49 protein-coding genes and 3 tRNA genes (2 of these 52 cut by a window edge) are annotated in these 57,671 nt (G+C 55.6%); 17 read left to right on the top strand and 35 right to left on the bottom strand.

Annotation, left to right across the window (positions count from 1 at the left end; genetic code table 11):
* Positions 1–198 carry the 5' end (the start) of a LysE family translocator gene (locus tag PYL13_RS07725; protein WP_275640925.1) on the bottom strand. The gene continues 381 nt to the left of window position 1, outside the view, so 198 of the gene's 579 nt are visible here — the first part of the coding sequence; the start codon lies at positions 196–198; the stop codon falls past the left edge of the window.
* 299 nt (positions 199–497) lie between these two features.
* On the opposite strand from PYL13_RS07725, the gene PYL13_RS07720 reads away from it, so the two are divergent.
* From PYL13_RS07720 to rpmG, 10 genes are all read left to right on the top strand, one after another.
* Positions 498–1,439: an aspartate carbamoyltransferase catalytic subunit gene (locus PYL13_RS07720; RefSeq protein WP_192487590.1), complete on the top strand. Its 942-nt coding sequence runs from the start codon at positions 498–500 to the stop codon at positions 1,437–1,439.
* Complete coding sequence (locus tag PYL13_RS07715) at positions 1,436–2,725, top strand: dihydroorotase (RefSeq protein WP_275640924.1); 1,290 nt, start codon at positions 1,436–1,438, stop codon at positions 2,723–2,725. The genes PYL13_RS07720 and PYL13_RS07715 overlap by 4 nt, the downstream gene beginning before the upstream one ends.
* A 112-nt stretch (positions 2,726–2,837) precedes the next feature.
* The gene (gene plsY, locus PYL13_RS07710; RefSeq protein WP_259145166.1) at positions 2,838–3,455 is read left to right on the top strand and encodes a glycerol-3-phosphate 1-O-acyltransferase PlsY; all 618 of its coding nucleotides are present in this window, start codon (positions 2,838–2,840) and stop codon (positions 3,453–3,455) included.
* A 31-nt stretch (positions 3,456–3,486) separates the two neighbouring features.
* Positions 3,487–4,629, top strand: a complete 1,143-nt coding sequence (dprA, locus tag PYL13_RS07705; RefSeq protein WP_275640923.1) for a DNA-processing protein DprA — start codon at positions 3,487–3,489, stop codon at positions 4,627–4,629.
* A 198-nt stretch (positions 4,630–4,827) separates the two neighbouring features.
* On the top strand, positions 4,828–7,521 hold the full coding sequence (topA, locus tag PYL13_RS07700) for a type I DNA topoisomerase (RefSeq protein WP_250982780.1): 2,694 nt from the start codon (positions 4,828–4,830) through the stop codon (positions 7,519–7,521).
* Positions 7,518–9,872 carry a ribonuclease R gene (gene rnr / locus PYL13_RS07695; protein ID WP_275640922.1) on the top strand — a complete coding sequence of 785 codons (2,355 nt, stop codon included), beginning with the start codon at positions 7,518–7,520 and terminating at the stop codon, positions 9,870–9,872. Before topA ends, rnr begins: the two co-directional genes overlap by 4 nt.
* Positions 9,873–9,910: 38 nt before the next feature.
* A complete protein-coding gene (locus PYL13_RS07690) occupies positions 9,911–10,354 on the top strand; it encodes a DUF983 domain-containing protein (RefSeq protein WP_275640921.1) in 444 nt (147 codons plus the stop codon).
* A gap of 3 nt (positions 10,355–10,357) precedes the next feature.
* Positions 10,358–11,035 (top strand): NUDIX domain-containing protein, encoded by a 678-nt coding sequence (locus tag PYL13_RS07685; protein WP_275640920.1) that lies wholly within the window; start codon positions 10,358–10,360, stop codon positions 11,033–11,035.
* An 8-nt stretch (positions 11,036–11,043) separates the two neighbouring features.
* Positions 11,044–12,228, top strand: a complete 1,185-nt coding sequence (locus tag PYL13_RS07680) for an MFS transporter (RefSeq protein WP_275640919.1) — start codon at positions 11,044–11,046, stop codon at positions 12,226–12,228.
* 89 nt (positions 12,229–12,317) lie between these two features.
* Positions 12,318–12,485, top strand: coding sequence for a 50S ribosomal protein L33 (gene rpmG, locus PYL13_RS07675; RefSeq protein WP_003496403.1), 168 nt, complete (start codon positions 12,318–12,320; stop codon positions 12,483–12,485).
* A 1,064-nt stretch (positions 12,486–13,549) separates the two neighbouring features.
* On the opposite strand, the gene PYL13_RS07670 is transcribed toward rpmG, so the two are convergent.
* Positions 13,550–14,920 (bottom strand): PleD family two-component system response regulator, encoded by a 1,371-nt coding sequence (locus PYL13_RS07670; RefSeq protein ID WP_275640918.1) that lies wholly within the window; start codon positions 14,918–14,920, stop codon positions 13,550–13,552.
* Positions 14,921–14,939: 19 nt separating this feature from the next.
* On the bottom strand, positions 14,940–15,311 hold the full coding sequence (locus PYL13_RS07665) for a response regulator (protein ID WP_060641199.1): 372 nt from the start codon (positions 15,309–15,311) through the stop codon (positions 14,940–14,942).
* 131 nt (positions 15,312–15,442) lie between these two features.
* Between PYL13_RS07665 and PYL13_RS07660 the strand changes: the two genes are divergently transcribed.
* From PYL13_RS07660 to PYL13_RS07650, 3 genes are all read left to right on the top strand, one after another.
* Positions 15,443–15,751: a DUF3572 domain-containing protein gene (locus PYL13_RS07660; protein WP_275640917.1), complete on the top strand. Its 309-nt coding sequence runs from the start codon at positions 15,443–15,445 to the stop codon at positions 15,749–15,751.
* A gap of 96 nt (positions 15,752–15,847) precedes the next feature.
* On the top strand, positions 15,848–17,122 hold the full coding sequence (locus PYL13_RS07655; protein ID WP_275640916.1) for a DNA polymerase IV: 1,275 nt from the start codon (positions 15,848–15,850) through the stop codon (positions 17,120–17,122).
* 107 nt (positions 17,123–17,229) lie between these two features.
* Positions 17,230–18,471, top strand: a complete 1,242-nt coding sequence (locus PYL13_RS07650; protein ID WP_275640915.1) for a L,D-transpeptidase family protein — start codon at positions 17,230–17,232, stop codon at positions 18,469–18,471.
* Between the two features lie 66 nt (positions 18,472–18,537).
* On the opposite strand, the gene dnaE is transcribed toward PYL13_RS07650, so the two are convergent.
* The 26 genes from dnaE to PYL13_RS07520 form a co-directional block, all read right to left on the bottom strand.
* On the bottom strand, positions 18,538–22,029 hold the full coding sequence (gene dnaE, locus PYL13_RS07645) for a DNA polymerase III subunit alpha (protein WP_275640914.1): 3,492 nt from the start codon (positions 22,027–22,029) through the stop codon (positions 18,538–18,540).
* Positions 22,030–22,424: 395 nt separating this feature from the next.
* Positions 22,425–23,108 carry an ABC transporter ATP-binding protein gene (locus PYL13_RS07640; protein WP_192487576.1) on the bottom strand — a complete coding sequence of 228 codons (684 nt, stop codon included), beginning with the start codon at positions 23,106–23,108 and terminating at the stop codon, positions 22,425–22,427.
* A 15-nt stretch (positions 23,109–23,123) separates the two neighbouring features.
* Complete coding sequence (locus tag PYL13_RS07635; protein ID WP_192487575.1) at positions 23,124–24,431, bottom strand: lipoprotein-releasing ABC transporter permease subunit; 1,308 nt, start codon at positions 24,429–24,431, stop codon at positions 23,124–23,126.
* A gap of 22 nt (positions 24,432–24,453) precedes the next feature.
* Positions 24,454–25,776 (bottom strand): proline--tRNA ligase, encoded by a 1,323-nt coding sequence (gene proS, locus PYL13_RS07630; RefSeq protein ID WP_250982789.1) that lies wholly within the window; start codon positions 25,774–25,776, stop codon positions 24,454–24,456.
* 705 nt (positions 25,777–26,481) lie between these two features.
* Positions 26,482–26,754: a DUF1467 family protein gene (locus PYL13_RS07625; RefSeq protein ID WP_192487573.1), complete on the bottom strand. Its 273-nt coding sequence runs from the start codon at positions 26,752–26,754 to the stop codon at positions 26,482–26,484.
* A gap of 239 nt (positions 26,755–26,993) precedes the next feature.
* Positions 26,994–27,398, bottom strand: a complete 405-nt coding sequence (gene mce / locus PYL13_RS07620) for a methylmalonyl-CoA epimerase (protein WP_259145207.1) — start codon at positions 27,396–27,398, stop codon at positions 26,994–26,996.
* Between the two features lie 89 nt (positions 27,399–27,487).
* Positions 27,488–29,155 carry a ribonuclease J gene (locus PYL13_RS07615; RefSeq protein WP_192487571.1) on the bottom strand — a complete coding sequence of 556 codons (1,668 nt, stop codon included), beginning with the start codon at positions 29,153–29,155 and terminating at the stop codon, positions 27,488–27,490.
* A gap of 198 nt (positions 29,156–29,353) precedes the next feature.
* Positions 29,354–30,115 (bottom strand): biotin--[acetyl-CoA-carboxylase] ligase, encoded by a 762-nt coding sequence (locus tag PYL13_RS07610; RefSeq protein ID WP_275640913.1) that lies wholly within the window; start codon positions 30,113–30,115, stop codon positions 29,354–29,356.
* A gap of 11 nt (positions 30,116–30,126) precedes the next feature.
* The gene (gene nuoN, locus PYL13_RS07605) at positions 30,127–31,569 is read right to left on the bottom strand and encodes an NADH-quinone oxidoreductase subunit NuoN (protein WP_259145215.1); all 1,443 of its coding nucleotides are present in this window, start codon (positions 31,567–31,569) and stop codon (positions 30,127–30,129) included.
* Between the two features lie 18 nt (positions 31,570–31,587).
* Complete coding sequence (locus PYL13_RS07600) at positions 31,588–33,099, bottom strand: NADH-quinone oxidoreductase subunit M (protein ID WP_250982795.1); 1,512 nt, start codon at positions 33,097–33,099, stop codon at positions 31,588–31,590.
* A complete protein-coding gene (nuoL, locus tag PYL13_RS07595) occupies positions 33,099–35,099 on the bottom strand; it encodes an NADH-quinone oxidoreductase subunit L (RefSeq protein ID WP_250982796.1) in 2,001 nt (666 codons plus the stop codon). Before nuoL ends, PYL13_RS07600 begins: the two co-directional genes overlap by 1 nt.
* Before the next feature lie 7 nt (positions 35,100–35,106).
* A complete protein-coding gene (gene nuoK, locus PYL13_RS07590; RefSeq protein WP_192487566.1) occupies positions 35,107–35,415 on the bottom strand; it encodes an NADH-quinone oxidoreductase subunit NuoK in 309 nt (102 codons plus the stop codon).
* Positions 35,416–35,443: 28 nt separating this feature from the next.
* Complete coding sequence (locus PYL13_RS07585) at positions 35,444–36,058, bottom strand: NADH-quinone oxidoreductase subunit J (protein WP_192487565.1); 615 nt, start codon at positions 36,056–36,058, stop codon at positions 35,444–35,446.
* Positions 36,059–36,193: 135 nt separating this feature from the next.
* Positions 36,194–36,685: an NADH-quinone oxidoreductase subunit NuoI gene (gene nuoI / locus PYL13_RS07580; protein WP_192487564.1), complete on the bottom strand. Its 492-nt coding sequence runs from the start codon at positions 36,683–36,685 to the stop codon at positions 36,194–36,196.
* A gap of 39 nt (positions 36,686–36,724) precedes the next feature.
* Positions 36,725–37,768, bottom strand: coding sequence for an NADH-quinone oxidoreductase subunit NuoH (nuoH, locus tag PYL13_RS07575; protein ID WP_192487563.1), 1,044 nt, complete (start codon positions 37,766–37,768; stop codon positions 36,725–36,727).
* Positions 37,769–37,779: 11 nt separating this feature from the next.
* A complete protein-coding gene (gene nuoG / locus PYL13_RS07570) occupies positions 37,780–39,861 on the bottom strand; it encodes an NADH-quinone oxidoreductase subunit NuoG (protein WP_275640912.1) in 2,082 nt (693 codons plus the stop codon).
* Between the two features lie 155 nt (positions 39,862–40,016).
* A complete protein-coding gene (gene nuoF, locus PYL13_RS07565) occupies positions 40,017–41,321 on the bottom strand; it encodes an NADH-quinone oxidoreductase subunit NuoF (RefSeq protein WP_250982798.1) in 1,305 nt (434 codons plus the stop codon).
* Between the two features lie 10 nt (positions 41,322–41,331).
* Positions 41,332–42,453, bottom strand: a complete 1,122-nt coding sequence (locus tag PYL13_RS07560) for an NADH-quinone oxidoreductase subunit E (protein WP_275640911.1) — start codon at positions 42,451–42,453, stop codon at positions 41,332–41,334.
* 16 nt (positions 42,454–42,469) lie between these two features.
* The gene (locus tag PYL13_RS07555) at positions 42,470–42,724 is read right to left on the bottom strand and encodes a hypothetical protein (RefSeq protein ID WP_192487559.1); all 255 of its coding nucleotides are present in this window, start codon (positions 42,722–42,724) and stop codon (positions 42,470–42,472) included.
* A complete protein-coding gene (locus tag PYL13_RS07550) occupies positions 42,724–43,914 on the bottom strand; it encodes an NADH-quinone oxidoreductase subunit D (protein ID WP_250982800.1) in 1,191 nt (396 codons plus the stop codon). The genes PYL13_RS07555 and PYL13_RS07550 overlap by 1 nt, the downstream gene beginning before the upstream one ends.
* On the bottom strand, positions 43,907–44,344 hold the full coding sequence (locus tag PYL13_RS07545) for a GFA family protein (protein ID WP_192487557.1): 438 nt from the start codon (positions 44,342–44,344) through the stop codon (positions 43,907–43,909). The genes PYL13_RS07550 and PYL13_RS07545 overlap by 8 nt, the downstream gene beginning before the upstream one ends.
* A complete protein-coding gene (locus tag PYL13_RS07540; RefSeq protein ID WP_192487556.1) occupies positions 44,341–44,943 on the bottom strand; it encodes an NADH-quinone oxidoreductase subunit C in 603 nt (200 codons plus the stop codon). Before PYL13_RS07540 ends, PYL13_RS07545 begins: the two co-directional genes overlap by 4 nt.
* Positions 44,944–44,961: 18 nt before the next feature.
* Entirely contained in the window at positions 44,962–45,546 is a 585-nt protein-coding gene (locus tag PYL13_RS07535) for a NuoB/complex I 20 kDa subunit family protein (protein ID WP_192487555.1), read from the bottom strand.
* Complete coding sequence (locus tag PYL13_RS07530; protein ID WP_192487554.1) at positions 45,537–45,902, bottom strand: NADH-quinone oxidoreductase subunit A; 366 nt, start codon at positions 45,900–45,902, stop codon at positions 45,537–45,539. Before PYL13_RS07530 ends, PYL13_RS07535 begins: the two co-directional genes overlap by 10 nt.
* A gap of 444 nt (positions 45,903–46,346) precedes the next feature.
* Positions 46,347–46,423 (bottom strand) — tRNA-Asp (locus tag PYL13_RS07525).
* Positions 46,424–46,461: 38 nt separating this feature from the next.
* Positions 46,462–46,538 (bottom strand) — tRNA-Asp (locus PYL13_RS07520).
* A gap of 382 nt (positions 46,539–46,920) precedes the next feature.
* Here PYL13_RS07520 and PYL13_RS07515 point away from each other — a divergent pair.
* The 3 genes from PYL13_RS07515 to PYL13_RS07505 all read left to right on the top strand — a co-directional run bounded on the left by PYL13_RS07515 (position 46,921) and on the right by PYL13_RS07505 (position 48,312).
* Positions 46,921–46,996, top strand: a tRNA-Val gene (locus PYL13_RS07515).
* 104 nt (positions 46,997–47,100) lie between these two features.
* Entirely contained in the window at positions 47,101–47,313 is a 213-nt protein-coding gene (locus tag PYL13_RS07510; protein ID WP_250982802.1) for a hypothetical protein, read from the top strand.
* A 135-nt stretch (positions 47,314–47,448) separates the two neighbouring features.
* The gene (locus PYL13_RS07505) at positions 47,449–48,312 is read left to right on the top strand and encodes an alpha/beta hydrolase (protein ID WP_275640910.1); all 864 of its coding nucleotides are present in this window, start codon (positions 47,449–47,451) and stop codon (positions 48,310–48,312) included.
* Between the two features lie 106 nt (positions 48,313–48,418).
* Here PYL13_RS07505 and PYL13_RS07500 read toward each other — a convergent pair whose 3' ends face one another.
* The 6 genes from PYL13_RS07500 to clpP all read right to left on the bottom strand — a co-directional run bounded on the left by PYL13_RS07500 (position 48,419) and on the right by clpP (position 56,773).
* Complete coding sequence (locus tag PYL13_RS07500; RefSeq protein WP_275640909.1) at positions 48,419–50,617, bottom strand: esterase-like activity of phytase family protein; 2,199 nt, start codon at positions 50,615–50,617, stop codon at positions 48,419–48,421.
* 213 nt (positions 50,618–50,830) lie between these two features.
* Positions 50,831–51,106, bottom strand: a complete 276-nt coding sequence (gene hupB / locus PYL13_RS07495; protein ID WP_192487550.1) for a DNA-binding protein HupB — start codon at positions 51,104–51,106, stop codon at positions 50,831–50,833.
* A 202-nt stretch (positions 51,107–51,308) separates the two neighbouring features.
* Positions 51,309–53,726 (bottom strand): endopeptidase La, encoded by a 2,418-nt coding sequence (lon, locus tag PYL13_RS07490; RefSeq protein ID WP_275640908.1) that lies wholly within the window; start codon positions 53,724–53,726, stop codon positions 51,309–51,311.
* A 380-nt stretch (positions 53,727–54,106) separates the two neighbouring features.
* Entirely contained in the window at positions 54,107–54,472 is a 366-nt protein-coding gene (locus PYL13_RS07485; RefSeq protein WP_275640907.1) for a VOC family protein, read from the bottom strand.
* Between the two features lie 100 nt (positions 54,473–54,572).
* Positions 54,573–55,850, bottom strand: coding sequence for an ATP-dependent Clp protease ATP-binding subunit ClpX (gene clpX, locus PYL13_RS07480; RefSeq protein ID WP_192487547.1), 1,278 nt, complete (start codon positions 55,848–55,850; stop codon positions 54,573–54,575).
* Between the two features lie 293 nt (positions 55,851–56,143).
* Positions 56,144–56,773, bottom strand: a complete 630-nt coding sequence (gene clpP / locus PYL13_RS07475; RefSeq protein WP_192487546.1) for an ATP-dependent Clp endopeptidase proteolytic subunit ClpP — start codon at positions 56,771–56,773, stop codon at positions 56,144–56,146.
* A 694-nt stretch (positions 56,774–57,467) separates the two neighbouring features.
* Here clpP and PYL13_RS07470 point away from each other — a divergent pair.
* A protein-coding gene (locus PYL13_RS07470; RefSeq protein WP_275640906.1) for a GGDEF domain-containing protein crosses the window boundary here: on the top strand, positions 57,468–57,671 show its beginning. Its footprint extends 1,044 nt past the window's final position; the window shows 204 of its 1,248 coding nt (coding positions 1–204); its start codon is at positions 57,468–57,470; its stop codon lies beyond the right edge, outside the window.

The raw sequence follows: 57,671 nt of genomic DNA, 5'->3' as shown, positions 1-57,671 counted from the left end.
GTGCGTGGCCAGAAACTCCGATGCCAGCATGGTCAGCGGCACGACAACCAGCAGATAACCGCAGATTTCGCCTAGCATCAAAGGCAGCGATGCGCGCACCCCTCGCCCGGCACCGGACAAGGCAAGAAGCGTATTTGTCGGGCCTGGTGTCAGCAACAGCGCAAGAATGGCAAATGCAAAAGCGGAATAGGACTGCATTTCTATCGATTCCAATTTACCCTGAACGGCCGTATTGACCGCTCAACCTGTCCTGACACTGCCCATTCATCACGGTTCACGCCTTGATATAAAGCAAGTGGGGGAAACATCACCACGTTTTCACATTCATCCACCATCGGACGCTTGCCCCACGCCGATGCGTTCTCTATAGAGCGCAGGACCGAATTCCGCGGCACTCCACAGGCGTGTTCACAGCGAATGGGAGCGCACGGATACAGCATTCGGGCGTTCCGGGCATTTTCAAGGGAAGATGCGGCGCCCGTCAGGAGGCACACCGCATGGTCTTCTTCCCCCACCGCCATCTGCTTGGCATCAAGGGCCTTTCCCATCAGGATATCACCACTCTTCTCGACAAGGCCGATGAGGCTGTCAAAATCAGCCGTCAGCGCGAGAAAAAGACCACCACTCTGCGTGGTCTGACGCAGATCAACCTGTTCTTCGAAGCATCCACCCGCACACAGTCTTCTTTTGAACTGGCCGGCAAACGACTGGGCGCCGATGTGATGAACATGTCGGTCGGCAACTCCTCCGTCAAAAAGGGTGAGACGCTGATTGATACGGCCATGACATTGAACGCCATGCGGCCGGACGTGCTTGTCGTGCGCCACTCCTCGGCTGGTGCAGCCGCCCTTCTGGCGCAAAAAGTGGCCTGCTCAGTGGTGAACGCCGGCGATGGCCAGCATGAACACCCGACTCAGGCACTTCTTGATGCACTGACGATCCGCCGCGCCAAGGGCCGTCTATCCGGCATTACGGTTGCGATCTGCGGTGATGTGCTGCATTCGCGTGTTGCCCGCTCCAACATCATTCTCCTGAACCAAATGGGTGCGCGGGTGCGTGTGGTTGCGCCGCCAACTCTGCTGCCATCCGGCATCGCCGACATGAGTGTGGAAGTTTACCACTCCATGGCGGAGGGTCTGAAAGGCGCCGACGTGGTGATGATGCTGCGTTTGCAGCGTGAGCGCATGGCCGGTTCCTTCGTGCCTTCGGTGCGCGAATATTTCCACTATTACGGACTGGATGCCGAAAAGCTGAAAGCCGCCAAGGAAGACGCGCTGGTCATGCACCCCGGCCCGATGAACCGTGGTGTCGAAATTGCCTCCGAAGTGGCCGATGGCCCACAAAGCGTGATCGAAAGCCAGGTGGAAATGGGTGTTGCCGTGCGCATGGCTGTCATGGAAACCCTGCTTCTTTCGCAAAATCAGGGAGAACGCGCATGAGCGTCGCAACCGTTCTCAAGAACGCCCGTATCATCGACCCGTCCCGCAATATCGATGAAACCGGCACGATCATCATCGACGCCGATGGCACGATCCTCGCCGCTGGCAAGGATGCGCAAAACCAGGGCACGCCTGAAGGTGCCACCGTCCGTGACGCCAAGGGTCTGCTTGCCGTTCCCGGCCTGGTCGATGCCCGCGTGTTTATTGGCGAACCCGGCGCCGAACACCGCGAAACCATCGAATCCGCTTCGCGTGCAGCGGCCGCCGGTGGCGTGACATCCTTCATCATGATGCCGGACACCGATCCTGTCATTGACGACATCGCGCTGGTCGAGTTCGTCAAAAAGATGGTGCGTGACAAGGCCATCGTGAACGTGCACCCGGCAGCGGCCCTGACAAAGGGGTTGAAGGGTGAGGAAATGACCGAGTTCGGCCTGTTGCAGGAAGCCGGTGCGGTCGCCTTCACCAATGGTCGCCACGCGCTGTCCGATACGCTGGTGTTACGCCGTGCCATGACCTATGCCCGCGAACTGGGTGCGGTGATCGCCCTTGAAACCCGCGACAAATATATCGGCAGCGGCGACATGAATGAGGGGCTTTTTGCAAGCTGGCTCGGCCTGTCCGGCGTGCCGAAAGAAGCCGAGATCATTCCGCTGGAGCGTGACCTGCGCATTGCTGGCCTGACCCGCGCCAACTACCACGCTGCCAAGATTTCCGTGCCGGAATCGGCAGACGCGATCAAGGTTGCCAAGTCTCGCGGCGTCAAAGCCACCAGCGGCATTTCCATCAACCACCTGACACTCAACGAAAACGACATTGGCGAATACCGCACCTTCTTCAAGCTGCAGCCGCCATTGCGCGCCGAAGACGATCGCATGGCCATGGTTGAAGCGCTGAAGGACTGCACGATCGACATCATCGTGTCCTCGCATGACCCGCAGGACGTTGACACCAAGCGCCTGCCGTTTGGTGATGCGGCAAGCGGTGCCGTAGGTCTGGAGACCATGCTGGCGGCAGCACTTCGTCTGCACCACAGCGGCCATGTGCCATTGATGCGCCTGATCGATGCGCTGTCGACCCGTCCGGCGCAGATTTTTGGTCTGGATGCCGGCACGCTCAAGCCGGGTGCCAAGGCGGATATCACGCTGATCGATCTCGACGAGCCATGGCTGGTTTCAAGGGACGCACTGGTGTCGAAATCCAAGAACACACCGTTTGAAGATGCGCGGTTCAGCGGCCGGGCAGTTTCGACCTATGTGGCAGGCAAGCTGGTGTACAGCGCGTAGAGCACGGGCGTCTTTAAAGACACTACACAACAATGCTCTATATATAGAATGACGCATTGGCTTTCCGGAAATTGGGTCCGGTTCTCAAGCCGATGCGCATAAGGGGGACTGAATGAGTGAACTCATGACATTGCAAACGGCGCCTGCCCTTCTGGCGGCGGCTGCACTTCTCGGCTACCTGCTCGGTTCCATTCCGTTTGGCCTGCTTTTGACGCGCATGGCCGGATTGGGCGATGTGCGCAAGATCGGTTCCGGTAATATCGGCGCGACCAATGTCCTGCGCACCGGCAACAAGAAACTGGCTGCCGCAACACTGGTGGGCGATGCGCTGAAGGGCACGGTTGCTGTGCTTCTCGCAGCCAAGCTGTGGGGTTATGAAGCCTCGCTGGTTGCTGGCTTTTTTGCCTTTATCGGTCACCTGTTCCCGGTTTGGCTGGGTTTCAAGGGCGGCAAGGGTGTTGCCACCTATATCGGCGTATTGCTAGGTGCTGACTGGCGCATGATGCTGGCCTTTGCACTGATATGGCTGCTGTGCGCCTTCACCACACGTTATTCCTCGCTTTCCGCTTTGGTTGCAATGCTTGTCATTCCGGTTGCATTGTGGATACTGGGCCCGGAAAAGACGGCCCTGCTGGTGTCGTTGCTGAGCATCATTTCCTGGTGGAAACACCGCGAAAACATTGCCAGACTGATTGCCGGCACGGAAAGCAAGATAGGGAAAAAGGGCTGACAGCATTTGCGGCCCGAAGCGGGGGCGCGAAATGCCGGATGACGGTGCAAGACCGAGCGGCATGCCGCTTTCCGAAAAACAGAAAATTGCATGGCTGAGGCTTATCCGCAGCGAAAATATCGGCCCTGCAACCTTCCGCCAGTTGATCAATCATTTTGGCAGCGCCGAAAAGGCACTGGATGCCCTGCCCGATCTGTCGCGGCGGGGCGGTTCCACCCGCAACCTTCATATTACCACCGTGAACGAAGCAGAACGCGAACTTGAAATCGCCCAGCGTTTTGGCGCGCGCTTCGTCGGCATTGGTGAGGCGGACTATCCGCCAGCCCTCAAGGAAATTGATGCCGCGCCGCCGCTGATTGCCATGAGGGGTGACGGGCGCACGGCAACCCGTCCCAGCATTGGCATTGTCGGTTCGCGCAACGCATCGATCAACGGTGTCAAATTTGCCGCGATGATGGCGCGCGATTGCGGGCGTGAAGGCTATACGATCGCATCCGGTCTGGCGCGCGGCATTGATGCGGCCGCTCACCGTGCCAGCCTTTCAACCGGCACAGTCGCCATGCTGGCCGGCGGACTGGACCGTCCCTATCCACCGGAAAACTTTTCCCTGCTGGACGAGATCTATGCCAATGGCGGTGTGACCATCAGCGAAATGCCGTTTGGCTGGGAGCCACGTGCCCGTGACTTTCCACGCCGCAACCGATTGATTGCCGGTGTTTCGCTGGGCGTGATCATTGTCGAGGCGGCGCAGCGTTCCGGTTCTCTGATCACGGCCCGACTGGCTGGCGATTTCGGACGGCTGGTGTTTGCGGTTCCCGGCTCACCGCTCGACACGCGCTGTCAGGGAACCAACGGCCTTATCAAGGACGGTGCGACGCTGATTACCGAAGCAAAAGACGTGCTGGATGCGATCTCGCCGCTGGTCGCGCCCGATCTGCCGCCGTTTAGCCACGTCAATGAACCGGTACAACACAGCGACATAAGCGAGCCGCGCGACGATGACCGTTCGCTGGTTGCCAATGCGCTCGGCCCCTCGCCGGTCGAGATGGATGACATTATTCGCCACACAGGGCTGACGGCATCGGCCATCATGCTTGTGCTGTTGGAACTGGATATTGCCGGGCGCATCCAGCGCCATGCCGGGGGCAAGATATCGCTGATTTCCAATGGATGAAAACGGGCAAAAAACCATCTTCGATTGTAAAACGGCAGCGGAATACCCACTCATACAATTTGTTTTACAGGACAGAAAATTGCGTTTCCCCCTTGACCCGGAGCAATTCCCTGTCCATGTCGAAAGACTTGAGAGCCGTGTGTCGGCAAAGGGCGCGGCAGGAATTATTGGCGGAACCTTGTCCAGAGAAACAATAATATGAATGTCGTCGTCGTAGAATCTCCGGCCAAGGCCAAGACGATCAACAAGTATCTCGGCCCAGGCTACAAGGTTCTTGCATCCTTCGGACACGTGCGGGACTTGCCAGCCAAGGATGGCTCAGTGCTGCCCGACCAGGACTTTGAAATGTCCTGGGAGGTCGATAGCGCGTCGCAAAAACGCATGAAGGATATCGCCGATGCCGTGAAGGCATCCGATGGCCTTATTCTGGCAACCGACCCTGATCGCGAAGGGGAAGCCATTTCGTGGCACGTGCTGGACCTGCTCAAGAAAAAGCGGGTGCTGGGTGATAAGCCAGTCAAGCGTGTGGTGTTCAACGCCATCACCAAGAAGGCCGTGCTGGATGCCATGGCGCAGCCACGCGATCTCGACATTCCCTTGGTGGATGCTTATCTCGCCCGCCGCGCACTTGATTATCTCGTTGGCTTCAATCTTTCCCCCGTTCTGTGGCGCAAGTTACCGGGCGCCCGTTCGGCCGGCCGCGTTCAGTCGGTAGCCTTGCGTCTGGTCTGCGACCGCGAATCGGAAATCGAACGTTTCGTTTCCGAAGAGTACTGGAACCTTTCAGCGCTGTTGAAGACGCCGCGCGGTGACGAATTCGAAGCAAAGCTGGTGGCTGCCGATGGCAAGCGCCTGCAGGCCCGTGGCATCAAGACCGGCGATGACGCCAACCGCTTGAAAGCCCTTCTCGAAGGCGCGTCCTATGTCGTGGACAGCGTTGAGGCAAAGCCGGTCAAGCGCAATCCGGGCCCTCCCTTCACCACCTCTACCCTGCAGCAGGCCGCGTCGTCGCGTATGGGCTTTTCCGCCTCCCGCACCATGCAGGTGGCTCAGAAGCTTTATGAAGGTATCGACATTGGCGGCGAAACTGCCGGTCTGATTACCTATATGCGTACCGACGGTGTGCAGATGGCACCCGAAGCGATTGACGCTGCACGCAGTTCGATCGGCGAGCAGTTTGGTGCGCGTTATGTGCCGGACAAGGCGCGGTTCTATTCCACGAAGGCCAAGAACGCTCAGGAAGCGCACGAAGCCATTCGCCCGACAGATTTCAACCGCACGCCGGATCAGGTTAAGCGTTTTCTTGATCCTGATCAGTTCCGTTTGTACGATCTGGTCTGGAAGCGTGCGATCGCCAGCCAGATGGCGTCGGCTGAAATTGAACGTACCACCGTTGAAATTATTGCCACCAACAATGGCGAACAGGCTGGTTTGCGCGCAGTCGGCTCGGTCATCCGTTTCGACGGCTTTATTGCCGCCTATACCGACCAGAAAGAAGATGGCGAACAGAGTGACGACGGTGACGATGAAGGCCGTCTGCCACAGATCAATGCGCGCGAGAACCTCGCCAAGCAGAAGATCAATGCCAGCCAACACTTCACCGAACCGCCACCGCGTTATTCGGAAGCATCGCTGATCAAGAAGATGGAAGAACTCGGCATCGGCCGTCCTTCCACCTATGCCGCGACGCTGAAAACGCTTGGTGACCGCGAATATATCGTCATCGACAAGCGCAAGCTCATTCCACATTCGCGTGGACGTCTGGTGACGGCATTCCTCGAAAGCTTCTTCACCAAATATGTGGAGTACGACTTCACCGCAGATCTGGAAGAAAAGCTCGACCGGATTTCCGCTGGCGAACTGGACTGGAAGCAGGTTCTTCGTGATTTCTGGAAGGACTTCTTTGCACAGATTGAAGACACCAAGGAACTGCGCGTTACCAACGTGCTGGATGCCCTGAACGAAGTTCTGGCGCCGCTGGTGTTTCCAAAGCGCGAAGACGGTTCCGATCCGCGCATTTGCCAGGTTTGCGGCACAGGCAACCTGTCTCTCAAGCTCGGCAAATACGGCGCGTTTGTTGGTTGCTCCAACTATCCGGAATGCAATTTTACCCGGCAGTTGAACTCGGAAGGCGCGGAAGCAGATGCGGCCGCTCTCAACGAACCAAAAGCATTGGGTGCTGATCCGCATACTGGCGAAGAGCTGACACTGCGCTCGGGTCGTTTCGGACCGTACATACAGCGTGGCGAAGGCAAGGATGCCAAGCGTTCATCCCTGCCCAAGGGCTGGAAACCGGAAGAGATCGATCACGAAAAAGCACTGGCACTGATCAATCTGCCACGCGATGTCGGCCAGCATCCCGAAACCGGTAAAATGATTTCTGCCGGCATCGGTCGTTATGGTCCGTTCCTGCTGCATGATGGTGGTTATGCCAACCTTGAAAGCGTCGAAGACGTGTTTTCGATTGGTCTGAACCGTGCCGTGACCGTGATTGCCGAAAAGAAGGCTGCACCGGGACGTGGCCGTGGCTCGACGCCGGCTGCGCTGAAAACCTTGGGTGACCATCCGGATGGCGGCGCGATTACCGTACGTGACGGCCGTTTTGGTCCTTACGTCAACTGGGGCAAGGTCAACGCCACCATTCCGAAGGCGCAGGCCCCTGACAGTGTGACGATGGAAGAAGCCCTGGTGCTGATTGCCGAGCGCATTGCCAAGACCGGCACCGGTGGCAAGCCGGTAAAGGCGAAAAAGGCGACGTCGAAGGCCGCATCGGCTGATGGTGAGACCACGGCAAAGGCCAAGCCGAAGGCGGCAGCGAAAAGCAAGACAGCTGCCAAGCCCAAGACCGCGGCGAAAAAAGCTGCACCGAAAGCAAAGAAGGCGGAATCGTGAGCAAATCCCCACGCAAGACAACCGGCTCCTCCAACGATGGGTTCGGAAGAACAGGGCGTGGAAAACGGGTGAGCGAAAGCGAAAACATTGTGCACGGCCAGGTACCGCCGCGCGACGTGCTGCTGCGTTTTATTGCCGACCATCCCGAACAGGCATCGAAGCGCGAAATCGCCAAGGCTTTTGGCCTGAAAGGTGAAACACGTGTCGAACTGAAAGCCCTGCTGAAGGAGCTTGAAGTCGACGGCATGGTGCAGAAAAACCGCAAGTCGCTGGTACGGCCGGGTGCACTGCCGCCCGTCACCGTTCTCGACATTACCACCCGCGACAAGGATGGCGAACTGATTGCGCGGCCGGCCGAGTGGCTGGACGAACAGGGCGTTGCCCCTGCCGTGTTGATCCGCCAGTCATCGCAGGACCGTGGCAAGAAGGCGCCAACCGCCGGTCTGAACGACCGCGTGCTGGCCAAGATTTTCCCCGCCAAGGATCGTGGTGGCCCTGCCTATACGGCCCGCATCATTAAAATTCTTGACCGCCGTCAGGGTGCCCTGCTTGGCGTTTTCAAAGCCGCCCCTGGTGGCGGTGGACGCCTGATGCCGATCGAGCGCCGTGGCGATGAAATGGTCATCGACCCGGAAGGTGTTGGCACCGCGCAGGACGGCGATCTGATCGAAGTCGAAGTTGGCCGCAACAGCGGTCGTTATGGCCTGACACGCGCCAAAGTACTGTCGGTCGTAGGTTCCGTTGCGTCTGAAAAGGCGATCTCGATGATCGCCATCTATGCCCATGGTATCCCGCACATATTCCCGCAAGGTGTGATGGACGAGGCCGATGAGGCCAAGGCTGCGACAATGACGCACCGTGAGGACTGGCGCGACCTGCCGCTGATCACTATCGATCCGGCCGACGCCAAGGACCATGACGATGCGGTTTATGCCGAGCCTGATACATCGCCTGACAATCCCGACGGCGTGATCGTGACCGTGGCGATTGCCGATGTTTCCTGGTATGTCCGCACCGGCTCGCAGCTGGACAGGGAAGCGCTGAAACGCGGCAACTCCGTCTATTTCCCTGACCGCGTCGTACCGATGCTGCCGGAGCGTATTTCGAACGATCTCTGCTCGCTGAAGGAAGGCGTTGACCGCCCTGCCCTTGCGGTGCGCATGACCTTCTCCAAGGAAGGTCGCAAGGCTGGCCACACCTTCCATCGCATCATGATGAAGAGTGCGGCAAAACTCTCCTACCAGCAGGCGCAGGCCGCCATCGATGGCAAGCCTGATGACAAGACCGGACCACTGCTGGAGCCGATCCTCAAGCCGCTGTGGCATGCCTATGAGATCATGAAGCGCGGGCGTGATCGTCGCCAGCCGCTGGAACTCGACATGCCGGAACGCAAAATCCTGTTGCGCCCCAATGGCACGGTGGACAAGGTCATCATTCCCGAGCGGCTGGATGCCCACAAGCTGATCGAAGAAATGATGATCCAGGCCAATGTGGCCGCCGCTGAGACGCTGGAGAAGAAAAAGCAGCCGCTGGTCTACCGTGTTCACGACACGCCATCGCTTGCCAAACAGGAAACGCTGCGCGAGTTCCTCAACACACTTGGCATTTCCATGACCAAGGGTGGTGCCATGCGTGCCAACTCATTCAACGGTATTCTGGAGCGTGCCCTCGGCACGCCACACCAGATCATGGTCAATGAAATGGTGCTGCGCTCGCAGAGCCAGGCAATCTACAGCCCTGACAATATCGGCCACTTTGGCCTGAACCTGATGAAGTATGCCCACTTCACATCCCCGATCCGCCGATATGCCGACTTGATCGTGCACCGTGCGCTGGTCGGTTCGCTTGGCTTTGGTGAAGGCGGCATCACGCCAACCGAAGAAGGCATGCTGGACGATATTGCGGCCGAAATCTCGACATTCGAGCGCCGCGCCATGGCCGCCGAACGCGATACGATCAACCGGTTGATTGCCCACCACCTTTCCGAGCGGGTCGGCGAAGAATTTGAAGGCCGAATCTCCGGCGTCACAAAAGCGGGACTTTTTGTCGCGCTACCTGACTATGGTGCAGACGGCTTCATACCCATATCTACACTTGGCACGGACTATTTCATCTATGACGAGGCGCATCAGGCTCTGACAGGTGAAAAGACCGGGCTTGGCTATCAGCTTGGCGACACTGTTCAGGTTCGCCTCGCTGAAGCTGTGCCTCTGGCCGGTGCGCTTCGGTTTGAGATATTGAGTGAAGGTCGCAAAATGCCGACGGCTACGCGGTCCTTCCACAAGGCGGGTCGCAAAACCTCAAGAGTATCGGCAAAACCGGGTACACGGCCACCAAGACGGCGCAGATAACACGGGCGGATAAGAGCCGCCAGAAAAAGGAAGCAGTCATGAGTGCAGATAACAGCCATGATACCGTGACTTTTGGCGACTCGACAAACGACCGTCCCACAGGACGTTCCATCATGCGCGGTATTCGCGGCACCTGCCCGGCCTGCGGCAGTGGCAAGCTTTTCCGTGCCTGGCTGAAGCCTGTGCATGAATGTGCAGCCTGTGGCGAAGAAATGTACCACGAGCGGTCTGACGACCTGCCGCCCTATATTTCCATCGTGATTCTCGGCCACATTGCCGTTGGTGGTTTCATGATGACCGACATGATCATGGCCGTGGAGATGTGGGTACACTTTGCCATCTGGGTGCCAATTACCATTCTGGCTGCACTCGTGACGCTGCAACCGATCAAGGGCGGTGTCATCGGCCTGCAATGGGCGCTGAAAATGCATGGTTTCGGACGAGAGCCGGACAAGGTGCAAATCGACGGTTCATCGTTCTAAACAATGTCACCGGACAGGGGTGTAACGCTTCCGGAGCAACGTTTCGCGGCAACACGGCCGCGCGACGCCGCATCGATCATCCTGATAGACCGCAGCAGCGGTATCCATAAAATCCTGGTGGGTAAACGTGGAGCCGGACATGTTTTCATGCCCGGCGTTTATGTTTTTCCCGGCGGTCGGCGCGACCGTTACGACCACACCCTGCCCTTTACCGGCGATCTTGACCCCTTGGTGCATTCAGGACTGCGCAAACGCGTCACACGGCCACTGGGCGCCGGTGGCGCACGGGCGCTTGCGCTGGCAGCACTGCGCGAATTGCACGAGGAAACCGGGCTGCGCGCCAGTTCATCCACAACTCATGTGCCGGATCTTTCACGCCTGCGATTTGTGGCGCGCGCCATAACGCCACCTGGCCATATCAGGCGCTATGACACACGTTTCTTCTGCGCGTTTACCGATGAAGCCGGTGTGGATCCCGGTGCTTTACACGATACGGATGAACTTGTTGACGTGTCATGGCTTGACACGGACGCCCTTTGCAGTCTGAACATGGCGCAAATTACGCGCAGCATTCTCGAAGATGTCACAAAGCTCATGATAGTTGATCCAGCGCTATCCTTTGAAAACGCGGTACCGTTTTATTTCATGCGTCACGGACTTGCCGTCCGCGAGCACCTTTGAAGGTCTATATGACAAAGCCTGAAACCTGCGGTACCTATCCCACCGACAAAATTCACTGGCCTTCGCTCTTTGCGGCAATTGCCGCGATCAGCGCCGTTGGCGTGGCAATAGGGCTTGGCCTGCCGTTGCTGAGCATGATTCTCGAAAAGCGCGGCATATCGTCGACGATGATTGGGGTGAACTCTGCGATGGCTGGTGTAGCCTCGATGCTCGCCGCGCCGCTGACGTCAAGACTGGCGCATGATTGCGGTGTGGCGCGCACGATGATTATTGCCGTGTTCATCTCGGCCGTCAGCGCGCTGGGCTTTTATTTCGCTGACGCCTTCTGGATGTGGTTTCCGCTGCGCATCGTCTTCCATGGCGCGACCACCACGCTTTTCATTCTCTCCGAATTCTGGATCAATGCCACCGCCCCTCCCTCAAAGCGCGGCATGGTGCTTGGCATGTATGCTACCGGCCTTGCCGTTGGTTTTGCGGCCGGCCCTCTGCTGTTTTCGCTGGTTGGCAGTGATGGCATCACGCCGTTTGTGACAGGCGCAGGTGTAATCCTGCTGGCGGTGATTCCCATCTTCCTCGCCCGTAAGGAAAGCCCGCGGCTCGACGAAAAGCCGAATCATCACTTCGCCCGCTACATCTGGCTGGTGCCAATGGCCTCGGCCGCCGCCTTTGTGTTCGGATCGGTGCAGGCCGGAGGCCTTTCGTTGTTTCCGATCTATGCAACGCGCGAAGGTTTCAACGAATCGCAGGCAGCCCTGCTGCTGACGGTGATGGGTGTGGGCAACATGGCCTTCCAGATCCCGATCGGCCTGCTCTCCGATCGCCTCAAAGACCGGCGTCTGCTGCTGGGTTTGATGGCGCTTTTAGGCTTTGTCGGCACGCTAACCCTGCCATTTCTGGTGCAAAGCTGGGCTTTGCTGGCCTCCATGCTGCTTTTGTGGGGCGGCTGCGTCTCTGGCATGTACACCGTGGGCCTGACGCATCTGGGCTCACGCCTGACCGGTTCTGACCTTGTTTCAGCCAATGCAGCCTTCATTTTCTGTTATGCGATTGGCACGATCAGCGGTCCACAGATCGTTGGCGTGTCGATGGATTTGAACGGAACCAATGGTTTTGCTTGGGCTCTCGCCGCATTTTTCGCGTTTTATGTGGTTCTTTCCATTGCACGTTTGGTTTTGAAGTCAAAACAGGCTTGACTTTTTGGGCGCGATCCGTAGTTTCGCGCCAGATTTAGCCGGGATCGAACAGGTCAGCGGCTCACTATTTTGTTAAAGGCAGGACGACCATGGCGAAAGCTACAACAATCAAGATCAAGCTGCTGTCGACAGCCGACACCGGTACTTTCTACGTCACCACCAAGAACAGCCGTACGTTCACGGACAAGATGACGAAGACAAAGTACGATCCAGTCGTACGCAAGCACGTTGAATTCAAGGAAACGAAGATCAAGTAATCTTCTCCTGGAATTTGCAGTTTTCAAAAAGCGCGCTTTCATTCGAAAGTGCGCTTTTTGCATTGAGGCCCCTCGCCTGTTTTGTTTGGTGCATCACGACAGCACAAGCCATCATTTAGAGTGCGATGTCGTAATGAAAGCGGTGCTGTCGCTGGCGACGGTTCGACGCTGCCCCTTTTCCCACTCCACGACAGATATCACAGACATCATGCCGGCGGGGCGCAAGCGCGCACAAGCAGCCAGATGCCACATGCGTCCGGATGCAGCGGCCGTTATTTGCAGATAAGTTTTGACAGAGAAATGGGGGTCGGTCGGAGTTGCAGACGGTACGAGGAACCGTTTAGTGCACTCCAACCGACCGACCCCACGACCCAGGAGATGCGGCGGACCTGAGCATCATGGGGTATCTTACCAGGCTGGATACTGCGGCCTATAGACCAAGTAAAAACCAACCCTGAAACACCATAGACAAGTAACTTGCGGTTATTTCTGTCTCTGTGCTTGCACACAATTCACGAAAGTTATGCCGTTGAACCAAACGTCGCGCAAACGATGAAAAAAATCAACAACTTCTTAAAGCAATGCCAATTTGAAATGCAAATATGGTTAAATATGACCATAAGCGGCACAGTATTTATTTAAGAGAACATAGCACTTGCCTAAATAAAGTAAAATACACCCAAGTAAAAAATCTTTATTTTCCAAAGAACCGTAGTCTTGACTTGAAGAGCCGCGCGATCCGGCGAAAATGGTGAGAGCATCATCAAAAATCTGTGATGAAATATATCAATGAGTAGGCAGAGGAAATATTCCAACTGCCGCAACGTTACGTGACAAATTGACAAATCGCAAAAAAAGAGCGCGAAAATACAGGCACGAGACTATGCCTGATCGCTCAAAGATTGGGCCATGTTATCCACAAGCCAAATGATGGCAATACCTGAATTCTGAGGGCCGATAATTCGGGAATTCGAATACACACCGCTACCGCCCCTCTAAAGAGGCTCGAAAGGCGTGGCACCTAACGTTGGACTATATTGGTGACTGGATGTCGCGGCTGGCCGTCAGGCGGCGGCGGCCACAACGCGGTTACGCCCTGCCCGCTTGGCATCATAGAGCGCATTGTCTGCTTCTTTCAGAAGCTGTTCAGGCGTCTCGACATTTGGGCTGTTGCACGAGATGCCCAAAGACGCCGTGATATTGATTTCCTGGCCGGAGGAACGCAGGACGAAAGGTTTGCCCTCAATGCTCATACGCAGGCGCTCAGCGATGTTGGCGGCCATTTCCGCCGTAGTATCCGGCATGACCACAACAAACTCTTCTCCTCCATAACGGCAGGCCAGATCCGCACCGCGAACTGTGGCACGCAGGCGGGCGGCAAATTCCTTCAGGATTTCGTCGCCGGCATCGTGACCATAGGTGTCGTTGACCACCTTGAAGCGGTCAATATCGGTAATGCATACCGACAGTGACCGGCCACGGGTTGCGGCTCGGTTGAACAGCACCTTGAGGTGATTGTCGAGATAACGGCGATTATGCAGCCCCGTCAGGCCATCGGTGACGGCAAGCTCAATGGAGTGCTGCACGCTGCTGCGCAGGCGGTCATTGTAACGCTTGCGCTTCAATTGGGTGAGAGTGCGGGCCACAAGCTCGTTGGGATCCAGCGGACGGGTAATGTAATCGTTGACGCCAAGATCAAGCGCACGCACGACCATGTCCTCGCCACCCTGCTCCGCAATAAGCAACACTGGCAGGAAACGTGTACGGTCGAGCGAGCGCAACTGTGAGCACAGACGCAAGGGGTCGTAGTCATCAAGACTGCTGCTAACGATGACCAGTTCAAAGCCCTGCTCCGCAGCCTCGAAGATCGCCGCCTGCGCATCGGAAATGGCTGTCACTTCCGCGACTGGCTTCAACATCTTGATAATGCGTTCCTGAGAGTTCGCACGCGGATCGACCAGCAGCACCTGCCCCGGCTCCTCAATGCGACCTTCATCGCGCAGAAGGTCTTCAATGCCAATGGCACGCGCCGTTTCTGCGCGCATGCGCAATTCGTCGCTCATGGTTTTCAGGCGAACGAGGCTTTTGACGCGAGACACCAGTTGCAGGTCATTGACCGGCTTGGTCAAAAAGTCATCGGCACCGGCCTTGAGGCCACGTACGCGGTCGGACGGCTGATCGAGTGCGGTTACCATGACGACTGGAATATGCATGGTGCGGGGGTTGGATTTCAATCTTTCGCAGACTTCAAAACCATCCATGCCCGGCATCATGATGTCGAGGAGGACAATATCGACCTGGGTGTTGTTGCAAATTTCGAGTGCCTTGAAGCCGTCTTCCGCGGTCAGAACATCAAAATATTCAGCAAGCAGACGTGCTTCCAGCAACTTTACGTTTGCCGGTATATCGTCAACGACCAGAATTCTTGCTGTCATTATCAGTCCTCAAATGCCTTCAGGCATCGCCAAGGTAGGTTTTAATAGTTTCAATAAATTTGGGAACGGAGATCGGTTTGGAGACGTAAGCCTCACAGCCGCCCTGACGAATACGTTCTTCGTCACCCTTCATCGCAAATGCAGTTACGGCAATAACGGGAATGACGTGCAATTCATCGTCTTCCTTCAGCCACTTGGTCACTTCCAGACCGGACACCTCCGGCAACTGAATATCCATGAGAATGAGGTCGGGCTTATGTTTACGTGCCAGATCAAGGGCTTCCATGCCATTGCGTGTCTGGATCGTGGTATAACCCGACGCCTCGATCAAGTCGCGAAAGAGCTTCATGTTAAGCTCGTTGTCTTCAACTATCATGACCTGTTTTGGCATAGCGACAATTCCTCAATGCGCCTTGAAACCATGCCACCGACATATAAGTGTGTCGCAGAACCGATTCCATCGTATATAGTTTAACGACGCTAATGCGATTTGGTTGAAAAATAGGTAACTTCGGCGAAGAAATGCTGCGAGACAGAAAAACAAGTGCTGCCGCCACCGCAAAACCGGAAGAAACAGCCGCCGCCATACTTGGCTGGCTGGCCAATGAACCCGACTTGCTTTCCCGCTTTCTGGCGCTGAGTGGCCTGCAGGCCAATATGCTGCGACATGCCGCCAGCGACCCCGGCTTTTTTGCTGGATTACTTGATTTTCTGATGAGCCACGAGCCTGACCTGATGGCATTTTGCGCAGCAACAGAAACAAAACCCGAGGACGTTGCTGCCGCGTGGCACCATTTTTCCGGTCCGGGTCTCGATTCGGGTGTGTATTGAACCCACTCACCCGGGTTTCTTTTATAGGTCTGTCTTGAGTAAATTCCGGCAACAGAATAACGTGGCGAACGTTCATTCTTTGTTCCTGAGTTGACCATGACAAAACACGCCCCCGGTTTTTGCCGCGATTGTCTGGCCGGTCAGCCCGATGGTATTCGCCGTTGCCAGAAATGCGGCAGCCCTCGCCTTGTCTATCACGGCGAACTTTATGATCTCAGTCTGGCGCATATAGACTGCGATGCGTTTTACGCTTCGATCGAAAAGCGCGACAATCCTGATCTGATGGACAAGCCCGTGATCATCGGCGGTGGCAAACGCGGTGTCGTTTCGACCGCCTGTTACATTGCCCGCATTCATGGCGTTCGCTCGGCCATGCCGATGTTCAAGGCGTTGGAGGCCTGTCCCGAGGCGGTTGTCGTCAAACCCAACATGGAAAAATACAGCACGGTTGGCCGTCAGATCCGCAGCATGATGCAGGAACTGACGCCGCTGGTGCAGCCACTGTCCATAGACGAGGCATTTCTCGATCTGTCCGGCACCGAACTTCTGCATCATGATCCGCCTGCCCGCGTGCTGGCCAAATTTGCCAAGCGCGTGGAAAAGGAAGTCGGTATTTCGATTTCCGTCGGCCTGTCCTACTGCAAGTTTCTGGCGAAGGTGGCGTCAGACCTGCAAAAGCCACGCGGCTTTTCGGTGATCGGGCAAGAGGAAGCTGTCAGCTTTCTGGCCACCCGCCCCGTCACCACCATCTGGGGTGTCGGCAAGGCCTTTGCCGCGACGCTGGAGGCCGATGGCATTCGTTTGATAAGCCAGTTGCAGGTGATGGAAGAAGACACGCTCATGCGCCGCTATGGCACGATGGGACAGCGGCTTTACCGCCTGTCGCGGGGCATTGACGACCGCACGGTGCATAACAACGACCCGATCAAAAGCGTGTCGTCCGAAACGACTTTTTTCAACGATATTTCGCGGCATGAGGACCTTGTGTCCATTCTGCGATCGCTATCGGAGAAAGTTGCCTGGCGGTTGAAAAAGAGCGGCATAGCCGGGCATACCGTTGTTTTAAAAATGAAAACTTCCGATTTCAAAAGCCGCACCCGTAACAAACGACTGGATGACCCAACGCAGCTTGCAGATCGTATTTTCCGCACCGGTCTCAGCCTGCTGCAAAAGGAAACGGATGGTACGAAGTTCCGCCTGATCGGCATTGGGGTGTCTGATCTCAGCGATGGCCACATTGCCGATCCGCCCGATCTCATCGACCAGCAGGCGACACGGCGTGCGGCGGCGGAAGCTGCCATGGACAAGCTGCGCGACAAGTTTGGCAAGGCCAGCGTTGAGACCGGCTATACGTTCGAAGTGAAAAAGTAGGCTGTAAAACGGCGCAATTACACGAAGTCGTGAAGGCGCTTAAAAACTTCATTAAATGCTAATTGATAGACTCCAGGCCTCTGTATTGCGTTGGAGTAAGTAGCCCCATGGTATTGCGTCTTTTTCTGGGTGCTTGTCTTTTGTCGACTTCCGTACTGGCACAAAGTGCCTTTGCGTATGATTCCGCAGGACTGCAAATTATCGTCTCAAAAAGCACCCAGTCTCTTGCTGTTTATGACAATGGCGAACTGATAAAAACCTCAAAAGTTTCGACCGGCAAACCCGGTCATGACACGCCAACCGGCATTTTCTCAATTCTTGAGAAACGCAAATACCACGAATCGAATATCTATTCGAATGCGCCGATGCCCTTCATGCAGCGGTTGACATGGTCCGGTATTGCGCTTCACGAAGGCAAGGTGCCGAACTACCCTGCCTCGCATGGCTGTATTCGTCTGCCGGTCGGGTTTGCCCAATCGCTTTATGGCAAGACAGAGCGCGGCGTGCATGTGATCGTGTCAGAAAAACCGGTTGAGCCGCAGCGCATCTGGCACAGCACATTGTTCCAACCGTCCGTTGAACAGCCAGATGGCAATCTGCTGCTGTCCGATGTCGAGTTGCGTCCCGCCTCCTTCGATCCTTCATTGAAGGTGGAAGTGGCGATGAATGAACAGACCAATTCGGTGACGCCGGAAACGGTCGTTAAACCGAACACCAAACCGATGCGTATCCTGATTACACGACGCGGTGATCGGGAAAAGATGGTCGACATCCAGACCATGCTCAACACGCTTGGTTTTGACGCCGGTAAGACCGATGGCCAAATGGGACAGATGACCATCAGCGCCATCAATGGCTTCAAACGCTGGAAGGGCCTGAGCGAAAAAGGAACCGCTGTTACCGATGCATTCGTGACAGCGCTTTATGCGGCGAGCGGTTACGACGCCCAACCTGCCGGGCAGCTTCAGGTACGCCAGGACTTCAAGCCACTGTTTGAAGTGCCTGTTGGCATCAAGGACCCCAACCTGCCGCTTGGCACACATTTTATGGAAGCGACGGCCGTTGACCACGCCAATGGGCGGGCCGACTGGTATTCGATCACGCTCGAAAACCACCTGCCTGCCGCCACAATGCGCAGGCTCGGCATCGATGCGGACAAATTTGAATTGCAGGAAAGCGCCAGCGAAGTTCTCGACCGGATCGACATTCCCAAGGAAGCGCGCAAGCGCATCGAAGACCTGCTGGTCGCTGGCACATCGATTACCATTACCGACCTCAGTCACTTCCCCGAGACCGGACAGGGCACCGATTTCATTACCATCACCAAGACGATACGACGCCCGTCGTAACCGCCAGGTTTCGGTTCTTGCCTTATCGCCCCGCAGACAAAACGGGGCGATAACTGTTTTAAGGCCTTACATCAATTCAACATCGACAATGCCGGGCGCTGCCCGCAAGGCGGCGGCAATTTCCGGCGAGATGCGGAATTTTTCCGTCAACTCCACCTCGATCTCGCGCTGCCCGTCATCCTTGATCACGATGAAGGATACCAGCCCATCACCCTTGGCGTTGAGATGTTTGGCAATCATCTTCAACGGACCGGAATCGCGGACAAAAACCCGCAATGCCTTCTGCATCGAGACGGATTTTTCCTCGAGTGACTGAGCGGTCAGGATACGAAGGCCGATGCCTTCAGGGCGCTCATCCGCCTGAACGGTGATAACCAGCGATTTGCCAACTTCCAGCAGATCGCGGTACTGGCCAAGCCCTTCCGAAAACAGAACAGCCTCATACTGACCGGACGCATCCGAGAAGGTCACGATGCCCATCTTGTTACCGGTCTTGGTCTTGCGCTCCTGTTTTCCGGTTACCGTGCCAGCCAGACGACCGGCAGTCGCGCCCTGTTTTACCGCGACGGTGAAATCGGCAATGTTCTGCACACGTAACTTTTCGAGCGTCGCACGATAGGTATCGAGCGGATGGGCGGTCAGGTAAAAGCCAAGAACCTGATATTCTCGAAGCAGCTTTTCAGAAGCCAGAAATGGCGAGAAGGTTGGCAGTGCAAGCCGTTCCGGACCATTGGCGCCACCGGAGCCGAACATGTCCGACTGGCCGCTGACGCGGTTTTCCTGTGCCAGCTGCGCAAAACCGATAACGCGATCAAGGCCGCCGATCAGTTCGGCACGGTCACGTCCGAAACAATCGAAGGCACCGGCATTGATCAGGCTTTCAAACACACGCCGGTTGATCTGTTTTGGATCGATGCGCTGGCAGAAATCCTCAAGGCTGGCAAAGGGTTTGTCACCCCTCACCTCAACTATGTGGTCAACGGCGCCTTCACCGACGCCCTTCAAGGCCGCCAGCGAATAATAGATGCGGTTTTCACCCGTCTCGAACTTGCGGAACGACGTCTGCACCGAAGGTGCGACGATTTCGATCCCCATACGCGAGGCGTCCTGGCGGAAGTCGTTAATCTTTTCGGTGTTGGCCATATCAAGCGTCATCGAGGCGGCAAGGAATTCTACCGGATAATGCGCCTTCATATAGGCGGTCTGGTAGGAGACGATCGCGTAGGCAGCTGCGTGCGACTTGTTGAAGCCGTAGTTGGCGAACTTGGCCAGAAGATCGAAGATCGTGTCGGACTGCGCCTTCGACACGTTGTTCTTCATCGCGCCTTCGACGAAACGTTCGCGCTGCTTGTCCATCTCCTCCTTGATCTTCTTACCCATCGCGCGGCGAAGAAGATCGGCCTCGCCGAGGGAGTAACCGGAGAGAACCTGGGCGATCTGCATCACCTGTTCCTGGTAGATGATAACGCCCTGCGTTTCCTTCAGCAGGTGGTCGATCATCGGATGGATCGATTCCAGCTCTTCCTCGCCGTGTTTACGGGCATTGTAGACCGGAATGTTTTCCATCGGGCCCGGACGATAAAGCGCCACAAGCGCAATAATGTCCTCGATGCAGTCGGGGCGCATACCAATCAGCGCCTTACGCATGCCCGCGCTTTCCACCTGGAACACGCCGATGGTTTCACCACGCGAAAGCATTTCATAGGTCTTATGGTCATCCAGCGGAATGCCGGCCAGATCGACATGAATGCCGCGTTTGGCAACAAAATCCACCGCGACCTTCAACACGGTCAGGGTTTTCAGACCCAAAAAGTCGAACTTGACGAGACCGGCGCTTTCAACCCACTTCATGTTGAACTGGGTTACCGGCATGTCGGAGCGCGGATCGCGGTACATCGGCACCAGCTTTGACAGCGGACGGTCGCCGATCACGATACCGGCGGCGTGGGTCGAGGCGTGGCGGTAGAGACCTTCGATCTTCTGGGCAATATCCAGCAGGCGCGCCACCACGGGCTCGGCCTCTGCCTCTTCGCGCAGTCTCGGTTCTTCTTCGATTGCCTTGGATAGTGGCGTCGGGTTGGCCGGATTGTTCGGCACCAGCTTACAGATCTTGTCGACCTGACCGTAAGGCATTTCCAGCACACGACCAACGTCGCGCAGCGCCGCACGCGCCTGCAATGAACCGAAGGTAATGATCTGCGCTACCTGTTCGCGGCCGTATTTCTGCTGCACATAGCGGATCACCTCTTCGCGGCGGTCCTGGCAGAAGTCGATATCGAAGTCGGGCATCGAAACGCGTTCAGGATTGAGGAAGCGTTCGAACAGCAACGAGAAGCGCAGCGGATCAACGTCAGTAATGGTCAGCGCGTAAGCAACCAAAGAGCCCGCACCGGAACCACGGCCCGGACCAACCGGGATATCGTGGTTCTTGGCCCATTTGATAAAATCGGCAACGATCAGGAAGTAACCGGGAAATTTCATACGCTCGATAATGCCGAGTTCGAAGTCCAGTCGTTCGCGGTATTCTTCTTCGGTATAGCCAGCGGCAATACCGAGCTTTTCGATGCGCATATCCAGGCCTTCAACAGCCTGACGGCGCAGTTCTTCCGACTCCGCCTTTTCGGCGGCATCGGTATCGTCACTAGCGCCAGTAAAGCGCGGCAGAATGGGGCCGCGCTTTTTCAGCACGTAGGAGCAACGATGCGCCACTTCGACGGTGTTTTCCAATGCCTCCGGCAAATCGGAAAACAGTTTCACCATTTCCTCGCGGCTCTTGAGATAATGGTCTGGCGTCAGGCGAAAGCGGGTATCATCGGAGACGATCGCGTTGTGGGCCACGGCCATCAACGCATCATGGGCCTCGTAATCGGCGCGTGACGGAAAAAAGGCTTCGTTGGTGGCAACCAGCGGCACGTCGTTCACATAGGCAAGCGTCAAGACACGGCGCTCATGCGCCCGATCATAATTGCCCTGCCGCTGCAATTCCATATAAAGGCGATTGCCGAACAGGCCCTTGAGGGCCAGTAAGCGCTTCTCAGCCAAGGCGGTGTGCCCGTCTTTCAGGGCCATATCGACAGGGCCGCCAGAGGCGCCGGTCAGCACGATCAGCCCGTCATTATTGCCCTCTTCCAGCCAGGAGCGATTAACGCGTACCGACTGGCCACTTTCACCATCTAGATAAGCGCGACTGATGAGATCCACCAGACGCTCGTAACCCGCAGCGGTGGCTGCGAGGAACACAAGGGCGGGAAGTTTTGCGAGATTGTTCGAACGCCGTTCTTCAATGGCGTCTTCCATATCAACGGAAACCTGACAGCCGATAATCGGCTGCAAGCCCTCATCACGCGCCTTTTCCGAAAATTCCAGTGCCACGAACAGATTGTTGGTGTCGGTTATGGCAATGGCTGGCTGCCCATCGGACACCGCCTTGGACATAACCTTTTTAAGCGGCAACGCGCCTTCCAGAAGCGAATAGGCCGAGTGAACCCGAAGATGCACGAAACCAGGTGTTCCACCGGCCTGCCCTGCATTTCCATTGGTGGAATTGGTATCACTCATGCGCCGCATATCCCGTGTTCTGAATCACGGGGATTTTCTGATGTTCAGCCCGCAAAGTCCACAGCCAATAGCACAGAACAACGAGGACAACCGCACATACACGCTGTTATGTGCGGCAAAAATATCAGAGTGCAGTGAGGATCATAGAAAAGCTGGCAACAAAGACAGCGATGGAAGCGAAGGCGGCAACGTCACGGATCATGTCGGTCATTGTACTCTCCTTACTCGTTATGTTTCCAGTTTGTTCTCATTTTGTTTCAGAGTCAATACGTTTTTCTAAGTCTCTTTTAAATTCCGTTGCGGCATGAAAGTTCCCGCCTGATGTGCGCGCAAAAGAAAACCCGGCGCGGTGGCCGGGTTCTCCTCAAACTCAGGTCATGTGATGTGCGGCAAAATCAGAAGCTGACGATCTTGCCTTCGGAGATAGTGACGCGACGGTCCATGCGTGCGGCCAGATCGTGATTATGGGTCGCAATCAGCGCCGCAAGTCCTGACTGGCGCACCAGCGCCTCCAGTGCTTCAAACACATAATGGGCCGTCTCGGGATCGAGGTTGCCGGTCGGCTCATCGGCCAGCAACAGAAGCGGTGCATTCGCAACGGCACGGGCAATGGCTACACGCTGCTGTTCACCACCGGAAAGCTCAGCCGGACGGTGATCGGCACGGTGGCCAATCCGCATGTAGTCAAGAAGCTGTGCGGCGCGCTGACGCGCTTCCTTGTCGGAAAGACCGGCAATCAATTGCGGCATCATTATATTTTCAAGCGCGGTGAATTCCGGCAGCAGGTGATGGAACTGGTAGACGAAACCGATATCGCTGCGGCGGATTGCCGTGCGCTTGTCATCCGCCAATGTGCCACAAGGCAAACCATCGACATAAACCTCACCCTCGTCCGGGTGCTCCAGCAAACCAGCAAGATGCAGTAGCGTGGATTTACCCGTGCCCGACGGGGCGACCAGCGCAACAATCTCGCCACTTCGCAATTCGAACTCGGCATTGTTGAGAATATGGAGGACACTGTCGCCCTGCCCGTAACTTCTATGTACGCCCGTCAGCCGCAACGCGATGTTTCTGCTCATGATATGTCGCGTTCCTTATTCGTATCGCAGAGCCTGCACAGGATCGAGCTTTGAAGCCCGCCATGCCGGAAAGATCGTGGCAATGAACGACAGCGTCAACGCCATGATGACAACGGAAATGGTTTCACTGATATCCATTTCAGCCGGAAGCTGGCTGAGGAAATAGAGCTGCGGATCAAACAGCACCGTACCTGACACCCACGAGAAGAACTGGCGTATCGATTCCACGTTCAGGCAGACAATAACGCCGAGCAGAACACCGGCAAAGGTACCCACAAGACCAATCGCAGCACCGGTCATGAAGAAGATACGCATGACCGCACCGGAACTTGCACCCATGGTGCGCAGAATGGCAATGTCGCTACCTTTATCCTTCACCAGCATGATGAGGCCGGAAATGATGTTAAGCGCCGCGACAAGCACGATCAGCGTCAGGATCATGAACATCACGTTGCGTTCCACCTGAAGGGCCGAGAAGAAGGTCTGGTTACGCTGACGCCAGTCGGTGATGTAAATCTGCCGGCCTGCGGCTTCTTCCACCAGTGGACGCAGTGTATCAACCTGATCTGGATGCTCCACGAACAGCTCGATCGATTGCACCAGACCATCTGCATTGAAATAAAGCTGCGCTTCGGGAAGCGGCATGTAGACCATCGAGGCGTCATATTCCGACATACCGATCTCGAAAACGCCTGAGATCGTGTAGGATTTGACGCGCGGATTGACACCCATCGGCGTGATGTCGCCTTCCGGCGCAATCAGGGTGATCTGGTCACCGGCTGTGACACCAAGTGACGAGGCCAAGCGGGAACCGACCAGCACGCCCTCACCGGACATGTAACCCACGAGATCGCCGACCTTGATGTTGCTGGAAACCTCTTTCAGCTTCTCAAGGTCCTCGCCGCGCACGCCGCGCACCAGCGCGCCGCTGCCTGCACCGGCGCGCCCCTGCGCCAGCGTCTGACCTTCCACCAATGGCAGCGCCATGGTGATGCCCTTGATGCCTGCAAATTTCTTGGCCAGTTCGTCGTAATTGTTAAACGGGCTATCAATGGGCTGCACGACCATATGGCCGTTAATGCCCAGAATGCGGGAAATCAGCTCGGTGCGGAAACCGTTCATCACCGCCATGACGATGATGAGCGTTGCCACACCCAGCATAATGCCAACAAAAGAAAAACCGGCGATCACCGAAATGAACGCCTCCTTGCGGCGGGCGCGCAGGTAGCGCCACGCGACCATGCGCTCAAAGGCCGAAAACGGCCGCGCAGCGGTATCCTTCACGGATTGACCAGCAGCGTTGTCAGCCCCGGCTTGTGCCATCTCGTCTCCCCGCCTCAGCCGTTCAGCCGAGGACCCTGTTCAATGCTGCTTCGATCGTGACGTTTTCACGTTCGCCGGTCTTGCGGTTTTTCACTTCAACTTCACCATTGGCAACCGAACGTGGTCCAACGATGATCTGCAACGGAACACCGATCAGATCGGCCGTTGCGAACTTCTGACCGGCACGGTCGTCGGTATCGTCGTACAGCACATCCTTGCCGGCATTTGTCAGCGTATAATAAAGCTTTTCGCATGCGGCGTCTGTCGATGCATCGCCTGCCTTCATGTTGATGATGACAACATCAAATGGGGCAACCGAATCCGGCCAGATGATTCCGTTTTCGTCATGCGATGCTTCAATGATGGCGGGAACAAGGCGTGTTGGTCCGATGCCATAGGAACCCATGTGGACAAGGTGTTCCTTGCCATCCGGACCCTGCACCTTCGCACCCATCGGCTCGGAATATTTGGTGCCGAAATAGAAGATGTGGCCAACTTCGATACCGCGTGCCGAAATGCGCTTGTCTTCCGGCATCGCGTCGTAAGCGGCTTCATCATGCATTTCAGACGTGGCAGCGTAATCCGAGGTCCAGTCGTCAAACACCGCCTGCAGGCCAGCGACATCATCGAAATTGGTGTCGGCAGCAGGAATGTCGCGGTCGAGGAAGCTCTTGTGGCAGAACACTTCCGATTCACCGGTGTCGGCCAGAATGATGAATTCATGGCTATGGTTGCCACCGATTGGGCCAGTATCAGCACGCATTGGGATGGCGCGCAGACCAAGACGCGAGAAGGTGCGCAGGTACGCGGTGAACATCTTGTTATAGGAATGAATGGCGCCTTCCTTCGTCAGGTCGAAGGAATAGGCATCCTTCATCAGGAACTCGCGCGAGCGCATGGTGCCGAACCGTGGACGCAGCTCATCACGGAACTTCAGCTGAATGTGGTAGAGGTTCAGCGGCAGGTTCTTGTAGGATTTGACGTAAGAACGGAAAATGTCGGTGATCATTTCCTCGTTGGTTGGGCCATACAGCATCTGGCGATCCTGACGGTCCTTGATGCGCAGCATTTCCTTGCCGTAATCCTCATAACGGCCGCTCTCCTGCCACAGCTCTGCGGACTGCAGTGTTGGCATCAGCAGTTCGACGGCGCCAGCACGGTTCTGTTCTTCACGCACGATCTTGTTGACCTTGTCGAGAACGCGCTTGCCCAGTGGCAGCCAGGAATAAATGCCCTGCGAATGCTGGCGGATCATGCCTGCACGCAACATAAGGCGATGCGAAACGATCTCCGCTTCCTTGGGATTTTCCTTGAGGATGGGCATGAAATAACGGCTGAGACGCATATCGGATTCCGTGACTTTGGCGATCCGGACTCTCCTGCCGGGAATCGCCGCAACAAAGGGCTGTTTGCGCCGTTCATAAACGTTTCCCAGACAGAAGGAAACCCGGCACTGGACAACACCAGAAACCACGCACATGACGATTTTGCGACATCAATATCCACTATTACTGATTGTCGCAGAATATTTTTGTCGCTTGCGTTGCGACATATCGCCCAATAGGGAATTTTTTGCCGACTGTAGCAAAAATGCAAAAAATCTAATGACAAGCATCGGAGATTGGGCTAGCTTTAGCTCATAAAACAGGCATGAAGAACAAATTCCTGCCAATTTCGCGGTCAGTCTTGGGAGGATCAGATCTTAGGCGCGCTTCGTCGCTGCCCCGGCAACGGTTACAGATCACGCGAAAATTAGAAAACAAGGCTTCAACGCCTTGTTTTTTTTTGCCTTTTAGCAACCCCTTAAACCGGGCGACGCAAATTTCGGCCAAATTGCGACTGTCAAGTCCACTAAATCACTCGAAATACTCTGTGCCGCATGTTCATGACAGGCATGTGACGGCAAATTTGTTGTAAAAAGACTCATCCCCTCACAAATAAGGGTCGAGCATCCACCTGCACTGATTTCGGCGTCGAAACCCGCCACTTTGCACACTCTCACAGTGTCCAGAAAACGCTGTCTGTGTGGGAGATGATCCAGCGTGCAACATCACCGATTGAACATCGGGAACAGTTCGAAGATGTCTTCCAACTCAAAATTGAACCACCACGTTAAAACCAGCCACGACGCAAGCAGTGCGGCTGAAACGGCGGTGTTGAGCGCGATGACCTTCAAACCGCGGAAACGGGCTGGTGCACTCGCCACTGTGCCGGGTTCAACCGCCCCCTCTTCCGCCTGCGTCCGCAAACCAATGGGCAGCACGATAAACAGCGTGGTCCACCAGATGACGAAGTAGATTGCGAAATACGAGAGAACGGTCATGGGCACCTGCTATCCGGTTTGGAGCGCATCTTTCCCGACTGGTAAGTGCGACGGGAAGACAGGCTGTTATGGGCAACTATAGGCAAACAAGGCTGGCGCACAAACAATGTTTTCAACAGTCTTTTGTGGCCAAGCGCATAAATTGATTCACTTTTTCGCGGCAAGGCATTGTTTTAGAATCGCTTTATCAAACGCCAAGAATTGAGAAACCACTTGAAGTGCGGCTTGCCAGATCTGTTTCAGACCTGCTCAAGCTCGATCAGCGTGCCGAAAAAATCCTTGGGATGGAGAAACAGCACCGGTTTGCCATGCGCACCGATTCTGGGCTCACCATCGCCCAAAACACGCGCGCCGGACTGTTTCAGCTGGTCACGTGCAGCAAGGATGTCCTCCACCTCGTAACAGATGTGATGCATGCCACCGGCGGGATTTTTAGCGAGAAAGGCAGCAATCGGCGACGCGTCGCCAAGCGGCTCCAGCAGTTCAACCTTGGAATTGGGAAGTTCGACAAACACCACGGTTACGCCGTGTTCCGGCAAAGCCTGCCGTTCCGACAGGCTGGCACCCAGCATCTGGCCGTAGGCCGCCTCCGCCGCGCCAAGGTCAGGCACCGCAAGTGCCACATGGTTGATACGTCCGAGCATAGCCTCCTCCCCGAAGCCTGTGGGCCGACAGGATATGGGCAGTTCTTCCTGCCCATATCATTTTACAATGACGGTCTGGCCATCGTCTGTCAGACTTTGGTCAGAAATACCGTCACAACAGGCTTTTTGCCCCAGCTCTGGTGCGCTGTGGAACGCACAGCGCGGCGCACCGCTTCGCGTACCATGTCGAGGTCCTTGCGCTTGCTGCGTGGAATGCTCTCCACAGCGCCAAGAACGGCGTCATAAAGCGTGTCTTCCATATCCTCGCCTTCGTCATCGAACTCCGGCAGGCCAAAAGGCACAACGTCCGGATCGCCAACAAAGTCGAAACGGCTGTCGAGCACGACGTTGACAGAGACATGCCCCGCGAAGGACAGCTTGCGTCGGTCGCCGATGCCCATTTCCTCGAAATCACCCATCAGCTTACCGTCCTTGAAGACGCGGCCATGCGGCGCATCATCAATGACCTCTACCGGGCCGGGTGCCAGGCGCAGGATATTGCCGTTGCGAACCTTTGGCACAGTCGCAATACCGGCCTGCTCTGCCAGCTCCTTCTGGGCCACCAGATGAGCGGCTTCACCGTGAACAGGCACGAGAATCTGGGGACGGGTCCACTCATACATTCTCAACAGTTCGTTGCGACGGGGGTGACCGGAGACATGCACCAGCGCCTCATTGTCGGTAACGATATGCACGCCCTGCTCGATCAGGCCGTTTTTGATATCGATAATGGCCTTTTCATTGCCCGGAATGGCACGGGAGGAGAACACCACCGTATCACCTGCGGCCAGCGCCACATTGCGCATCTCATCGCGTGACAGCTTGGCAAGTGCGGCGCGCGCCTCGCCCTGCGAACCGGTGAGGATCAGCACCACCTTGTCACGTGGGATGTAACCATACTCATCTTCCGCGAGGAATGGCTTGATGCCTTCCATGATACCGATGTCGTGGGCAACGTTGACAACGCGCTTCAGCGAACTGCCAAGCAGCAGCACTTCACGGCCAGCGGCTTCCGCCGCCTGCGCAATCGACCGGATACGGCCAACATTGGAAGAGAAGGTGGTAATGGCCACCCTGCCCTCGGCATTTTCAATGATCTGGCGCAGACCTTCCGACACTTCATGTTCGGATGGCGAAACACCGTCACGGAGCGCATTGGTACTGTCGCACATCAGTGCCAGTACGCCCTCATCACCCAGCGCACGGAAACGGGCCTCATCGGTCAAAGGCCCAAGTGACGGTGCGTCATCGATTTTCCAGTCGCCGGTGTGAATGACGTTACCCAGTGGCGTACGGATAACAAGCGACATTGGCTCGGGGATGGAATGGTTGACGCCCACGGCCTCAATTTCAAATGGCCCGACATTGATACGGTCGCCAGCCTTGAACGGCGTGATCGGGATTTCAGCACGGGTGCCTTCGTAATTGCGCTTGGCTTCCAGCATGCCTGCCGTAAAGCCCGAGGCGAAGACCGGCACGTTGAGGCCCGGCCACAGATCATTGAGCGCGCCGTAATGGTCTTCATGGGCATGGGTAATGATGATGCCCTTGAGATTGTTTTTCTGCGCCTCGATGTAGCTGATGTCAGGCAGCACCAAATCAACACCCGGCAGATCCAGACCGGCAAAGGTTACACCGCAGTCCACCATGATCCACTGGCGTTTGGCAGCCGGGCCGTAACCATACAGCGCCAGGTTCATACCAATTTCGCCAACACCACCCAGTGGCAGGAATACGAGTTCATCCTGTTTCGACATCGTTCTTTTCCATATCGCGGCGAAACGGGACCGGTACCGGTCGTTGTTTCATCACCGCTTGCAAACATCGGCATTTACTTAAAACCGCCAGTTTCACGGAGCCGATGCGCACCCGCTGTGACGCCTTGCGATTACCGAGCTGCAAGGATGCTCCAAGTCCAAAGGTGTTGCCTGCGATACCGAAGTTGCGGTTACCGGTCAGGTGCCACCAAAAAATACATCGCCGGCGGCAATGGCGCGTGAGGGGCCATCGTCTTCGTCCAGCAGAAGGAAACCATTATCATCAATTCCGGTGAAGCGCCCGGAAATGGAACGATCCGGCAGATTGACGGTAATCCGCTCACCAATACCGCAGGCCGCAGCCCGCCAGGCATTCATGATCTCGGCAACACCCTGCCCGCGGTTCCAGATTTCCAATACAGACGCCGTTTCGCGGAACAGATGGGCAAACAATTCATCGGGTGAACAGGACGCACCATGTTCCGACAACATCGTCACCGGATAGGCCGGATTATCAGGCTTGTGGGCGATATTGATGCCAATACCGCCGACAACGGCGCGGCGTCCGTCACTCAAGAATTCCGCTTCCATCAGGATGCCACAGGTCTTCTTGCGACCAATCAGGACATCATTCGGCCATTTGATCTCCAGTGGCTGTCCACCTGTTGGCAAAACCGTGCGCAGCGCACGATAAACACCAAGCGCAAAGGCCAATGGCAAGGAGCCCATTTGTTCAGGCGCAGATGGATCGATCAGAAGAAGGGAAGCGTAGAGATTGCCGCGCTCTGAGACCCAGGGTCTGCCGCGCCGGCCACGCCCGCCTGTCTGGCGGGCGGCGGTAACCCAGAGATTACCAGTTTCGCCCGCTTTTGCGCGGGCGAAACATTCAATGTTGGTAGATGAGGTTTCATCCAGACCCTCGTGCCGGAATTCATCAAGGAAATTCCGGCCGGGTCTCATGCTGGTTCCGCTCAAAAGAATGTCTTGGCTGCAGCGTTGACTGCGTTACCGACAGGTCCGCCGAACAGAATGAAGCCAAGAACGAAGAGACCGGACAGCGCATACACAATGCGGTGTTCGATAGCCGGGCGCTCAAACTCACCCTTTGCATCGTCAAACCACATTACCTTGACCACACGCAGGTAGTAGAATGCACCAACAACCGAGCCAACCACACCGATGATAGCCAATGCGTAGAGCTTGGCTTCGATGGCTGCCAGGAACACGAAGTACTTACCGAAGAAGCCTGCCAGCGGCGGAATACCGGCCAGCGAGAACATCAGTGCGGTCAGGACAACGGCCATGAACGGGTTGGTGGAGGACAGGCCTGCGAGGTCGTCGACATTCTCGACATTGCCGATTTCCTTGCGGCGCATGGACAGAATGCAAGCGAAGGTGCCGAGCGTCATGACCATGTAGACCGTCATGTACATGACAACACCAGAGATGCCCGCTTCTGTGCCAGCAGCAAGACCAACCAGCGCGTAACCCATGTGACCGATGGAGGAATAGGCCATAAGACGCTTGATGTTGCGCTGGCCGATAGCGGCAAACGAACCAAGCAACATGGATGCGATCGAGATGAACACGACGATCTGCTGCCAGTCTGCAAATACCGGCTGGAAGGCTTCAACCACGATGCGGACCAGAATGGCCATCGCGCCGATTTTCGGAGCAGCGGACAGGAACGCAGTAACCGGGGTTGGTGCGCCTTCGTAAACGTCTGGCGTCCACATGTGGAACGGAACGGCAGAGATTTTGAATGCGAGACCGGCCAGCACGAACACCAGACCGAAGACCAGACCGAGCGAACGGGTTTCAGAGGTCAGAACCTTGGCAATTTCTTCAAAGCCAGTGTTGCCGGTGAAGCCATAGACCAGCGACATGCCGTAGAGCAGCATGCCGGAGGACAGCGCGCCGAGCACGAAGTACTTCAAACCAGCTTCCGTGGAGCGCAGGCTGTCACGGTTGATGGCGCAGATGACGTAGAGAGCAAGCGACTGAAGTTCCAACGCCATGTAGAGCGAGATCATGTCGTTTGCCGAGATCATCAGCAAGATGCCGAGGGTGGCAAGCACCAGCAGCACCGGATATTCGAAGCGCCCTATCGGCTCAACGCGGTTGTGGCCGATGGTCAGGATCATCGCCACGATCGAACCGATCAGGGCAATCACCTTCATGAAGTTACCGAAAGCGTCGGCGATGAAAGCGCCGCCGAAAGCGACGCCACTTGCGGGGTTAAAGACGATCCAGAGACCCGCAATGACGAGCAGCGCAACTGCGAGGCCCGTGACTGTCGTTGTCGACTTGTCGCCCGAGAATACGCCAACCATGAGCAACGCCAGGGCGCCGACCGCAAGGATCAGTTCCGGTGTCGCGATATGCAGACTGGCTAAGAGGAGTTCAGCGGTCATGTCCAACGGGTCCTGTCGTCAATTCAAAGTGAGCGCAACATTTTGCGCCGCCTGCAGTGCAGCCGTATAGTTGTTGATCAGCAGATCGACCGATGCGGCAGTCGCATCGAATACCGGAGCCGGATAGACACCGAAGAAGATCGTCAGGGCAACAAGCGGGTAAAGGATGACCTGTTCACGTGGAGACAGATCGAGCATGGCCTTCAGGCTTTCCTTTTCGAGCGCACCGAAAATGACGCGGCGGTAGAGCCACAGCGCATAGGCGGCAGAAAGGATAACACCAGTGGCGGCAAACAGGGCGACCCAGGTGTTGGCACGGAAAACGCCGACCAGTGTCAGGAATTCGCCGACGAAGCCGGAGGTGCCAGGCAAGCCGACATTGGCCATGGTGAAGATCATGAAGGCAACAGCATATTTAGGCATGTTGTTGACCAGACCACCGTATGCGGCAATGTCACGGGTGTGCAGGCGGTCATAAACAACGCCTACGCAAAGGAAGAGCGCGCCGGACACGATACCGTGTGACAGCATCTGGAAGATAGCGCCCTGCAAGCCCTGCACGTTGGCTGCAAAGATACCCATTGTCACGTAACCCATGTGGGCAACGGACGAATAAGCAATCAGCTTCTTGATGTCTTCCTGCATCAGCGCGACCAGTGAGGTGTAGATGATGGCAAGAACGGACAGGGTGAAGACGAACGGCGCGAAATAGTCAGATGCCAGCGGGAACATCGACAGCGAGAAACGGATGAAACCGTAACCGCCAAGCTTCAGCATCACGCCAGCCAGGATAACCGAACCAGCGGTCGGTGCCTGAACGTGCGCGTCTGGAAGCCATGTATGAACCGGCCACATTGGCATTTTCACCGCGAAAGCCGCGAAACATGCCAGCCACAGCCATGTCTGCATACCTGCAGGGAAGCCGAATTTCAGCAGTTCAGTGATGTCGGTCGTGCCAGCCTGCCAGTACATCGCCATGATGGCGAGCATGGTCAGAACGGAACCGAGCAACGTGTAGAGGAAGAACTTGTAGGATGCGTAGACGCGATCCTTGCCGCCCCAGACACCAATGATAACGAACATCGGGATCAGTGTTGCTTCGAAGAAGACGTAGAACAGAACAATGTCGAGCGCCACGAACACACCGATCATGACCACTTCTAGAAGAAGGAAGGCGATCATGTATTCCTTGATGCGCTTTTCAACCGAGTTCCAGCTGGCCAGAACACAGAACGGCATCAGGAATGTTGTCAGGATGACGAACAGCATGGAAATGCCGTCGACACCAAGGTGGTAAGCGGCGATCTCGCCGAACCATGCATGCTTCTCAACCATCTGGAAGCCCGGGTTCGAATTGTCGAAACCGATCCAGATGAACAGCGACACGATGAATGTGAACACTGTCGTCAGCAGGGAGACGTTCAGAATATTACGGCGACCATACGGACCGTTTTCATTCGTCAGCAGCAGAAGTGCGACGCCCACCAGAGGCAGGAACGTGACCGTGGAAAGAATTGGCCAATCGGTCATTACAGGGCACTCCCGAGCATCATCCAGGTAACAAGGGCCGCGATACCAATCAGCATCGCAAACGCATAGTGATAGAGGTAACCGGATTGCAGGCGAACGATGCGGTTGGTTACATCAACCACGCGTGCTGCAACACCGTTTGGTCCGTAGGTGTCGATGACGGCAACGTCACCCTTCTTCCACAGGAACTTGCCAAGGGCTTTGGCCGAACGCACGAACAGGAAGTCGTACAGTTCATCGAAATACCACTTGTTGAGCAGGAACTGGTAGAGGCCACGGTGTGTTTCGGCCAAACGCTTCGGTACCGAAGGCGACTTGATATACATGTACCAGGCCGTCACGAAACCAAGAGCCATTGCCACAAACGGGCTCCACTTTACCCAGGTTGGAACATTGTGGAACTCATGCACGATGTGGTTCTCAGGACCGGTGAACAATGCACCCTTCCAGAATTCCTCATAGTGATGGCCGTAGAAGTATTCCACAAAGGCAACACCGGCAAACAGCGCACCAACCGTCAGGATAAACAGCGGAATAAGCATGACCATTGGCGATTCATGGACGTGGTGCATGACATCGTCAGAAGCGCGTGGCTTGCCGAAGAAGGTCATGAACGCCAGGCGCCATGAATAGAAGCTGGTGAACAGAGCCGCGATAACCAGCAACGTGAAGGCGAAACCGCCAAGGCTGGAATGCGAGGCAAAGGCAGATTCGATGATCGCATCCTTGGAGAAGAAGCCGGCAAAGCCGATCACTGTTCCAGGAATACCAACGCCCGTCAGAGCCAGCGTACCGATTGTCATTGTCCAGAAGGTGACAGGGATGTGCTTGCGCAGACCACCCATGTAACGCATGTCCTGCTCACCATCCACGGCGTGAATGACCGAGCCGGCGCAAAGGAACAACAGTGCCTTGAAGAAGGCGTGCGTGAACAGGTGGAATACGGCCGCGCCGTAAGCGCCAACGCCGAGAGCCACGAACATGTAACCGAGCTGCGAACAGGTCGAATAAGCGATAACGCGCTTGATGTCGTTCTGAACCAGACCGACCGTTGCTGCAAAGAATGCAGTGATTGCGCCGATCAGGGTCACGAATGTCAGGGCATCTGGCGACAGTTCGAACAGAGGCGACATACGGGCAACAAGGAAGACACCCGCGGTCACCATGGTCGCGGCGTGAATGAGCGCCGACACAGGGGTCGGGCCTTCCATCGCGTCCGGCAGCCAGGTGTGCAGCAGGAACTGCGCCGACTTACCCATCGAACCCATGAACAGCAGCAGGCAGACAGCGGTAATCGCGTGACCCTTGTCGAGCTGCATGCCGAACAGGTTGATGACAGCTTCGGTCGATGCAGCGCCTTCTGCAGGCAGATAGGTGCTGGCAGCCGCGAAGATCGTTTCAAAGTTGATCGAGCCGAACAGCACGAACACACCGGAAATACCGAGAATGAAACCAAAGTCACCGACGCGGTTGACGATGAACGCCTTCATGGCCGCAGCAGAAGCCGACGGTTTCTTGAACCAGAAACCGATGAGCAGGTATGAAGCCAGACCCACGCCTTCCCAGCCGAAGAACATCTGCAGCAGGTTGTCGGAGGTGATGAGCATCAACATCGCAAAGGTAAACAGCGACAGGTATGCAAAGAAACGCGGGCGATGCGGATCATGGTGCATGTAGCCGATCGAGTACAGGTGAACCAGCGTGGACACGGTGTTGACCACCACGAACATCACAGCCGTCAACGTATCGATACGGAATGCCCACTGGACATCGATGCCGCCGGACTGGATCCAGCGCAGCACTTCAACCTTGATCACTTCGCCGCCCTCGCCGTGATGGCCGAGCGCAACGTTGAAGAAAACAATCCACGACAGGATTGCGACAACGATCATCAGACCGCTGGTGACATATTCCGAAGCCTTCGCGCCGATCGAGCGGCCAAAGAGGCCTGCGATCAGGAAGCCGATAAGCGGCAGAAAGACGATAGCCTTATAGATCATAGCCTTATCAGCCCTTCATCATATTAACGTCTTCCACGGCAATCGAGCCGCGGTTGCGGTAGAAGACAACGAGTATTGCAAGACCGATAGCGGCTTCAGCAGCAGCAACGGTAAGAATGAACAAGGCGAACACCTGGCCAACGATATCGTTGAGGAACGACGAGAAAGCGACCATGTTCAGGTTCACGGCAAGCAGGATCAGTTCGATCGACATCAGGATAATGATGACATTCTTGCGGTTCAGGAAGATGCCGAACACGCCGATCGTGAAGAGGATGGCGCTGAGCGTCAGGTAGTGGGAAAGTCCGATTTCCATATTTTCTATTCCTTGATCCGTCCGCGCCTCAGATACCCTGCCCCGGCTTCACCTTGACGACTTCGATAGCCGTCTTCGGATCACGGGCAACCTGCTTGGAAATGTCCTGACGCTTGATGTCCGTACGGTGACGCAGGGTCAGTACGATCGCACCAATCATGGCGACCAGAAGCACAAGGCCAGCAAGCTGGAAGTAATAGACGTAATGTGTGTAGAGCACATCGCCGAGAGCCGCCGTATTGGTGCGCTCCGCGATTGGCGGTATTGGCATGCTGATCGACTTTGCTGCCTCAGGCGAAATCATGCTGCCACCGATCACGATGATCAGTTCGGCGGCAAGAATGACGCCGACCAATGCGCCGATTGGTGCGTATTGCAGAACGCCAGAGCGGAATTCCGCGAAATCGACATCCAGCATCATGACGACGAACAGGAAGAGCACCGCCACAGCGCCGACATAAACGACCAGCAGGATCATGCCGAGGAATTCAGCGCCCGTCAGCAGGAAGAGAGCAGCAGCGTTGAAGAAGGTCAAAATCAGAAAGAGAACCGAGTGAACCGGGTTCCTTGCCGAGATAACCATGAATGCCGACGCGACCGCGACGAAGGCGAATATATAAAAGAATACAGCCTGCAGACCCATGTTGGTGCCTTTTTGTCCTGATCGGGCGAGCGAAACCTGTCACCCTGCCCGTTTGGAGGCCTGCGGTAAAACCGGCAGGCCCTACTTACAATTTGCGGTTTTCCGTAACAGTCAGAGCGACGGAAACATGCTTTCTTAGCGGTACGGTGCGTCGAGCGCGAGGTTGCGCGCGATTTCCCGTTCCCAGCGATCGCCATTTTCCAGAAGACGAGCCTTGTCGAAGTAAAGTTCTTCACGCGTTTCAGTGGCGAATTCGAAGTTCGGGCCTTCGACAATCGCATCAACCGGGCAAGCTTCCTGGCAGAAACCGCAATAAATGCACTTCACCATGTCGATGTCGTAACGAACGGTACGACGTGTACCATCATTACGGCGCGGACCAGCTTCAATGGTAATGGCCTGCGCAGGACAGATGGCTTCACACAGCTTGCAGGCGATGCAACGCTCTTCGCCGTTTGGATAACGGCGCAGCGCATGTTCACCACGGAAGCGCGGAGAGACCGGGCCCTTTTCAAAGGGATAGTTCACCGTTGCCTTCTGTTTGAAGAAGTGGCGCATCGTCAGGAAAATAGCTCCGACGAATTCCTTGAGGAACAGTGAATTGACGGCTTGTGAAAGGCTTGCCATCTCAACCTCCAAATCTGCAAGCGGACTGAACGGACATCATTATGCCGTTCCCGTCAGCTTGAGTACGAATGCAACAATAACCACCATGGCGAGCGACAGAGGAAGGAAGACCTTCCAGCCGAGTCGCATCAGTTGGTCATAGCGGTAGCGCGGAACGAATGCCTTCACCAGAGCGAACATGAAGAAGACCATGCCGCCCTTGAGGATAAACCACACAATGCCCGGAACCCAGTTCAGGAACCAAACGTCGACGATCGGCAACCAGCCTCCTAAGAACAGGATGGTTGTGAGCGAGCACATCAAAACGATGGCCGCATATTCGCCGAGCATGAACATCATGTATGGGGTCGAGCCATATTCCACCATGTGACCGGCAACCAGTTCCGATTCCGCTTCCGGAAGATCGAAGGGAGGACGGTTGGTTTCTGCAAGGCACGAAATGAAGAACACGATGAACATCGGGAACAATGGCAACCAGTGCCAGTCGAGGAACGAAGCCGGAAGGCCGATCATTGTTCCAAGTCCGGTCTGCTGTGCATTGACGATATCCGTCAGGTTCAACGAACCGACGCAAAGAAGAACGGTCACGATAACAAGACCGATCGACACTTCATAAGATACCATCTGCGCGGCGGAACGAAGTGCACCAAGGAACGGGTACTTGGAGTTGGACGCCCAACCACCCATGATGATGCCGTAAACTTCGAGCGACGAAATCGCGAAGATGTAGAGAATACCGACATTGATGTTGGCGATGACCCAGCCATCCGCAAAGGGGATAACGGCGTAAGTCGCCAGAGCCAGCGTCACTGCAACCAGCGGCGCCAGAAGGAAAACCGCCTTGTTGGCACCGGCCGGAATGACCGGCTCCTTGAGAATGAACTTCAAAAGGTCGGCAAAGGACTGGAACAGACCCCAAGGACCAACAACGTTTGGACCACGGCGCAGCTGAACAGCAGCCCAAACCTTACGGTCAGCCAGCAGGATGAACGCGATGAAAACCAAGAGGCAAACGAGAAGCAGCAGGGACTGGCCGATCATGATCAGCGCGGGCCAGACATAGCTCCAGAAAAACGAATCCATAATCTCCTGCCTTACTCTGCCGCAGCCTTGAAATTGTTGCGGGCCAATGCGGAGCACTCAGCCATCACGGCGGACGCTCTCGCAATAGGGTTCGTCAAATAGAAGTCCTTCACGGGTGAAGCAAACCCGGACTTGTTCATTTTACCGGCCTTTTTGGCCAGAGCTTCGATATCGGATGCGTTGCCAGCTGCAATTTCATCGAGACCTGCGAAGTGCGGGTGAGCAGCGTAAAGCTGTGCGCGCAGGGCAGACAGCGAATCGAACGGCAGCTTGTGACCGAGAACGTCGGAAAGCGCACGCAGGATTGCCCAGTCTTCACGAGCGTCGCCCGGTGCGAAACCGGCGCGGTTGCCCATCTGAACGCGGCCTTCGGTGTTGACCCAGATGCCGGACTTTTCGGTGTAGGCAGCGGCAGGCAGGATCACGTCGGCATTCATTGCGCCGTTGTCACCATGCGAACCGATGTAAACCGTGAACTTTGCAGCCTTGGCCGACAAGTCGATTTCGTCTGCGCCGAGCAGGAACAGAACGTCCATCGACGATACCATTTCAGCAGCGGCAACACCGCCCTTCCCCGGCACGAAGCCGAGATCCAGACCGCCAACGCGTGATGCTGCGGTGTGCAGAACCGAGAAGCCATTCCATTCTTCGGAGACGGCGCCAACAGCAACGGCAAGCTTCGCAGCAGTTGCCAGAACGTCTGCACCATCAGCGCGCGACAATGCGCCCTGGCCGATGAGGATCAGCGGGTTCTTGGCGTTCTTCAGCTTTTCAACGAAGCTGTGCGAACCATCTGCCAGTTCCTTCAGCGTGTCCGTGCCGGAACCGAGGTAGTCATAGGAGTAACGCAGTTCACCAGCTTCGCCGATCAGACCGATCGGGAAACCGCCACGGCGCCAGCGCTTGCGAATGCGTGCGTTGAGCACGGCAGCTTCGTAACGTGGGTTGGCACCAACGATCAGCAATGCGTCAGCCTGTTCAATACCTTCGATGGTGGCATTGAAGAGGTAGCTTGAACGGCCGAGCGCCGGGTTAAGAGCAACGCCGTCCTGACGGCAGTCGACATTGGCTGAACCAAGCGACGCCAGCAGCGACTTGAGCGCGAACATTTCTTCAACCGATGCCAGGTCGCCAGCGATCGCGCCGATCTTGTCGCCGCTTGCGGCGGACACTGCGGACTTGATGGCGGCAAAGGCCTCACCCCAGGATGCTGGTGCGAGACGGCCATTCTGGCGAACGTAAGGACGGTCGAGACGCTGGGTCTTCAAACCATCCCAGATGAAACGGCTCTTGTCGGAAATCCACTCTTCGTTGATGGCTTCATTGACGCGTGGCATAACGCGCATCACTTCGCGACCACGCGTGTCAACGCGGATTGCGGAACCCAGAGCATCCATCACGTCGATGGTTTCAGTCTTGTTCAGTTCCCACGGACGCGCCGTAAACGCGAACGGCTTGGAGGTCAGCGCGCCAACCGGGCACAGGTCAACAACGTTACCCTGCAGCTCGGATGTCATCGCCTGCTCGAGGTAGGTGGTGATTTCAGCGTCTTCACCGCGACCGATCAGGCCGAGTTCAGCGATACCAGCCACTTCCGTCGTGAAGCGAACGCAACGCGTGCAGTGAATGCAGCGGTTCATCACGGTCTTGACGAGCGGTCCAATATACTTGTCTTCAACCGCACGCTTGTTTTCAGCATAACGCGAACCAGCGATACCGAAGGCCATAGCCTGGTCCTGAAGGTCGCATTCTCCGCCCTGGTCACAGATCGGGCAATCAAGCGGGTGATTGATCAGCAGGAATTCCATCACACCTTCGCGGGCCTTCTTGACCATAGGTGTGTTGGTGAAAATCTCAGGCAGTTCGCCATTCGGGCCGCCACGCACATCGCGTACGCCCATGGCGCAGGATGCGGCAGGTTTGGGCGGTCCGCCCTTTACCTCGATAAGACACATGCGGCAGTTACCCGCGACCGACAAACGCTCGTGAAAACAAAAGCGCGGAACTTCAGCTCCAGCCTCCTCACACGCCTGCAACAGCGTGAAATGATCCGGAACCTCGATCTCTTTACCGTCAACCTTGAGCTTTGCCATGGTTCTACTTACGTCCTGTTGCCTGTCCGTCCCGCACTCTTTGCGTTCCGCGACAAATCCTCATCGCAATAGCGCAAACGAACTGCGCTTCATGCTTCATTTGCCAAAGGCACCGGTATCATTACCGGCACCCTGCCCTGCACAATCGAAACCGATTATTCAGCAGCTTCCAATACAGCGCCATGATCCATGGCTCTGTAGGTGTATTCATCGATACGCCGTTCGATTTCCGGACGGAAATTGCGGATCAGAGCCTGGATTGGCCATGCAGCCGCATCGCCCAGCGCGCAGATGGTGTGGCCTTCGATCTGCTTGGTCACTTCCAGCAGCATATCGATTTCGCGCTTCTGCGCGTTGCCCTTCACCATGCGCTCCATGACGCGCATCATCCAGCCTGTACCTTCACGGCAAGGCGTGCACTGGCCGCAGCTTTCATGCTTGTAGAAAGCAGCCAGACGCCAGATGGCTTTAACAATATCCGTAGACTTGTCCATCACGATCACAGCAGCCGTACCGAAGGACGACTTCACGTCACGCATGCCGTCAAAGTCCATCGGTGCGTCGATGATATCCTCGGCCTTGACGACCGGGCAGGAAGAACCGCCTGGAATAACGGCCAGCAGGTTATCCCAACCGCCGCGGATACCGCCACAGTGACGCTCGATCAGCTCACGGAACGGAATGCCCATGGCTTCTTCGACCGTGCAAGGACGGTTGACGTGACCGGACACCATGAACAGCTTGGTGCCGACATTGTTTGGACGACCAATGGCCGAAAACCATGCAGCGCCACGGCGCAGGATGGTTGGTGCAACTGCAATCGACTCAACGTTGTTAACGGTGGTCGGGCAGCCATAAAGACCCATGTTGGCCGGGAATGGCGGCTTGAGGCGTGGCTGGCCCTTCTTGCCTTCAAGGCTTTCCAGAAGTGCTGTTTCCTCGCCGCAGATATAGGCACCGGCACCATGATGCACGTAAACATCAAAATCCCAGCCGTTCTTGTTGTTTTTACCCAACAAACCGGCGTCGTAGCATTCATCGATAGCGGCCTGCAGCGCTTCACGCTCACGCATGTATTCGCCGCGAACATAAATGTAAGCCGTATGGGCACCCATGGCGAAACCGGCCAGAACGCAACCCTCGATCAGGGTATGCGGGTCATGGCGCAGGATTTCACGGTCCTTGCAGGTGCCTGGTTCGGATTCGTCGGCGTTGACCACGAGATAATGTGGACGGCCGTCGTTTTCCTTCGGCATGAAGGACCACTTGAGACCTGTCGGGAAGCCAGCGCCGCCACGACCACGAAGGCCGGAGGCCTTCATCTCATTGATGATCCAGTCACGGCCCTTTTCGATAAGGATCTTTGTACCATCCCAATGGCCACGCGACATCGCGCCCTTCAGGGACTTGTCCTTAAGGCCGTAGATATTGGTAAAGATGCGATCTTGATCTTTTAACATACGTCACCTCTTACCGCGGCTTCTTGCCGAAGACTTTAATGTATTCGGCTTCGCCACCTTTGGCGAGCGCCTCGGCCTGGCGGACCCAATCGTCCCGCACAATACGACCCTTGAAATTCAGGTAGCCATCAACCCATTCCTGTTCGGCCTTTTTCCATCCCGCAACTTGCGCGAAGGTGAAGATGCCGATGTCATGCAGAGTGGATTCGATTTTCGGACCTACACCCGAAATCAGCTTCAAATCATCCGGAGTTTCAGGCTTTGCAACGGCGGCAGGACGGTTCTTGTCGTCCAGAGAAGGCTTTTCAGACTTCGTATCTACGCCAGTTGCTTCCTTCTCGGCTGCCTTGACGTTTTCCTCGGCTGCCTTTGGGGCAGTAAGAGGTGTCTTCAGCTTTGGATCTGTTTCAGGTGCATCCGTCTTAGGCTTTGCCGCATTGGACGGCGGAACCTGTGCAGTATCTGCTTTGGCGTCAGCAGGTGCAGCAGCCGGAGCTTCAAGATTGGTACGAACCAGCTTGATTTCTTCGGTCAGCGAGGTCAGGCCACCTTCAGGTACCGAGAAATGACGGTCGATCTGTGGGCCGGGAGTGATGGTGTCACCCTTGCCTGCTTCAAACGCGTCGATGATCTCTTCCAGACGCTCAGGCGTCAGATCCTCATAGGCATCCTTGAAGATGATAACCATTGGTGCGTTAACGCAGGCGCCCTGACATTCAACTTCTTCCCAGGACAGCGTGCCTTCGGCGTTTGGTGTCAGCGGATCATGGTGGATCTTGTGACGGCAGACATCCATCAGCGCTTCGGAACCACGCAGCATGCACGGCGTTGTACCGCACACCTGAATGTGCGCGCGCGTACCAACCGGCTTCAGCTGGAACTGGGTGTAGAAGGTCGCAACTTCCAGTACGCGGATATAGGGCATATCCAGCATGTCAGCGATCTGCTCGATGCAGGCACGGGTAACCCAGCCATCCTGCTCCTGAGCCCTCATCAAAAGAGGAATCACTGCGGACTGCTGACGGCCTTCCGGATATTTCTGGATCGTCTTTTCCGCCCATGCAGCATTTGCCTCATTGAAGGCAAAGTTGACAGGCTGGACCTGATCTTCGGCTAATCGACGAACGGACATACTAGCTCACGCCTCATCAGTTTAACGGCTCACACCGCGACTCCACCACCGTGGCGAATTCGCAGGCATAAGCCGATTTGTCTTTTTGCAAAAATACAATGAACTTCTTGCCGTTGGGCACCGAGGCTTTGATCTCGTAGCCTGCGGACAGAAGTCCTCGAATGGTGGAAACGCCGCCACTGGATGCAGAGCTCATGTTGTCCGATGTCTGTGCAAATGCAGCAGACGCGCCGGACAACAGAACAGCCATATATGCCAGTGGCAGACGCATTAGCGGTCGACCTCCCCGAACACGATGTCGAGAGAACCAAGAACAGCCGTCACGTCGGCGAGCTGGTGGCCCTTGCAGAGGAAATCCATGGCCTGCAGGTGCACAAAACCCGGAGCGCGGATCTTGCAGCGGTAAGGCTTGTTGCTTCCGTCGGCAACAACATAGACGCCGAACTCACCCTTCGGTGCTTCAACGGCGGCGTAAACCTCACCGGCTGGCACGTGGTAACCTTCGGTATAGAGCTTGAAGTGGTGAATGAGCGCTTCCATCGAACGCTTCATTTCGCCTCGCTTCGGCGGAACAACCTTGCCGTCAAGCGCCGATACGGCTCCAACGCGGTGCTTGCCCTGCAGAAGCTCAACGCACTGCTTCATGATGCGAACCGACTGGCGCATCTCCTGCATACGAATGAGGTAACGGTCATAACAGTCACCGTTCTTGCCGACAGGAATGTCGAACTCCAGATCGGAGTAACATTCGTAAGGCTGCGAACGACGCAGGTCCCAGGCAGCGCCGGAACCACGAACCATAACGCCCGAGAAGCCCCAGTTGAACGCGTCTTCCAGCGTCACAACGCCGATATCGACGTTACGCTGCTTGTAGATGCGGTTATCGGTCAGCAGGCCTTCGATGTTGTCGAGAACGGTAATGAACGGGTCACACCACTTGCCGATATCATCGACCAGCTCTGGCGGGATATCCTGGTGTACGCCACCTGGGCGAACATAGGCTGCGTGCATGCGCGCGCCACAGGCACGCTCATAGAACACCATCAGCTTTTCGCGTTCTTCGAAGCCCCAAACCGGCGGTGTCATGGCGCCAACGTCCATAGCCTGCGTGGTGACGTTCATGATGTGCGACAGGATGCGGCCGATTTCGGAAAACAGCACGCGGATCAACTGACCACGCATCGGGATTTCAAGGCCGAGAAGCTTTTCAACAGCAAGCGCGAAGGCATGCTCCTGGTTCATCGGCGAAACGTAGTCCAGACGGTCGAAATACGGCACGGCCTGAAGGTAGGTCTTGGTTTCGATCAGCTTTTCCGTGCCGCGGTGCAACAAACCGATATGCGGATCGACGCGCTCGACGATTTCACCGTCCAGTTCAAGAACAAGACGCAACACGCCGTGCGCGGAAGGGTGTTCCGGGCCGAAGTTGATGGTGAAGTTGCGAACATTATGTTCAGTCATGCTTTTGCTCCGCCGACGTGACCATGGCGATGAATTCGGCACCGGTCATGTTCTTCGTGGCCTGGGTGAATGAATAGCAATCAGGCTTTTCGTCTATAAAAATCTGCGAAACGAGCCGGTAATCGGAAGGGTTCTCGAATGCCTGAACGGAAACGGCCGTGTGCGCACCATCCTTGGAACGCCACAAAAGGGTGCTGCCGCATGACGCGCAGAAACACCGCTCACCCCATTCAGAAGACGAATAGACGCCAAGCGCCTTTTCGTCTGCAAACGTCACACCTTCGCATTCAACCGCAAGAAAGACGCCGCCGGACCAGCGACGGCACATGGAACAATGGCAGACACCGACCTCCCGGGCACCAACCTGTGCCTCGAAGCGAACGGCGCCGCAAAGACATTGCCCCTGCTCTCGCGTTGTTTCGGTCGTCATTGCTTCGCCTTCTCGTCGCCCGGAAGAACGTAATCCGTTCCCTCCCAAGGAGAAAGGAAGTCGAAGTTACGGAATTCCTGCTTCAACTCGACCGGCTCATACAGAACGCGCTTCAGTACGTCATCGTAACGTACTTCTACAAATCCGGTAACCGGGAAGTCCTTGCGCAGCGGATGGCCTTCAAAGCCGTAATCGGTGAGAATACGACGAAGGTCGGCATGGCCCTCAAACGGAATGCCGTACATATCCCATGCTTCGCGTTCGAACCATTCCGCACCCATGAACACGGATGTCGAGGATGGAACGCCCTCGTCTTCCGCTACCTGCAGCTTCACCCGCACACGCAGGTTCTGACGAGGAGACAGAAGATGATAGACAACATCGAAACGCTTTTCGCGGCGCGGCCAGTCAACGCCGCAGATATCGATAATGTTGATAAAACCGCACTGGACGTCATCCCGCAGGAAGGTCAGCAGTGCGATAACATTGGCTGGCGTTGTGTTCAGGGTGAGTTCGCCGAAAGCAATATCGGCAGACTCAACCAACGAACCACGTGCTTCCTTAACATAGGCAGCAAGATCGGTAAGAGCTTCACTCATTCGTACTGTCCTTTGCCCTTAACGCTCGATCGTTCCGGTTCTGCGGATCTTCTTCTGCAACAAAAGCACGCCGTAAAGCAGCGCCTCTGCCGTGGGGGGACAGCCCGGAACGTAAATATCTACCGGGACGACACGGTCACAACCGCGCACCACAGCATAGGAATAATGGTAATAACCGCCGCCATTGGCGCAGGAACCCATCGAGATGACGTAACGTGGCTCAGGCATCTGGTCATACACCTTGCGCAGCGCCGGAGCCATCTTATTGGTCAGCGTGCCGGCAACGATCAGAACGTCCGACTGGCGCGGTGACGCACGTGGCGCAACACCAAAGCGCTCAAGGTCGTAACGCGGGCCAGAGGCCTGCATCAGGCCTTCAACGGCGCAACAGGCCAGACCGAACTGCATCCACATCAGCGAACCGGTACGGGCCCATGTGATGAGCTCGTCGGTCGAGGTGACGAGGAAGCCCTTGTCGGCCAGTTCGTCGTTGATTTCGGTAAAATACGCATCGTTGCTGCCAACGGGCTTGCCCGTCGACGGATCGATAATGCCTTTCGGCTTCGGAGCAACCAGCGTCGTGTTGTCTTGACCTACGCCCATTCCAAAGCTCCCTTCTTCCACTCATAGATGAAGCCAATGGTGAGAACACCGAGGAACACCATCATGGACCAGAAGCCGAACCAGCCCAACTCACCGAAGGACACAGCCCATGGGAACAGGAACGCAACTTCAAGGTCGAAGATAATGAATAGGATCGACACCAGATAAAAGCGAATGTCGAACTTCATACGTGCATCATCAAAGGCATTGAAACCGCACTCGAACGCAGACAGCTTTTCCGGGTCCGGATTTTTATAAGCAACTGCGAATGGCGCGATAAGCAGCGCCAGTCCGATGACCAGCGCGATACCAATGAAAATTGCAATCGGAATATAGGAACTGAGGAGTTCAGTCATCGTACTCTTCCCTGTCCGAGCCGAGCGCCGGACAATCCCTTGCGACAAACCGTCTGCAAGGACAAAAATCATGTTGCAACGCCAAAGTCGTTAGCGCAGCCGGGTTCTCTCTGCAAGAGTTTCTGCATCATTTCAACCCGGTTGCCGCATCGTTTCGCAACAATAACGATACACTACCTTGGCACCCACCCCTTTGGATACCGCTAAATACTTAAAAAAAATGAATATTCCGCCAAACAAAAAACAAAGTCACAAAGGTGAGAAATTTGCTGGAAATTGCACTGCAAAAAGCACATTTTGCATAACGGAAATATGAGCAAAAAAGGAAGGAAATGTTGGGCGGCAAACGCGATTCATTTGAACCGCGCGCAACGCGCAAAGCACGCCACAGTCTCTGGAGAGACCAGCGTGTAAACAACGATGGAGGGGACATTTAAAAATAAATGGCGCGAGTGACGGGGCTCGAACCCGCGACCTCCGGCGTGACAGGCCGGCACTCTAACCGACTGAGCTACACCCGCGCATTGCAGATTTTCATCTGCGTTTTTCGAGGAAAGGATGGCGCGAGTGACGGGGCTCGAACCCGCGACCTCCGGCGTGACAGGCCGGCACTCTAACCAACTGAGCTACACCCGCTTAATCCTTATTCAGCAGAAACCTGCCTAACGAAGCAGCCTCGACTGTCCGTGAGCGGCTAACTACGGGGTTCATGTTTGGGTGTCAACAGGTTTCATGACAAAAAATACGCTTTCGTTTTTTTCTTTTCAAAATCCCTCCCAAACGGCTGATTTTATCCACAGCCCTCCCCTGTTTTGGGCGTCCTATAGAGAGTGAAATTTTCTTGAATTTTTTATGATTGGGAAAAACCCTTATTTTCTCGGGATGTTACGCAATTGCGCACAGCGAAATCAGAAAATTTTGAAAAAACTTCACAAAGGGGACTTGCGCTTTTTTTCTGATCCGCATAGATCACAGCCACCGACGCGGCGAACACAACAAACGGTTCGCAAGACGCGAAGGGCGATTAGCTCAGTTGGTAGAGCGCCTCGTTTACACCGAGGATGTCGGGAGTTCGAGTCTCTCATCGCCCACCATTTTCCTTCTTCTCTCCCCTTTTAAGTATCTTGAATGTCGCCACTTATTCATGGCGTATTGTTTTCCGCTTGGTCAGAAAAAACAACCAACGGGAATTATCAACATGGACACTATCTCAATCGACAATCGTGGTGATTTCGGTCTGTGGGCAATCGAACGCGCCAAGGAGATCATTGCCGTTGAGGGCTCATCCCTGGCGATTGCAGCGCGCGACAGCAGTGAAGAGACCATTCGCGAGGCAGCAAATGCACTCGGTGCCGCAATAACCGCTGCTTTGCTCGAGGTGTATGACGGCCTTTTGTCCGACGAAGAATAAGAAACGCACCTACTCGCTGACCGCATCGTTTTTTTTCGCTCCACCATCGCAATCATAGCGCGTATATTTGCGCTTCGCTCGTCGCTTCTCCCGTGATAAAGGTCAACTCCCACGCCTTGACCACGGGAGTTTCCGATGACGCAGATGGAAGGCAGTGCATTTCAGGAAGAATTTTTATCAACAACAGGTGGGCTGCGACTCTTCGTACGCTCGTGGAAACCCGATTCTGTGCCTCGGGCCGTCGTAGTGATTTGCCATGGTGTGAATTCTCATGGCGGCCAATATATTTGGGCCGCCGAAAAATTCATGCAAAGAGGCTTTATTGTCTACGCACTCGACTTACGCGGCCGTGGAAAATCCGACGGACCGCGATTCTATGTCGATAATATTGCCGATTATGTCGCCGATCTCGGCATCGTCATTGATCTAGCGAAGTCCCGCAATCCGAATCTGCCGGTTTTTTTGCTGGGTCACAGCGCTGGCGGCGTCGTTTCATGTTCGTACGCTCTGGAAATGCAGGATGGATTGGCCGGCCTGATCTGCGAAAGTTTTGCTTTCAAAGTGCCCGCCCCCAATTTCGTTCTTGGAATCACCAAGTTTTTAAGTGGGTTCTTCCCTCGCCTACCGGTGCTCAAACTGAAAAATGAAGATTTTTCACGCGATGGCGAGGCTGTACGTATTCTCAATGCCGATCCATTGATTGCCAATGAAACACAGCCAGCTGCAACAGTTGCTGCTCTGGTGCGTGCCGATGAACATTTGAAGCGGGAATTTCCGACCATAAAACTTCCCGTGCTGATTCTGCATGGCACTGCTGACAAAGCGACCATGCCAAGCGGCAGCGAGTTTTTTTACAAAACGGCAGGCTCCAGCGACAAAACCCTCAAACTTTACGAGGGGCATTTCCATGATCTTCTCAATGATCTGGGGAAGGAACGCGTACTGGACGACATGGTGGCGTGGATTGATGCCCGTTTGCCGGAGCACATCAACGTCTGAGTCCTGACGTCAGGATGCGATTCGTCGTCAGTGGCCCGAATTTTCTCACTCCAAAACAAAAACGGCCGGACATTTTGGTGTCCGGCCGTTTTTTGTGCGTCAAAAATCAGTTGGTGCCCTTGAGGTCCACTGCAAAGAACAGTGTTTCGCCCGAGGAATCATCTACGCCGTCATTGTCGGTCACGGCGTAAGCCTTGCCAGACTTGTCGAAGGCAAAGCCTTCCAGCTTGTCGACGGTGTAACCATTGGTCTGCGCCTTAAGGTCTGGCAGGAAGTCATGGGCCAGCTCCTTGGTCACGAGAGGTAGCTCGCCGCCGATCTTGGCAGGCTTCAGGTCAGCCTTTGCAACGCGGTACAGCTTCTTGATGGCTGCGGCATCACCAATCTGGTTATCACGCTCTACGATGTAGACGTGGTCGCCATGGGCAGAGATTTCCGACAGGCCAACCCAACCGGCTTCAGGCTTGTCGAGCTGGTAACGCACAGCGCCCCACTCCTTGGCCTTGGGGTTATAGGAGACGAGCTTCACGAAGCCCTTCTCGTCTGTGCCCCATTCGCGCTGCACAGCCATCCACAGGGTGGCGTCGTCGCCTTCACCCACAACCGTCACACCTTCAAAGCCGTAACGGGTCTCACCCTCAAGCAACTCTTTCGGCAGGGCGATCTCGGCCTTGATCTCACCCTTGGCGTTGACGTTGTAAAGCGCGTGCGGAAGTAGCTTTTCGCTGTTGCCTTCCGATGCCAACCAGAAACCACCCTTGCCATCGAGAGTGATGCCTTCGATGTCGAGTTTCTGGGCAGGCTGACCTTCACGCTTCACGCGCAAGACAGAGGTGATGACAGCAGGTTTCTGGGTTGCGTCGATCGTGTAGATCGATGGCTGCATGCCGTAAACCGAATCGGACACCGCATAAAGGATGCCATCCTTTTCAGCGTCAGCGACCAGACCGGACAGTGCACCCCAGCCGATTGGCGCGCCGTCTACCGTTGCCGATACCAGCTGCGGATAGGCCGCCTCGCCTTCTGCACGCTCAAACAACATGACGTGCGAACGGGCACCACCATCTTCGACCAGATCGGCCTCGTTGGCAGTTGCCAGCAGATTGCGGCCAGGGATCGCCACAGCACCTTCTGGAGAGATGCCGGATGGCAGAAGCTGTGTCAGCTCAGGTTCTGCGCCGGTATCCTTGTAAACGCCAACCACAGAGCTACGCTCGGACAGAACGAAGATAAAGCGGTCATCGCCAAAGGTTGCGACTTCAAGACCTTCAGGCTCTACGCCCTTGGCTCTCGAACGCTTCTCGGGATAGTGGCCGATACTGGCGACGGCATGTTCGAAGGAAGCGCCAGCTTCATAGAGGACCTTGCCAGCTGTGTCGAAAATGGTGAAGCCGCGTGCGCCGCCTTCCCAGTCGCCTTCATTGGCGATGACAACACGATCTGTGCCCAGCCACTTGATGGCGTCAGGTTCGCGTTTACGGGCTTCCTGCTTGTCCGTGAACTTCAGGGCGCCGTCCGACTTGGTGTCGATGCCTTCCAGGTCAACGGTGCCAGCGGGGAAGTGGCTTTTGACCGTGCCGGCTTTGCCATCAACAATCACGATGTGGTTGTTTTCCTGCAGCGTCACGGCAATGTCGCCATTCGTGTTGATGGAAACGAATTCCGGCTCTGGATCTTCCGGTGCGATATCTGCCAGACCAGTCATGTCAATGTGCTTGACGGTTGCGCAATCGGCAACGCCGTCTTTGAGGGCAACCGTGACCAGATAGCCAGCCGGCATCTGCGGCAATGCACCATCATTGACGTCTTCATCGCGTTCATTTTCGATCGCGATGGCGGCAAATGTCTTGTCTGGGGAAATGGCGACAGAATCAGGCTGACCGCCCAGATCGCAGCTGGCTTCTATCTTTTTGCTGGCGATATCGACAGTCACCAGTTTGCCAGATGGCTTGGTGAAGCTTTCAGAGGTATTCACACCTGCCAGAACCTTGGTTCCAGCAACGGCGACCGACGTCGGTTCACCTTCCAGCAACAGGGCACCACCAGCCTTCGGTGCCTTGGCATCGGTAATGTCGATAAAGCCAATGCCGCCCAGCGGGCTGTCGGAATAGATCAGTGTATTGCCGTCTTCACTGGCCGCGATGATCTCAGCAGACGATACCGTTTTGGCGTCCTTGTCCTTCGGCAGGTTTAGCGCCACCGGGAAAGATGCAATGCGGTTGAAAACCTGATCAGCAGCAGCAGGCAAGGCGACGGAAGTAAGCAGCACAGCCATCAGGCCGGCTGAAGTAAAACGAAACGTCATGGGAAGCCTCCTGTTCCATTAAATCGAACAGTCGGCTTCTGCTGCATGCATGTTACACACGAATGACAGACATAGTTTATTTAGCCGGGTCATCCACAGCAAACAGACGCAAGGCAAAATAAAAACCCGATGCAAAGGCACCGGGCTTTCAATTTCAGTACTCACAAGCCAAATATGCGCTCACTCGCCGCGAGGCAGCGCATAGTGGAAACTTTAGGAGTTCACGGCGTCCTTGAGACCCTTGCCAGCCGAGAACTTCGGCACGTTACGGGCAGGAATATCAACTTCAGCACCCGTGGACGGGTTGCGGCCCTTGGAGGCTTCACGACGGCTGACAGTGAAGCTGCCAAAACCTGCGAGGCGGATGTCGCCACCATTCTTCAGTTCGCTCTGGACGGTTTCGAATACAGCGTCAACTGCGGAAGCAGCATCTGCCTTAGTGAGACCGGCCTTTTCGGCAACTGCGGAAACGAGCTCATTCTTATTCATGTTTCCACCCCTTTCTATGGTTTGAAACGACTCAAATTAAGCCGGGCGCAGAATAGCTAGCTACCTGCGACCCGCAACTCAAAAGCGCCGGAATCGCCTGAAAAACAAGAGGTCTAGCTGCTTTTTTCACAACAAAGGCTGGCATTTCTGCCAGCCTTTGTGTGTTTTTTACCAATATGGCTTCACGTGAGGTCGTAAAACCTCAATGTGCGATCGTCTGACCGGCGTCATCGACACCTTCGACGGTGGCAACCAGTGGCGTCTCAATGCTGCCATCCCACTCGATCGGCTCGGGTTTGCGCAGCAGCGCATGCTCGATAACCTCACCCATGCGGGACACAGGAATGATCTCCATTCCGTTCTTCACATTGTCCGGAATCTCGGCCAAATCCTTGGCGTTTTCTTCCGGAATGAGCACCTTCTTGATGCCGCCGCGCAGGGCTGCAAGGAGCTTTTCCTTGAGGCCGCCGATTGGCAGAACACGACCACGCAGTGTGATTTCACCTGTCATGGCGACATCCTTGGAAACAGGAATGCCGGTCATGATCGATACGATGGCGGTTGCCATCGCCACACCTGCCGATGGGCCATCCTTCGGAGTGGCACCTTCGGGAACGTGAACGTGGATGTCGCTCTTGTCGAAACGTGGAGGCTCAATGCCGAAATCAACTGCGCGCGAACGGACATAGGATGCCGCTGCCGAAATCGATTCCTTCATCACTTCCTTCAAGTTACCGGTCACGGTCATGCGACCCTTGCCCGGCATCATCACGCCTTCGATCGTCAGCAGTTCACCACCAACTTCGGTCCATGCGAGACCGGTGACAACACCGACCTGATCTTCACGTTCAGCCTCACCATGACGGAAGCGCGGAACGCCCAGATAGTCATTGATGTTGGCAGCCGTTACAGCCACGGACTTGGTCTTGCCCTTGATGATTTCGGTCACGGCCTTACGTGCCATTTTCATCAATTCACGCTCGAAGCTACGAACGCCGGCTTCACGGGTATACTGCTGGATGACCGCCATGATCGCATCGTCGCTGACGGAAAACTCGTCCGGCTGCAACGCATGTTCCCTGATGGCCTTAGGCAGCAGGTGACGCTTGGCGATTTCACGCTTTTCATCTTCGGTATAACCGGCGATGCGGATGATCTCCATACGGTCCATCAGCGGGCCTGGAATATTTAGCGTGTTCGCCGTGGTGATGAACATCACGTCGGACAGGTCATATTCCACCTCAAGGTAGTGGTCCATGAAGGTGGAGTTCTGTTCCGGATCAAGCACCTCGAGCAGAGCCGACGACGGATCGCCACGGAAGTCCATGCCCATCTTGTCGATTTCATCGAGCAGGAAGAGCGGGTTGGTCTTCTTGGCCTTCTTCATGGACTGCACGACCTTGCCCGGCATGGAGCCGATATAGGTGCGGCGGTGACCACGAATTTCCGCCTCATCGCGTACACCACCGAGCGCCATGCGAACATATTCGCGGCCGGTTGCCTTGGCGATGGACTTTGCAAGCGAAGTCTTACCAACGCCTGGAGGGCCAACGAGGCACAGGATCGGTCCGCGAATCTTGGTGGCGCGTGCCTGCACGGCAAGATATTCGACGATACGTTCCTTGACCTTGTCGAGACCGAAGTGATCGACTTCGAGGATCTCCTCAGCCTTGTTCAGATCAGTTTTGATCTTCGACTTCTTGCCCCATGGCAGACCAAGCAGCCAATCCATGTAGTTGCGAACGACGGTGGCTTCTGCCGACATCGGGCTCATCTGGCGCAGCTTCTTCATCTCCGCCTCGGCCTTTTCCTTGGCCTCCTTGGAGAGTTTGGTGCGGGAGATGCGTTCTTCCAGCTCGGCCATCTCGTCACGGCCGTCTTCGCCGTCACCGAGTTCCTTCTGGATCGCCTTCATCTGCTCGTTCAGGTAATATTCGCGCTGCGTCTTCTCCATCTGGCGCTTGACGCGAGAACGGATGCGCTTTTCAACCTGAAGAACCGAAATCTCGCCTTCCATAAAGCCAAGCGCCTTTTCCAGACGCAGCTTCACGCTGACGGTTTCCAGCATTTCCTGCTTTTCGCTGATCTTGATCGACAGGTGCGATGCAACCGTGTCAGCCAACTTCGAATAGTCCTCGATCTGGCCGGCAACGCCAACCACTTCAGGGGAGATCTTCTTGTTGAGCTTCACGTAGCTTTCAAATTCGGAAATGACCGAACGGGAAAGAGCTTCTACTTCGACAGGATCATCCTTGGTCTCGTCCAGAAGGTCCGCCGTTGCCTCGTAGAAATCTTCGCGGCTGGTGTAAGTGTCGATCTTTGCACGACCCTTGCCTTCCACCAGCACCTTGACGGTGCCGTCAGGCAGCTTGAGCAGCTGCAGAACATTGGCCACCGTGCCAACGTCATGAATAGCAGATGGTTCAGGATCGTCGTCGCTAGCATTGATCTGAGTGGCAAGCATGATCTGCTTGTCGGAACCCATGACCTCTTCAAGCGCACGAATAGATTTCTCACGCCCTACGAACAGCGGGACGATCATATGCGGGAAAACAACAATGTCGCGCAGGGGAAGGACAGGATAAGTGCCACCAGATGCTGCAGACGTAGTGTTCGTCATGTTATTTCCTTTCCATGGCCTCAATGAGCCACTCTGCCGAAGTTCTTGGGTTCTTCGGCGCATTCTCGTTTCCTACCAGAAATGGAGTTTCATCACCCCAATTTCAAGCCAGACGAAACGCCGGTATCCCGCCAGGGACCGAAATTTAAAATGCGGCGTGTACTAAAACTAATTTTTACGCAGTCGCAAGCAACATGCTTGCGGGGCAGAAATACACTTGCCGCCAGACGCGAAACACCGCGTCACAAATCAGTTGTAAAACATTATCAGCAAAGAGCAAACGGCTCTACACGCAAAATAGCCGCCATCCGCAGGAACGTCGCAGAATTGCGATAAAAGCGTCGCCCAAAGCGCCAGAAACTGACCTGACAGCCCTGCCCTTATGCCACAGAGAGGGCAGCGCCGCGTAGACCTATGCAATTACCCCATGGATCGCGAACCTGGCACATCAGGATATCACCATCGATTCTCATCGGGCCGCGGTAAAGCACCGCTCCAAGCGCCTGCAGATGGGTGAGCGATTTTTCAAAGTCGTCCGTCCACCAATAGACCACACTGCCAGCGGCCCCGCTTGCTACCTTGTCATCAGCAGGCACCAGTTCCAACTGCGTCTGACCGACCTGCAAAAACTCGAACCCTGAAGGCTGCGACACGGTTCGCACGGCGCCAGGAAAGGCTTTCTGATACCACGCGATCCCCTCATCCATATCAGCGACATGCACGAGAACGGCAGACACAAAACTCATGAGGCGTACTCCTGGGACACCATGGACTGTGGCCATTGGCCAAAGAAAAAGCCCCTCGCAGCCGTGCTGCAAGGGGCTTTTCAATTCTAGCGTAATCGAATCAGGCCGAAACGTTGGTCTTTTCTTCCTGACGATCGGCGTAGATGTAGAGCGGACGCGCTACACCACTGACGACTTCGTCAGAGATCACGACTTCACGAACGCCTTCCAGCGTTGGCAATTCGAACATGGTGTCGAGCAGGATCTTTTCCATGATCGAACGCAGACCGCGAGCACCGGTTTTACGGGTGATTGCCTTGCGGGCAATTTCGCGCAGTGCGTCTTCATGGAATGTCAGTTCGACATCTTCCATCTCGAACAGGCGCTGGTACTGCTTGACCAGAGCATTCTTTGGTTCCGACAGAATCTGGATCAGTGCGTCTTCATCGAGATCCTCGAGCGTTGCCAGAACCGGCAGACGACCGATGAATTCAGGAATAAGACCGAACTTGACCAGATCTTCCGGTTCCAGTTCACGCAACACTTCGCCAACACGACGATCTTCCGGACCCTTGACCGTCGCACCAAAACCGATGGAGGTCTTTTCGCCACGGGCGGAAATGATCTTGTCCAGGCCGGCAAACGCGCCACCGCAAATGAACAGGATGTTGGTCGTGTCCACCTGGAGGAATTCCTGCTGTGGATGTTTGCGACCACCCTGTGGAGGAACGGAAGCAACCGTGCCTTCCATGATCTTCAGCAGAGCCTGCTGTACGCCCTCACCCGACACGTCGCGCGTGATGGATGGGTTGTCAGACTTGCGGGAAATCTTGTCCACTTCGTCGATGTAAACGATACCGCGCTGAGCGCGTTCAACGTTGTAATCCGCAGACTGGAGCAGCTTGAGGATGATGTTTTCAACATCTTCACCCACGTAGCCAGCTTCGGTCAGTGTCGTGGCATCGGCCATGGTGAAGGGCACATCGATGATGCGGGCCAGGGTCTGGGCAAGATAGGTCTTGCCGCAACCGGTTGGGCCAACCAGCATGATGTTCGACTTCGCCAGTTCCACTTCCCCGTTTTTCGAGGCGTGTGCCAGACGTTTGTAATGGTTATGAACGGCCACGGAGAGAATTTTCTTCGCCTGCATCTGGCCGATGACATATTCATCGAGAATTTTGATGATATCCTGCGGCGTGGGAACGCCTTCGCGGGACTTCACCATGGAACTCTTGTTCTCTTCGCGAATGATGTCCATGCACAATTCGACGCATTCATCGCAGATGAATACCGTCGGTCCAGCAATAAGCTTGCGGACCTCGTGCTGGCTCTTGCCGCAGAATGAACAATAGAGTGTGTTCTTCGAGTCGCCGCCGTTGCTGCCGCTGACTTTGCTCATATCTCTTTCCTTCCAGCACGCCGTCATTCCGTCAAACGGAATGCGGTAAACTCACCGCTTGCCGGCACGTTTTCCGTTTTCAGGATACGTGCCCGCATTGTTTCCGGGGGTACTAAACCGGACCGGATAAACAATCCGAACCCCGGAGGCAACGAAATCCCCTTCAAGCATCAACGCTACGTCATAAATTTTCAACATAGCCTTAATATGTACTATTAGCGTTTTCTTTCCCGGTTTAAACCCTCTATTTCCACAGAGGGTCTCAAACCATTGTCAAAAACGCGCATGCGTTACTAAGCAGACGCACCTTCGATTTCGGCGCGCGACGTCAGGATGCGGTCGATGACGCCCCAATCCTTTGCCTCTTCCGAGTCCATGAAGTGGTCGCGATCAAGGGTTTTTTCAACCTCTTCAAGCGTGCGGCCAGTGTGCTTCACGTAAACTTCATTCAGGCGGCGCTTCATCTTGATGATGTCACGGGCGTGACGTTCGATGTCGGATGCCTGGCCCTGGAAACCGCCGGATGGCTGGTGCACCATGATACGGGCGTTTGGCGTTGCAAAACGCATGCCCTTCTCACCGGCAGCCAGCAACAGCGAACCCATGGACGCAGCCTGACCAACGCAGAGCGTCGATACAGCCGGGCGAATGAACTGCATTGTATCATAGATTGCCATGCCAGCGGTCACGACACCGCCCGGAGAATTGATGTAAAGCGCAATTTCCTTCTTGGGGTTTTCAGCCTCAAGGAAGAGCAACTGGGCGCAAACCAGCGACGCCATATGATCTTCAACCGGACCAGTCAGGAAAATGATGCGTTCCTTGAGAAGACGCGAGTAGATGTCATAGGACCGTTCGCCGCGATTGGTCTGTTCCACGACCATCGGCACCAGAGCCATGGCGGTATCAACTGGATTTCTCATGTCCGTCCTTTATCAACTCTTGCCCGGCACGATCTGCGAACCGGAATCAAATCTATTTCTTCATTCTCTACATAGAGTGTCCAAGCCCCGTACTTCAAGACACAGGCGGCGGATATCCTTAATAGCGGGCATTTCTTACTGGCGCTCTAATGAGCATTCGCATGAGTCGCCATAGCCACGCATTGACGATGCTTGATCATCAACGACGAAAACCGGATGTGGTGAATGATTGATGAATTCTCAAGTCCATTACCCGTCACATCGTCTCAGCAAAGCCCACGCCAGCACAGTTTTCTCATAACGGGAATAAAATCTGCTGCAAAGATGATCGTCGTAACGGTTTTTCGAAATTTCGAACTCGTTTTTCCACATCTGCAGCCAATATCGTCCGCCACCCTGGCCTTTATATCTGGTGCAGGTTTCAAGAGTTCAAGCTCCTGCATGTCGTGCAACCCGCCTCCTGCGCTTTGGTGGGCTTCATAGGTCAGAAATAAACCTCTGGATCACCCCAGTTTTGCCCCGGTCCGGCAACGAACCATTAGCAATTGGTGTTGATACTTCCGCGCAGGCCCGTCCCGCATTTCCTCCCGGAATAGAACTTCGTGCCATCAGGTTAGTTTCAAGCGTTTCCTCCATGATCATGAGGATCATGGCGCGTGAAACAACGCGCAAACGCGCAGATTAGGATCGTACGGTGTTTGATGCCAAAACAGTAATGCTTCTCTGGGCCGCAGAAACACTCACCCTGGCTTTTCTGCTGCTTGGCATGTGGCTGCGACAACGCGCCAAAACACAATACCTGCTGTTCGCGTCCGGCTTCGCGCTTAATACGATTGGCTGCGTCCTGGTGATGCTGCGCGGGGAAATCCCGAATTTCGCCTCTATTCAGGTGGGCAAT

The organism is Agrobacterium sp. Azo12, from assembly GCF_029193765.2.
GTDB lineage: Bacteria > Pseudomonadota > Alphaproteobacteria > Rhizobiales > Rhizobiaceae > Agrobacterium.
This window is presented reverse-complemented; position numbering and strand designations above follow the sequence as displayed.

Excerpts from the sequence above, each read along its gene's own strand:
- PYL13_RS07720 (WP_192487590.1), top strand. The coding sequence starts at position 498 with ATGGTCTTCTTCCCCCACCGCCATCTGCTTGGCATCAAGGGCCTTTCC.
- PYL13_RS07715 (WP_275640924.1), top strand. The coding sequence starts at position 1,436 with ATGAGCGTCGCAACCGTTCTCAAGAACGCCCGTATCATCGACCCGTCC.
- plsY (WP_259145166.1), top strand. The coding sequence starts at position 2,838 with ATGAGTGAACTCATGACATTGCAAACGGCGCCTGCCCTTCTGGCGGCG.
- dprA (WP_275640923.1), top strand. The coding sequence starts at position 3,487 with ATGCCGGATGACGGTGCAAGACCGAGCGGCATGCCGCTTTCCGAAAAA.
- topA (WP_250982780.1), top strand. The coding sequence starts at position 4,828 with ATGAATGTCGTCGTCGTAGAATCTCCGGCCAAGGCCAAGACGATCAAC.
- PYL13_RS07690 (WP_275640921.1), top strand. The coding sequence starts at position 9,911 with ATGAGTGCAGATAACAGCCATGATACCGTGACTTTTGGCGACTCGACA.
- PYL13_RS07685 (WP_275640920.1), top strand. The coding sequence starts at position 10,358 with ATGTCACCGGACAGGGGTGTAACGCTTCCGGAGCAACGTTTCGCGGCA.
- PYL13_RS07680 (WP_275640919.1), top strand. The coding sequence starts at position 11,044 with ATGACAAAGCCTGAAACCTGCGGTACCTATCCCACCGACAAAATTCAC.
- rpmG (WP_003496403.1), top strand. The coding sequence starts at position 12,318 with ATGGCGAAAGCTACAACAATCAAGATCAAGCTGCTGTCGACAGCCGAC.
- PYL13_RS07670 (WP_275640918.1), bottom strand. The coding sequence starts at position 14,920 with ATGACAGCAAGAATTCTGGTCGTTGACGATATACCGGCAAACGTAAAG.
- PYL13_RS07665 (WP_060641199.1), bottom strand. The coding sequence starts at position 15,311 with ATGCCAAAACAGGTCATGATAGTTGAAGACAACGAGCTTAACATGAAG.
- PYL13_RS07660 (WP_275640917.1), top strand. The coding sequence starts at position 15,443 with ATGCTGCGAGACAGAAAAACAAGTGCTGCCGCCACCGCAAAACCGGAA.
- PYL13_RS07655 (WP_275640916.1), top strand. The coding sequence starts at position 15,848 with ATGACAAAACACGCCCCCGGTTTTTGCCGCGATTGTCTGGCCGGTCAG.
- PYL13_RS07650 (WP_275640915.1), top strand. The coding sequence starts at position 17,230 with ATGGTATTGCGTCTTTTTCTGGGTGCTTGTCTTTTGTCGACTTCCGTA.
- dnaE (WP_275640914.1), bottom strand. The coding sequence starts at position 22,029 with ATGAGTGATACCAATTCCACCAATGGAAATGCAGGGCAGGCCGGTGGA.
- PYL13_RS07640 (WP_192487576.1), bottom strand. The coding sequence starts at position 23,108 with ATGAGCAGAAACATCGCGTTGCGGCTGACGGGCGTACATAGAAGTTAC.
- PYL13_RS07635 (WP_192487575.1), bottom strand. The coding sequence starts at position 24,431 with ATGGCACAAGCCGGGGCTGACAACGCTGCTGGTCAATCCGTGAAGGAT.
- proS (WP_250982789.1), bottom strand. The coding sequence starts at position 25,776 with ATGCGTCTCAGCCGTTATTTCATGCCCATCCTCAAGGAAAATCCCAAG.
- PYL13_RS07625 (WP_192487573.1), bottom strand. The coding sequence starts at position 26,754 with ATGACCGTTCTCTCGTATTTCGCAATCTACTTCGTCATCTGGTGGACC.
- mce (WP_259145207.1), bottom strand. The coding sequence starts at position 27,398 with ATGCTCGGACGTATCAACCATGTGGCACTTGCGGTGCCTGACCTTGGC.
- PYL13_RS07615 (WP_192487571.1), bottom strand. The coding sequence starts at position 29,155 with ATGTCGAAACAGGATGAACTCGTATTCCTGCCACTGGGTGGTGTTGGC.
- PYL13_RS07610 (WP_275640913.1), bottom strand. The coding sequence starts at position 30,115 with ATGAGACCCGGCCGGAATTTCCTTGATGAATTCCGGCACGAGGGTCTG.
- nuoN (WP_259145215.1), bottom strand. The coding sequence starts at position 31,569 with ATGACCGCTGAACTCCTCTTAGCCAGTCTGCATATCGCGACACCGGAA.
- PYL13_RS07600 (WP_250982795.1), bottom strand. The coding sequence starts at position 33,099 with ATGACCGATTGGCCAATTCTTTCCACGGTCACGTTCCTGCCTCTGGTG.
- nuoL (WP_250982796.1), bottom strand. The coding sequence starts at position 35,099 with ATGATCTATAAGGCTATCGTCTTTCTGCCGCTTATCGGCTTCCTGATC.
- nuoK (WP_192487566.1), bottom strand. The coding sequence starts at position 35,415 with ATGGAAATCGGACTTTCCCACTACCTGACGCTCAGCGCCATCCTCTTC.
- PYL13_RS07585 (WP_192487565.1), bottom strand. The coding sequence starts at position 36,058 with ATGGGTCTGCAGGCTGTATTCTTTTATATATTCGCCTTCGTCGCGGTC.
- nuoI (WP_192487564.1), bottom strand. The coding sequence starts at position 36,685 with ATGGCAAGCCTTTCACAAGCCGTCAATTCACTGTTCCTCAAGGAATTC.
- nuoH (WP_192487563.1), bottom strand. The coding sequence starts at position 37,768 with ATGGATTCGTTTTTCTGGAGCTATGTCTGGCCCGCGCTGATCATGATC.
- nuoG (WP_275640912.1), bottom strand. The coding sequence starts at position 39,861 with ATGGCAAAGCTCAAGGTTGACGGTAAAGAGATCGAGGTTCCGGATCAT.
- nuoF (WP_250982798.1), bottom strand. The coding sequence starts at position 41,321 with ATGTTAAAAGATCAAGATCGCATCTTTACCAATATCTACGGCCTTAAG.
- PYL13_RS07560 (WP_275640911.1), bottom strand. The coding sequence starts at position 42,453 with ATGTCCGTTCGTCGATTAGCCGAAGATCAGGTCCAGCCTGTCAACTTT.
- PYL13_RS07555 (WP_192487559.1), bottom strand. The coding sequence starts at position 42,724 with ATGCGTCTGCCACTGGCATATATGGCTGTTCTGTTGTCCGGCGCGTCT.
- PYL13_RS07550 (WP_250982800.1), bottom strand. The coding sequence starts at position 43,914 with ATGACTGAACATAATGTTCGCAACTTCACCATCAACTTCGGCCCGGAA.
- PYL13_RS07545 (WP_192487557.1), bottom strand. The coding sequence starts at position 44,344 with ATGACGACCGAAACAACGCGAGAGCAGGGGCAATGTCTTTGCGGCGCC.
- PYL13_RS07540 (WP_192487556.1), bottom strand. The coding sequence starts at position 44,943 with ATGAGTGAAGCTCTTACCGATCTTGCTGCCTATGTTAAGGAAGCACGT.
- PYL13_RS07535 (WP_192487555.1), bottom strand. The coding sequence starts at position 45,546 with ATGGGCGTAGGTCAAGACAACACGACGCTGGTTGCTCCGAAGCCGAAA.
- PYL13_RS07530 (WP_192487554.1), bottom strand. The coding sequence starts at position 45,902 with ATGACTGAACTCCTCAGTTCCTATATTCCGATTGCAATTTTCATTGGT.
- PYL13_RS07510 (WP_250982802.1), top strand. The coding sequence starts at position 47,101 with ATGGACACTATCTCAATCGACAATCGTGGTGATTTCGGTCTGTGGGCA.
- PYL13_RS07505 (WP_275640910.1), top strand. The coding sequence starts at position 47,449 with ATGACGCAGATGGAAGGCAGTGCATTTCAGGAAGAATTTTTATCAACA.
- PYL13_RS07500 (WP_275640909.1), bottom strand. The coding sequence starts at position 50,617 with ATGACGTTTCGTTTTACTTCAGCCGGCCTGATGGCTGTGCTGCTTACT.
- hupB (WP_192487550.1), bottom strand. The coding sequence starts at position 51,106 with ATGAATAAGAATGAGCTCGTTTCCGCAGTTGCCGAAAAGGCCGGTCTC.
- lon (WP_275640908.1), bottom strand. The coding sequence starts at position 53,726 with ATGACGAACACTACGTCTGCAGCATCTGGTGGCACTTATCCTGTCCTT.
- PYL13_RS07485 (WP_275640907.1), bottom strand. The coding sequence starts at position 54,472 with ATGAGTTTTGTGTCTGCCGTTCTCGTGCATGTCGCTGATATGGATGAG.
- clpX (WP_192487547.1), bottom strand. The coding sequence starts at position 55,850 with ATGAGCAAAGTCAGCGGCAGCAACGGCGGCGACTCGAAGAACACACTC.
- clpP (WP_192487546.1), bottom strand. The coding sequence starts at position 56,773 with ATGAGAAATCCAGTTGATACCGCCATGGCTCTGGTGCCGATGGTCGTG.